Genomic DNA, 57,671 nt, shown 5'->3' on the forward strand with positions numbered 1-57,671 from the left:
AAAAAGAGGTTAAGGTTTTGGGTTTTAGATTTTTAAAAATCTAAGATCTAAATTCAGGAATCTAAAATCAGAACTCTCTGCCGGTGTAGCTCAGGGGTAGAGTGCTTCCTTGGTAAGGAAGAGGTCTCGGGTTCAAATCCCGACATTGGCTCAAGTAAGTAGGAAATTGAAAATTAATATATAACTAAGATTAAAAATTAAGTAAAATGGCAAAGGAGAATTTTAATCGTTCCAAACCGCACTTAAACATAGGTACAATTGGACACGTAGATCACGGAAAAACTACATTAACTGCTGCAATTACAAAAGTATTGTCAGATGCTGGTTACTGTCAAGCAAAGTCGTTTGATCAAATCGATAACGCTCCAGAGGAGAAAGAAAGAGGTATTACTATCAATACATCTCACGTAGAGTATGAAACAGCTAACCGTCACTACGCTCACGTTGACTGTCCAGGTCACGCGGATTACGTAAAGAACATGGTTACTGGAGCTGCTCAAATGGACGGAGCTATCTTAGTAGTTGCTGCTACAGATGGTCCAATGCCACAAACTCGTGAGCACATCCTTTTAGGACGTCAGGTTGGTATTCCAAGAATCGTTGTTTTCATGAACAAAGTGGATATGGTTGATGATGCTGAGTTGTTAGAGCTTGTTGAAATGGAAATTAGAGATTTATTATCTTTCTACGAATATGATGGAGATAATGGTCCTGTAGTTCAAGGTTCTGCTTTAGGAGGATTAAACAATGATCCAAACTGGGTACCTAAAATTATCGAATTAATGGAGGCTGTTGACAACTGGATCGAAGAGCCAGTACGTGACGTAGCTAAACCATTCTTGATGCCAGTTGAGGACGTATTTACAATTACAGGTCGTGGAACTGTTGCTACAGGTCGTATCGAAACTGGAGTTGCTAATACTGGAGATCCTGTTGAAATCATTGGTATGGGAGCTGAAAAATTAACTTCTACTATTACAGGAGTTGAGATGTTCCGTAAAATCCTTGATAGAGGTGAAGCTGGAGATAACGTAGGTTTATTGTTAAGAGGTATTGATAAATCAGACATCAAAAGAGGTATGGTTATCATTAAGCCAGGTTCAGTAAAGCCACACTCTAAATTCAAAGCTGAGGTTTATATCTTGAAAAAAGAAGAAGGTGGACGTCACACTCCATTCCACAATAACTACCGTCCACAGTTCTACGTACGTACAACTGACGTAACAGGAGTTATTACTTTACCAGCAGGTGTAGAGATGGTAATGCCAGGTGATAACTTAACTATTGAGGTTGCTTTATTAAGCCCAATCGCTATGAACGTAGGTTTACGTTTCGCTATCCGTGAAGGTGGTAGAACAGTTGGTGCTGGTCAAGTTACTGAAATCGTAGAGTAATTCTATTAAAATAAATAAGAAGCCAGTGATTATTTTTTAATCACTGGCTTTAATTACGGGCGTAGTTCAAGGGTAGAATAGCGGTCTCCAAAACCGTTGATGGGGGTTCGAATCCCTCCGCCCGTGCAATAAAAAATATATCAAATGACAAAAGTTACTAATTATTTATCAGAGGCTTTCGAAGAGTTAAAGTCAAATGTTACTTGGCCAGCTTGGGCTGAAGTACAAAAATTGACAATTGTTGTGGCTGTATTTTCGATTTTATTCGCTTTGGCAACTTGGGGAGTAGACGAATTTTTTGCAAAAGCTTTGGCTGGATTTTTTAACTGGTTAAAAGGATAATTTTTTTGTGATGGCAGATAATAATGTGAAAAAATGGTACGTAGTTAGAGCGGTTAGTGGTCAAGAAAATAAAGTGAAAGCTTATATCGAGACTGAGATTGCGAGATTAGGTATGGAGGATTATGTTTCTCAGGTTTTAGTTCCTACTGAAAAAGTAGTTACTGTAAAAGATGGGAAAAAATCATCTAAGGATAAAGTGTATTTTCCTGGATATGTTATGATCGAAGCTAACTTGGTTGGTGAGATTCCTCATATTATTAAGTCAATTACTAGTGTTATTGGATTTTTAGGAGAGACTAAAGGTGGAGAACCAGTTCCTTTGAGACTTTCTGAAGTAAACCGTATGTTAGGTAAAGTGGATGAATTGGCTGTTAATACAGACACTCGTTCTATTCCATTTAGTGTTGGTGAAACGGTTAAGGTTATTGATGGACCTTTCAATGGATTTAATGGATCTGTTGAAAAAATCAATGAAGAGAAGCGTAAGCTTGAAGTAATGGTTAAGATTTTCGGAAGAAAAACTCCATTAGAATTAAGCTTTATGCAAGTAGAAAAAGTATAATTTTTTGTTACACTATAATAAACCATTGTAATCGCTTCCATAGATTACAGTGTTAAATTTTTTAAAAATGGCTAAAGAAATTAGTAAGGTAGTTAAACTACAAGTTAAGGGAGGTGCTGCGAACCCGTCGCCACCGGTTGGACCTGCTTTAGGAGCTGCTGGGGTTAACATCATGGAGTTTTGTAAGCAATTTAATGCTAGAACTCAAGATAAACCTGGCAAAATTTGTCCAGTGCAAATCACTGTGTACAAAGACAAATCATTTGATTTTGTTGTTAAGACTCCTCCAGCAGCAGTTCAGTTAATGGAAGCTGCGAAGCTAAAATCTGGTTCTGGTGAGCCTAATCGTAAAAAAGTAGCTAGCGTTACTTGGGAACAAATTAGAACTATTGCTGAAGACAAAATGCCAGACTTAAACGCTTTCACAATCGAGAAAGCTATGAGTATGGTTGCTGGAACAGCTAGATCTATGGGTATAACTGTATCAGGAGATGCTCCTTTTTAATTAAGAAAAAGAAATGGCAAAATTAACAAAAAAGCAAAAAGAGGCTGCTTCAAAAATTGAAAAGAACAAATTATACTCTTTAAAAGATGCTGCTGCATTAATTAAAGTTGTTGCTTCTGCAAAATTTGATGAGTCTGTTGATATCGCAGTTCGTTTGGGTGTTGATCCAAGAAAAGCGAATCAAATGGTTAGAGGTGTAGTTACTTTACCTCACGGAACAGGAAAAGACGTTAAAGTATTAGCATTGGTTACTCCAGATAAAGAAGCTGAAGCAAGAGAAGCTGGAGCAGATCACGTTGGTCTTGACGATTACTTACAAAAAATTAAAGACGGTTGGACAGATGTTGATGTGATCATTACTATGCCTGCTGTTATGGGTAAATTAGGTCCATTAGGTCGTATTTTAGGACCTAGAGGTTTAATGCCAAACCCTAAAACAGGTACTGTAACTATGGATGTTGCTAAAGCTGTTCAAGAAGTTAAAGCTGGTAAAATTGACTTTAAAGTTGATAAAACTGGTATCGTTCACGCTGGTATTGGTAAAGTTTCTTTCGGAGCTGAGCAAATCGTTGAGAACGCACACGAAATTATTCAAACATTAATAAAACTTAAACCAACTGCTGCTAAAGGTACATACATTAAAGGTATTCACCTTACAAGCACAATGAGTCCTGCTATCGCATTAGACCCAAAAGCAGTATAATTGGTAGTTAAAAATTTTTAGTATGACTAGAGAAGAAAAATCAATCGCGATTGAAAATTTAACTGCGCAGTTAGCTGGTACAAATATCATTTACATTTCTGATATTTCTGGTTTAAACGCAGAGACAACTTCAAGCTTACGTAGAGCTTGTTTCAAAGCAGGTATCAAATTAGAGGTTGTAAAAAACACTTTGCTTGCAAAAGCAATGGAAGCTTCTTCTAATGATTATGGTGATTTACCTACAGTTTTATCAGGTAATAGTGCTATCTTCATTTCTGATGTTGCTAATGCACCTGGAAAAATTATCAAAGATTTCCGTAAGAAATCTGATAAACCAGTTTTAAAAGGAGCTTACATCAATTCTGAAGTATATATTGGGGATAACCAATTAGATACATTAGCTACAATTAAATCTAAAGAAGAGCTTATCGGGGAAATCATTGGATTATTACAATCTCCAGCTCAAAGAATTATTTCTGCTTTACAAAACAAATTCGCTGGAAGCGAAGAAGGAGCAGAGTAATAATGTAGGGAGGCTTGCTTCCTTGCTGCTTAATTAGCGCACAATAATTAAATTATATTTTTACACAAATCATTTTAAACGATAGAAAAAATGGCAGATTTGAAACAATTCGCAGAACAATTAGTTAACTTAACAGTTAAAGAAGTTAACGAATTAGCAACAATATTAAAAGATGAGTACGGAATCGAGCCTGCTGCTGCTGCTGTAGTAGTTGCTGCTGGTGGAGGAGACGGTGCTGCTGAAGAAGCACAAACTGAATTTACAGTTGTATTGAAAGATGCAGGAGCTTCTAAATTAGCTGTTGTAAAATTAGTTAAAGAATTAACTGGTTTAGGTCTTAAAGAAGCTAAAGATGTAGTAGACGGTGCACCAAGCAACGTTAAAGAAGGTGTTTCTAAAGAAGAGGCTGAAGGTCTTAAAAAATCTTTAGAAGAGGCTGGAGCTACTGTTGAGCTTAAATAATTAAACTCAGTTTAAGAACTAGGTTTAGGTCTTGAGTTAACACTCAAAGGCCTAAACCATTTTTCGTATAATAAAATATTATCAAATTTTATTATCCCATAGTTTAAAATACGAAAAAGTTTTTGATCAATACGAAGAAAGAAAATTGAGCCCATTTTTGCGGCCCTATTTTTAAAGATGTATTGATTATAATAAGAAAGTATAGATTAAACAATGTGTATTTACACAAAAATAAATTACTTTTTTTTAATCAAAATTTTGTCCATTGATGATAACAAATCAGACTGAAAGATTGAATTTTGCCTCTACAAAAAATATCCCTGACTATCCGGACTTCTTGGATGTTCAGGTTAAATCTTTTAAAGATTTCTTTCAATTAGAAACGAAATCTGACGAAAGAGGCAACGAAGGGTTATACAATACCTTCATGGAAAACTTCCCAATTACAGATACAAGAAATAACTTTGTATTGGAATTCCTAGATTATTTTGTTGATCCGCCACGTTATACAATTCAAGAATGTATAGAGAGAGGTCTTACTTATAGTGTGCCTTTAAAAGCTAGGTTAAAACTATACTGTACAGATCCAGAACACGAAGATTTTGAAACAATTGTACAAGACGTTTATCTTGGAACAATTCCTTACATGACTCCTAGTGGTACTTTTGTTATTAATGGTGCCGAGCGTGTTGTAGTATCTCAATTACACCGTTCTCCAGGGGTTTTCTTTGGACAGTCATTCCACGCAAATGGAACTAAACTTTATTCTGCGAGAGTAATTCCTTTTAAAGGATCTTGGATAGAATTCTCTACTGATATTAACAGCGTAATGTACGCGTATATCGATAGAAAGAAAAAATTACCTGTAACAACTTTATTCCGTGCTATCGGTTTCGAAAGAGATAAGGATATCTTAGAGATTTTTGACTTAGCAGAAGAAATTAAAGTATCTAAAACAGGAATTAAGAAATATATTGGAAGAAGACTTGCTGCGCGTGTTTTGAACACATGGCACGAGGATTTCGTAGATGAGGATACTGGAGAGGTAGTTTCTATCGAGCGTAACGAAATCATCCTTGATCGTGATACTATTATAGACAAAGATAATGTTGAAGAGATCATCGATTCTAATGTAAAATCTATTTTGTTACACAAAGAGGATAACAATCAAGCAGATTATGCTATCATCCACAACACGTTACAAAAAGATCCAACTAACTCTGAAAAAGAAGCTGTAGAGCACATCTACCGTCAGTTGCGTAACGCTGAACCGCCTGATGAGGAGACTGCTCGTGGTATTATAGATAAATTGTTCTTCTCTGACCAACGTTATAACTTAGGTGAAGTTGGTCGTTATAGAATGAACAAAAAATTAGATTTAGATATCCCTATGGATAAGCAAGTGCTTACTAAAGAGGATATCATTACAATCGTTAAATATTTGATCGAGTTGATCAACTCTAAAGCAGAGATTGATGATATTGATCACTTATCAAACCGTCGTGTTAGAACAGTTGGTGAACAATTGTCTCAACAATTCGGTGTTGGTTTAGCACGTATGGCTAGAACTATTCGTGAGAGAATGAACGTTAGAGATAACGAGGTGTTTACACCAATTGATTTGATTAATGCTAAAACATTATCATCAGTTATCAACTCTTTCTTTGGTACTAACCAGTTATCTCAATTTATGGATCAAACCAATCCATTAGCTGAGATTACACACAAAAGAAGACTTTCTGCACTTGGGCCAGGTGGACTTTCGAGAGAGAGAGCTGGTTTCGAGGTTCGTGACGTTCACTATACTCACTATGGTCGTTTATGTCCGATTGAAACTCCTGAGGGACCAAACATTGGTTTGATTTCATCTCTTGGTGTTTATGCAAAAGTTAACGGAATGGGATTCATTGAAACTCCATACCGTAAAGTAACAGATGGTGTTGTTGATTTAGAAAGCGCACCAATTTATTTAAGTGCTGAAGAAGAAGAAGGAAAAATGATTGCTCAGGCAAACATTGAAATGGATGCTTCTGGTAAAATTACAGCTAGTAATGTTATTGCTCGTGAAGAGGGTGACTTCCCAGTTGTTGAACCAAGTTCAGTACATTATACAGACGTTGCTCCTAACCAGATCGCTTCGATTTCTGCATCTTTGATTCCATTCTTGGAGCATGATGATGCGAACCGTGCGTTGATGGGATCAAACATGATGCGTCAGGCAGTTCCTTTGATCCGTCCTGAAGCACCGATTGTTGGTACAGGTTTAGAGCGTCAGGTAGCTTCAGATTCAAGAGTATTGATCAATGCTGAAGGGCATGGTACTGTTGAATACGTTGATGCTAACATCATTACTATTAAATACGATCGTACAGAAGACGAGAGAATGGTAAGTTTTGATGCTGATGAGAAAACGTACAACTTAATTAAATTCAGAAAAACCAACCAAGGTACAAGTATCAACTTGAAGCCAATCGTAAGAAGAGGTGACAGAGTTGTTCCTGGACAAGTACTATCAGAAGGATATGCTACTCAAAATGGAGAATTAGCTTTAGGTAGAAACTTAAAAGTTGCGTTCATGCCATGGAAAGGGTACAACTTCGAGGATGCGATTGTAATTTCTGAGAAAGTAGTTCGTGATGATATTTTTACATCTATTCACGTTGATGATTATTCATTAGAGGTTAGAGATACTAAGTTAGGAAATGAAGAGTTAACAAACGATATTCCTAACGTTTCTGAAGAAGCTACTAAAGATTTAGATGAAAACGGTATGATCAGAATTGGAGCAGAGGTTAAGCCTGGCGACATTTTGATCGGAAAAATTACACCAAAAGGAGAATCAGATCCAACTCCAGAGGAGAAATTGCTTCGTGCAATCTTCGGGGATAAAGCTGGTGATGTGAAAGATGCTTCATTAAAAGCTTCTCCATCTTTACATGGTGTAGTTCTTGACAAAAAATTATTTGCAAGAGCCGTAAAAGATAAACGTAAACGTACTCAAGATAAAGATGCTTTAGGCGCTTTAGAAATGGAATTCGAAACTAAATTTGTTGAATTAAAAGACAGATTAGTAGAGAAATTATTCTTGATCGTTAACGGAAAAACATCTCAAGGTGTAATGAATGATTTGGGTGAAGAAGTTTTACCAAAAGGTAAAAAATATACTCAAAAAATGCTTTACGCAGTAGAGGATTTTGCTCACTTAAGCAAAGGTCAGTGGGTTGCTGATGACGCTACAAATAAAATGGTTAATGATTTGATTCATAACTATAAAATTAAGCTGAACGACTTACAAGGAGCTTTAAGAAGAGAGAAATTTACTATTACAGTTGGAGATGAATTACCATCTGGAATTTTGAAATTAGCTAAGATTTACATTGCTAAAAAACGTAAGTTAAAAGTGGGTGATAAAATGGCGGGTCGTCACGGTAACAAAGGTATTGTTGCTAGAATCGTTCGTCATGAAGATATGCCTTTCTTAGAAGATGGAACACCAGTAGATATCGTATTGAATCCACTTGGGGTACCTTCACGTATGAACATTGGTCAGATTTATGAAACAGTATTAGGATGGGCTGGCATGAACTTGGGTAGAAAATTTGCTACTCCAATCTTCGACGGAGCTTCTCTTGACGAAATCAATGCTTTGACTGATGAAGCTGGAGTACCGCGTTTCGGACATACTTACCTATATGATGGTGGTACTGGAGAGCGTTTTGCACAAAAAGCGACTGTGGGTGTAATTTACATGCTTAAATTAGGACACATGGTTGATGATAAGATGCACGCACGTTCTATTGGACCATACTCATTGATTACGCAACAGCCACTTGGAGGTAAAGCTCAATTTGGAGGTCAGCGTTTTGGAGAGATGGAGGTTTGGGCACTTGAGGCTTATGGAGCTTCTAGTACACTACGTGAGATCTTAACTGTTAAGTCTGATGACGTTATTGGTAGAGCTAAAACTTACGAGGCTATCGTTAAGGGTGAAACTATGCCAGAACCAGGTTTACCAGAATCATTCAATGTATTAATGCACGAATTGAAAGGTCTAGGATTAGATCTTCGTTTGGAAGAATAATAAAAGTTTTGAGTCACAGTTTCAGTATTCAGTTATCGCTGAAAACTGAGACTGCTGACTATTACTAATAATATTAAAGTTTTTAAGATTTATACCCGTAACCCGTTCCGATTTTTTATAATAATGCAGGGCATTTTATAACTAGCACTTCAAATAAGAGTTTGAGGTTTAGAGAAGTAAACCGAGGTAAGCGCGATGATTTAACTCTTTTGGAAGCAATTTTTGAAAGATGGAGATTATGAAATCTAAAATCAATTTTTAACAGCAGTAAATCAATAGTAAAAACTATGATGAATAATAGAAACAATAAAGATAAGAATCCAGTAAAAAGATTTAATAAAATCTCTATTGGATTGGCTTCACCAGAATCTATCTTGAAAGAATCAAGAGGAGAGGTTTTAAAGCCAGAAACAATCAACTATAGAACTCACAAACCAGAGCGTGACGGACTTTTCTGCGAAAGAATCTTCGGACCAGTAAAAGATTTCGAATGTGCTTGTGGTAAGTATAAAAGAATTCGTTACAAAGGTATCATCTGTGACCGTTGTGGTGTTGAAGTTACTGAGAAGAAAGTACGTCGTGATAGAGTAGGACACATCAACCTTGTGGTGCCAATTGCTCACATCTGGTACTTCCGTTCTCTTCCAAACAAAATTGGTTATATCCTTGGTCTTCCATCTAAGAAATTAGATATGATCATTTACTACGAAAGATACGTAGTAATTCAGCCAGGTATTGCTAAAAATGCAGATGGAGAATCATTACAAAGATTAGATTTCTTAACTGAAGAAGAATACTTAAACATTTTAGATACTCTTCCGCAAGAAAACCAATATTTAGACGATTTAGATCCTAATAAATTTGTTGCCAAAATGGGGGCAGAGTGTATTATGGATTTATTAGCTCGTATTGACCTAGATGCTTTATCTTATGAATTAAGACACAGCGCTAACAACGAGACTTCTAAACAAAGAAAAACTGAGGCTTTAAAAAGATTACAAGTTGTTGAATCTTTCCGTGAGTCTAACGAAAACCGCGAAAACCGTCCAGAATGGATGATTATGAAAGTGGTTCCAGTTATCCCGCCAGAATTACGTCCGCTTGTGCCACTTGATGGAGGTCGTTTTGCAACTTCAGATTTGAACGACTTATACCGTCGTGTAATCATCCGTAACAACCGTTTGAAAAGATTAATGGAGATTAAAGCTCCAGAAGTTATCTTAAGAAACGAGAAACGTATGTTGCAAGAATCTGTAGATTCATTATTCGATAACACTCGTAAAGCTTCTGCTGTTAAAACAGAATCTAACAGACCATTAAAATCATTATCTGACTCATTAAAAGGTAAACAAGGACGTTTCCGTCAAAACCTTTTAGGAAAACGTGTGGATTATTCTGCTCGTTCGGTAATCGTCGTTGGTCCAGAGTTAAAATTATATGAGTGCGGATTGCCAAAAGATATGGCTTCTGAGTTGTACAAACCATTCGTTATCCGTAAATTGATCGAAAGAGGTATTGTAAAAACAGTAAAATCTGCTAAGAAAATCATTGACAAAAAAGAGCCTGTAGTTTGGGATATCCTTGAAAATGTAATTAAAGGACACCCAGTATTACTTAACCGTGCTCCTACTTTGCACAGACTTGGTATTCAGGCATTCCAGCCAAAATTAATTGAAGGAAAAGCGATCCAGTTACACCCATTAGTATGTACGGCTTTCAACGCCGATTTCGATGGTGACCAGATGGCGGTTCACTTACCATTAGGACCAGAGGCTATTTTAGAGGCGCAATTGTTAATGTTGGCTTCTCACAATATCTTGAACCCTGCAAATGGTGCTCCAATTACTGTACCTTCTCAGGACATGGTCTTGGGTCTATACTATATGACCAAAGAACGTATTTCTACAGAAGATCACAAAATTATCGGTCAGGATTTAACTTTCTATTCTGCTGAAGAAGTAAACATTGCATTAAACGAAGGAAGATTAGAATTGAATGCTCGTGTAAAAATTAGAGCAAAAGATTTTAATGAGAACGGAGAGTTAGTGTACAAAATCATCCAGACAACTGCGGGGCGTGTATTATTTAACGAAGTAGTACCAGAAGCAGCTGGATATATCAATGACGTATTGACTAAGAAAAACCTTAGAGATATTATCGGACACATTTTAAGTGTGACTGATGTACCTACAACGGCAGCTTTCTTGGATAATATGAAAGATATGGGGTATAAATTCGCATTTAGAGGAGGTTTATCATTCTCTTTAGGTGATATTAGAATTCCAGAACAAAAAACGAAGTTAATTGCAGATGCTAGAGAGCAAGTTGAAGGTATCTCAACTAACTATAACATGGGTCTTATTACAAATAACGAGCGTTACAACCAAGTTATTGACGTATGGACTTCAGCAAATGCTCAGTTAACAGAGTTAGCAATGAAAAATATTAGAGAAGACCAGCAAGGTTTCAACTCTGTATATATGATGCTTGACTCTGGGGCGAGGGGTTCTAAGGAGCAGATTCGTCAGTTAACTGGTATGCGTGGTTTGATGGCTAAGCCTAAAAAATCTACTGCTGGTGGTGGTGAGATTATTGAAAACCCGATTCTTTCTAACTTTAAGGAAGGTCTTTCGATTCTTGAGTACTTCATTTCTACTCACGGTGCTCGTAAAGGTCTTGCGGATACGGCTCTTAAAACAGCCGATGCTGGTTACTTGACAAGAAGGCTTCATGACGTTTCTCAAGATGTTATTGTTAACATCGAGGATTGTGGAACTTTAAGAGGTGTTGAAGTTGCTGCCTTGAAGAAAAATGAGGAAATCGTTGAATCTTTAGGTGAGAGAATCTTAGGACGTGTTGCATTACAAGACGTTATTAATCCTCTTACTAACGAGATCATGGTTAGATCTGGAGAGCAAATCACGGAATCAATTGTTAAGACTATCGAAACGTCTCCAATTGAGAAAGTTGAAGTTAGATCTCCATTAACTTGTGAAGCTTTAAAAGGTATTTGTGCGAAATGTTACGGTAGAAACTTAGCTACTGGTAAGATGACACAAAGAGGTGAAGCTGTCGGAGTTATTGCAGCTCAGTCTATTGGAGAGCCAGGTACACAGTTGACACTTCGTACGTTCCACGTTGGAGGGGTTGCTGGAGGTATCTCTGAAGAATCTAGTATTGTTACAAGATTCAACGGTAGACTTGAAATCGAAGATTTAAAAACAGTTAAAGGTGAAGATAGTGAAGGTAACGAAGTTGATATCGTTGTATCACGTTCTACTGAGTTGAAATTAATTGACGAAGGAACAGGAATTGTTTTAAATACACATAACATTCCTTACGGATCTAGTATTTTTGTAAATGATGGAGATGTAGTTACTAAAGGAACTGTAATCTGTAAATGGGATCCATATAACGGTGTAATTGTTTCTGAGTTTACAGGTAAGATTGCTTACGAAGACTTAGAGCAAGGACAATCATACATGGTTGAAATCGATGAGCAGACTGGTTTCCAAGAAAAAGTAATTTCTGAGGCTAGAAACAAAAAATTAATCCCAACTTTATTAGTTTATGGTAAAGAAGGTGAATTGATTCGTTCATACAACTTACCAGTAGGTGCACACTTAATGGTTGAGAATGGTGAGAAAATTAAAGCCGGTAAAGTATTAGTAAAAATCCCACGTCGTTCTTCTAAAGCAGGCGATATCACGGGAGGTTTACCAAGAATTACTGAGCTTCTTGAGGCTCGTAACCCTTCAAACCCAGCAGTTGTATCTGAAATTGATGGTGTTGTATCATTCGGTAAAATTAAGAGAGGTAACCGTGAGATCGTTATCGAGTCTAAATTTGGTGAGGTTAAAAAGTATCTAGTGAAACTTTCAAGCCAAATCTTAGTACAAGAAAATGACTTCGTAAGAGCGGGAGTTCCATTGTCTGATGGTGCAATTACACCAGATGATATCTTAAGAATTCAAGGACCAGCTGCTGTTCAACAGTACTTGGTAAATGAAATTCAAGAGGTTTACCGTTTACAAGGGGTAAAAATCAATGACAAACACTTCGAGGTTGTAATTCGTCAAATGATGCGTAAAGTTAAAGTTGAAGATCCAGGAGATACTCTATTCTTAGAAGATCAATTGATCCACACTAAAGACTTTATCCTTCAAAATGATAAATTATACGGTATGAAAGTGGTTGAAGATGCTGGAGATTCTTCAGTATTAAAACCAGGTCAGATCATTACACCTCGTGAGTTACGTGATGAAAATTCATTATTGAAACGTACAGATAAAAATCTTGTTGTAGCAAGAGATGTAATTACTGCAACTGCAACGCCAGTTCTACAAGGTATTACAAGAGCTTCGTTACAAACTAAATCATTCATTTCTGCGGCTTCATTCCAGGAGACAACGAAAGTACTTAACGAAGCTGCAGTAGCTGGTAAAGTAGATGATCTAGAAGGATTAAAAGAAAACGTAATCGTTGGACACAGAATCCCTGCCGGAACAGGTATGAGAGAATACGATAACACAATCGTAGGATCTAAAGATGATTACAATGAAATGATGGCTAATAAAGAAGAATACATTTATTAATTAGGAAACTATGAGTAATCCGAAACAACAACAAGAGCAAATTAATATTGAGCTAGACGAAACTGTCGCAGAAGGAATTTATTCTAATCTTGCGATTATTAATCACTCATCATCTGAGTTTGTTTTAGATTTTGTGAGCATTATGCCAGGTATTCCTAAGGCCAAGGTAAAGTCAAGAATTGTCTTGACACCGCAACATGCTAAAAGATTATTGAGAGCTATAGGTGAAAACATCCACAGATTTGAGGCCGCTCATGGCGAAATCAAAGAAACGGAACAAGCGCCAATTCCGCTTAATTTTGGTCCAGCTGGACAAGCATAAATTTTAAAAGCCCCTTTTTTAAGGGGCTTTTTTTATGGTTAATGGATAAAAAGTGCAGTTCATCGGATTTAATTTATTTTAGTCGACTAAGTTTCTTCTCTAATCAATATTGTTTTAACTTTCTATAACCTAAAAAGATTGAATTTTGAAATATAATGACTTAGTAAAGGTTAATTTAATTCAAATTATAAAAAAGCGCTAATTTAATATTAGCGCTTTTTTTATTCTGATTTTTTTTCTATTCTTCCCAACCTTTCGATGCAAAACGCACTCTATATAAGTAAATAGTATGTGAAAGATTTTAACTTAAAAAGATACATGATGAAAAAGAAATTCACCTTAGAAATAGCAAATCCTTGTTCTGAAAATTTTGATAAAATGATTCCAAATTCAGAGGGCTCATTTTGTAATTCATGTATGAAGAATGTAATTGATTTGAGCAAGAAAACGAATTCAGAAGTTGCTAAATTCATTACTGAAAATAAAGATAAATCTATTTGTGCAAGGCTGAAAACAACACAGTTGGAAGAACAGTTTGAATACAATGAAACTTCTAAAATCAATACTTTGAAATATGCGGCAGTTGCTGCATCTGTATTATTGGCATCAAATGTTTCAGCGCAAGAAAAAGAACCTGTTAAAACAGAAATAAACTGTCTGAAGCCCAACAATACTTATAAAGTAGGCAAAGTAGATTATAATCACGTTTCAAGTGCTGAAATTTCTATAATTATAAAAGGAAAATTGTTGGAATCAAAATCAAACAAACCTTTTAATAGAGAAATTTATCCTAATTTGATGCTTGCCGTTGACGGTGCACAAAATCCGGTGAAAGTAAATCCTAAAACAGGTGAATTTTCTATAGCGGCCAAGGTTTTGAAGAATAGTAAAACACTAATGGTAACAATTACGGCAAATGATTATTATTTGTCAAAAGAAATAGCCTTTGATGTACAGTCTGCTAAAAATAACGTTTTGATAAAAAATATAATTATTGGTTCTGATGAGCTTAACAAAATTTATATCGCGGGCGGATTAGGAATTAACTACACAAAATAATCATCAAAATTACATATTGGGGAATGTAAATGAAAAAGGCTGTCTAAATAAATTGACAGCCTTTCTTATATTTTTAATTTAAAGTAAATTAATCAAACTCAGAGGTAAAGTATAATTTCACGGTTGGATATTTACTTTGCGTCATTTGAATAGTAAAATCAGAATCAGCTAAGAATACTAATTGTCCGTATTTATCATGAGCCAAGAATTTTTGTTTAATACGTTTAAACTCTTTAAATTCCTCATTTTTAGGGTCATCAGGTTTAACCCAGCAAGCTTTATGCACTGGGAAGTTTTCGTAAGTACATTTAGCTCCATATTCATGCTCTAAACGATATTGAATAACCTCATATTGAAGCGCTCCAACCGTTCCGATAACTTTACGATTGTTCATTTCTAAAGTAAACAACTGAGCAACTCCTTCATCCATTAATTGGTCAACTCCTTTTTCCAATTGTTTCGCTTTCATTGGATCAGCATTATTGATGTATCTAAAATGCTCAGGAGAGAAACTCGGAATACCTTTAAAACTCATGATTTCGCCTTCAGTTAAAGTATCACCAATTTTAAAGTTTCCAGTATCGTGTAAACCCACAATATCACCAGGATAAGAAATATCTACAATTTCTTTTTTCTCAGCAAAGAATGCATTTGGACTAGAAAATTTTAGATTTTTCTTTTGGCGAACGTGGTAGTAAGGTTTATTTCTTTCGAAAGTTCCAGAAACGATTTTGATAAATGCTAAACGGTCACGGTGTTTTGGATCCATGTTAGCGTGGATTTTGAAAACAAATCCAGTCATCTTCTCTTCTGTGGGTTCAACTGTACGAGTTTCAGAATCTTTTGCTCTTGGAGAAGGAGCAATTGTAATGAAACAGTCTAATAGTTCGCGAACTCCAAAGTTATTCAAAGCAGAACCAAAGAACACTGGCTGAATTTTTCCATCTAAATAATCTTGGCGTTCAAATTTTGGGTAAACCTCGTCAATCAATTCTAATTCTTCTCGAAGCTTATTAGCAGCTTTTTCTCCCACAATTTTATCCAATTCAGGATTGTTCTGTACATCAGAAAAAGCAATTGTTTCTTCGATATTTTTACGGCTATCTCCGCTGAAAAGGTTAATGTTTTCTTCCCATAAATTATAAATTCCTTGGAAATCATAACCCATTCCGATTGGGAAACTTAAAGGTGTTACTTTCAATCCTAATTTTTGTTCAACCTCATCCATTAGATCGAAAGCATCTTTACCTTCACGGTCTAATTTATTGATGAAAACAATCATTGGAATGTTACGCATTCTACAAACAGCAACCAGTTTTTCTGTTTGCTCCTCAACCCCTTTTGCAACGTCAATTACAACAATTACACTATCAACAGCGGTTAAAGTTCTAAAGGTGTCTTCTGCAAAATCCTTGTGTCCGGGAGTATCAAGGATATTGATTTTTTTATCTTTATAATTAAAAGCAAGCACAGAAGTCGAAACCGAGATACCTCTCTGACGCTCGATTTCCATAAAGTCACTCGTTGCTCCTTTTTTAATTTTGTTATTTTTTACCGCTCCAGCTTCCTGAATAGCACCTCCAAACAACAGTAATTTTTCAGTTAAAGTTGTTTTACCGGCATCAGGGTGCGAGATAATTCCAAATGTTCTTCTGCGTTGTATTTCTTTTAAAAAGCTCATATTTCGTATAAATAGGTTGCAAAAGTACTATTAAATACGGCTTTATGAAAATATTCAGTTCGTAAATTTGGAAGTCTTTATTATTAGAAGGTTTTTTTAGAAAAAAATAAGGCTGTTTTGCAACAGCCTTAAATAGTCATTTTAAATTACTGATTAATTGACCAAATTGAATATCCTTTTGGAGGACATTGTATTTTTACCCATTTATCGGCTTGAGTTGTCGGATACCAAGATGAGTTTCCTGTGAAATCTTTAATTTGAGTATTAGCCCAATTCGTCTGAATCCATCTTTCTTGCCAAACATCTGAGTTGTTGATATAAACTACCAATCCTGGATTTCCGTTGTACCCGTTTCTTCTTGCCACATATTCGTCATTATCAGAATATAAGATAGAAGTTGTTCCAGTTGCTTTATTGTTATGAATCCAAATCAGATTATTCAGTTTGTTTTTGTCCAGCCATTCTTCATAATCTCTATAGAAAATGGTTGGATAACCTTCGTGAGTCAATATATAAGAGTAAGCTAACATTTTGCTCCAGATTTCATCGGTATCATGATTGGTTACAAAAGTTACTGCTTTGTACGGATTACGTTTCCACATCATATCATCATTCAAAAGTGCAAGATTGTTTCCGTCAAAAGCATCGTTCATTTTATAGTAGCATGCGAAATCAAAAACAGAACTGTTTGCGTTATTAGCCCACCATTCAAGCGTATTTACGTTAGAGTCCCAATATTCTCCAACAGAGAACCCGCCTACGTTGGCATTCCAAGCATTTACAACCCATGGGCCAAATCCTTTTACATAGTCAAATCTCCAGCCGTCAAACTTCATAGTGTTTTTATAATATTTCCCAACTCCATCTGTTCTTAACCACAGCCAGTCTTTTACATTTTGAGCGGCATGGCATAAATCAGGGAATCCACCAAAGGAACCTTCGTCATTATTTCCGAAGCTGTTTTTGTAAAAATCATTATAAGTTCGTTTGAATTTTCCAGAGGCGATTCCAGTAAAATTAGTCCATGTATTTGTACCAGTAAACGGATTTGCTTCAGATTGTCCGCCGCTGTTATGATTGATAACGATATCTGCATAAACTTTGATGTTTTCGTTGTGAGCAGCTGTAATTAAATTTACTAATTCAGTTTTTGATCCAAATCTGGTTTCGATACTTCCGTTCTGATTGTAATCTCCAAAATCAAAGTAATCTGTTGGATCATATCCCATGGAAAATGCTCCGTTTTGTGCTTTTGAAGCAGGCGGAAGCCAAATAGAACCAATTCCGGCATTGCCCCAAGCCGTTACCTTGCTGCTTACGGTATTCCACCAAGTTCCCCCAGAAGGGACGTCCCAGTAGAAAGCTTGCATCATAACACCTCCACCTGGATTATCAACATATTTTCCTGTTGAAGAAGAATTGGAAGTTCCTGTGCTAAAAGGTTTTCCGTCATGATGTGTAACATCAATAATTTTAAATTTCTGACTCTCAGCTTTTGAGTCAGATTCGTTCATTTCGTTCTGTGAACACGAATACAGCAGTCCAGTAAATGCCGTAATAAGGCATAATTTTAAAATAGGTTTTTTCATAATAGATGTGGTTAAGTTAAATAGTAAGTTTTGTAATTGTCAAAATTTGAGCTTAAAAAAGCAGATATTGCTATTTTTTGATACCCTAAAATGATAATTACGCATCTAAAGTAATTTTTTTTTGATTTAATTTTAATTTGTAAGAAAAATGTTTGCCACGAAAACGTTGTAGTGTTGAGAACTTTTTCTAGGGACTACAATTTAGGGGGGTATTGATCAATAAAAATCAATTTTTAAAATCAAATCATAAAAAATTGTGTTTCATAGAATTAGAAAAATAGAAATGTACATGTCTGTATGCTGATGTAGAACTATCCTATAATTTTTTGTTAATAGTATATCGGATAGTTGGATTATGTAATTGAATTGTTATTTTTGTTCGTTATAAGTTACGAAAGAACTATACTTGAATTATTTATGTTAATGATCAACATCAATAATTTCTGAGGGAACATCTAATATAGACTTACATTCAAATAAAATTTAAAATAATGTTATTAAAAAAATTACAGCTAAAAACAATTGATTTCAGGTTTGCACTAACAATTTGTTTTTTTCTTTTTTTAACTCCAATAATTACAGCGCAAGAAGTTATTCCGGATGTTGTTGCTCAAAAACCAGCTGAAACTCCTTCTGGCGGAAAATTGAAAATCGATGGAATTATTGCGACAGTAGGAGATTATATTGTTTTAGATTCTGATATTGATAAAGGATTTTTAGAAATTACTGCTCAAGGCGGATCTATAAAAGATATTACAAGATGCCAAATGCTTGGTAAACTTTTAGAAGACAAATTATACGCTCACCAAGCCATTCAAGATAGTATTATTGTGAGTGATGCCGAAGTTAGAAGTATGATGGAAGAGCGTCTTAACTATATGACACAGCAAGTAGGTGACATTAATAAAGTAGTTGAATACTATAAAAAGAGCTCTGTAGAAGAATTTAAAACCTATTTTGCTGATATCTTAAAGGAGCAGAAATTGGCTTCTGAAATGAGAGATAAAATCATTAAAGATGTTGAGATTACTCCAGAGGAAGTTCGTAATTTCTTTAAGAAAATCCCAAAAGACGAATTGCCAACTTTTGGAGCTGAAATGGAAGTAGCACAAATTGTTGTGGAGCCTAAAATTTCTAAAGAAGACAAACAAAAAGTAATCGATAGATTAAACGCTATAAGAAAAGATGTTCTTGAAGGTTCTAGTTTTGCTACAAAAGCCGTTTTGTACTCTCAGGATCCAGGATCATCACCAAACGGTGGTTATTATAAAATGACAAGAAAAACACCTTTTGTGAAAGAGTTTAAAGATGTTGCGTTTAGTTTGCAGGCGGGAGAAATTTCGCAACCATTTGAGACAACTTTTGGTTTTCATATTATAATGGTGGAAAAAATTAAAGGACAAGAAGTTGAGCTTCGTCATATTTTGATTGCTCCAACAGTTTCAGAAGCTGCCTTAAAAGAAGCAAAAGAAAGAATTACCAATATTAGAAATAAAATTATCAATAAAGAAATAACTTTCGCTGAAGCGGCAAGAACCGAATCGGATGAAAAAGAAACTAGAGCAAACGGAGGAACATTAGTAAATCCAACAACACAAGATACTCGATTTGAGCTGACAAAAATGGATCCTCAATTGTATAGTCAAGTTTCAAATTTAAAAGGAGATGAAATTTCTCAACCACTTTTAAACACAGACGATAAAGGTAAAAAAACGTATAAGTTAATTACAGTTACAAACAGAATTGACGAACACACTGCTGATTATGCTAAAGATTATACTAAAATTAAAGAATTAGCACTTAAAGAAAAGCAGATCAATGCAATTGCAAAATGGTTTGATACTAAAATTAAAGATACTTACATCAAAATCATTGGAGAGTATAAAGACTGTACTTTTGCAAACAACTGGTTAAAAAAATAAGTTTTAATAAATAAATAAAAAGAGTTAGTTTTATGATTTCATAGAATTAACTCTTTTTAATTTTAAATACATTCATAAATGTCTGACGTAACAGCAATTCACAATTTAGTTCAAAAAAGAAACGAATTAAAAAAAGAAATAGCGAAAATCATTGTAGGGCAGGACGCCGTTGTAGATCAAATTTTACTTTGTATATTTTCTGGAGGGCACGCGCTTTTAATTGGAGTTCCTGGTTTAGCAAAAACCTTAATGATAAATACTTTGTCTCAGGCTTTAGGGCTAGATTTTAAAAGAATTCAGTTTACGCCAGATTTGATGCCTTCTGATATTTTAGGAAGTGAAATTTTGGATGAAAATAGAAACTTCAAATTCATTAAAGGGCCAATTTTCTCTAATATTATTTTGGCAGATGAGATCAATAGAACGCCGCCAAAAACTCAGGCAGCATTGTTAGAAGCAATGCAAGAGAGATCGGTAACTATTGCTGGGCAGCATCATAAATTAGATTTGCCTTATTTTGTTTTGGCGACTCAAAACCCAATTGAGCAGGAAGGAACTTATCCTTTGCCAGAAGCACAGTTAGACCGTTTTATGTTTGCTATTAAATTAGAATATCCAACTTTTGAAGAAGAAGTTCAAGTAGTGAAGCGAACAACTTCTGATGTTAAAACAGAAATTAATCCGTTATTTAATGCGCAGGAAATTATTGATTTCCAACATTTAATACGCAGAATTCCAGTCGCAGACAACGTTATAGAATATGCAGTGACTCTGGTAAGCAAAACTCGTCCAGACAATTCTTTGACCAATGATTTTGTGAAGAATTATTTAGATTGGGGAGCAGGGCCAAGAGCTTCGCAAAATTTGATTTTGGCTGCAAAAGCACATGCGGCTTTCAACGGAAAATTTTCACCAGATATTGAAGATGTTCAGGCGGTGGCAACAGGAATTCTTCGTCATAGAATTATTAAAAATTATAAGGCCGATGCAGAAGGAATTACAGAAGAAGCAATCATTAAAAAACTAATGTAATTACTGCGAAAAATATTTACGAAATCCCGATAATTTATTGTCGGGATTTTTTGTTTTTGTCTGGAATTTAAAATCGATTGATTACGCTCAAACGACGTCAAAAAGATCAACTATAACGTTATAATTTTTTATTTAGAAAGATTCTTAGCGAAAACAGAGGTAAAAACTTACTTACTTTATAACATCGAATTTCGACTTTGTTAAAGAAAAGATTTTTAAATATTAATAATTCATTATTTTAATTCAAAATTGATTTTTTGGCAAAAACAAGCAGTGAAAATCGTTTTTTAGCAATAATAATTTTTGAAAAGCCTTGTTCTATTATATTTTTTTTAATTATCGGGTTTAATGCTTAAATTTGCCTCAAAAAAATAAATCCGCTTTTATTATGAGTATTTATCAGGATTACCTTCAAGAAATTGAAGAAAGAAAAAATCAAGGGTTACACCCTAAACCAATCGATGGAGCTGAATTATTAAGCGAAATCATTGCCCAAATTAAAGATGTTGATAACGCATACCGCGAAGATTCTCTTAAGTTTTTTATTTACAATACTTTACCAGGTACTACAAGTGCTGCCGGTGAAAAAGCTAAGTTCCTAAAAGAAATTATTTTAGGTCAATCTGTAGTTAAAGAAATTACTCCAGTTTTTGCTTTTGAATTATTATCACACATGAAGGGTGGACCTTCAATTGAAGTGTTATTGGATTTAGCTTTAGGAAACGATGCTGCAATCGCTAAACAAGCTGCAGATGTTCTTAAAACTCAAGTTTTCCTTTACGATGCAGACACAGATCGTTTGAAAGAAGCTTTCAAAAATGATAATGCAATTGCTAAAGAAATTCTAGAAAGCTATGCGAAAGCCGAATTCTTCACGAAACTTCCAGAAGTGGCTGAAGAAATTAAGGTTGTTACTTATATCGCTGGAGAAGGTGATATCTCTACGGATTTATTGTCTCCAGGAAACCAGGCTCACTCACGTTCAGATCGTGAGCTTCACGGAAAATGTATGATTACGCCTCAAGCGCAAGAAGAAATTCAAGCTTTACAGGCTAAGCATCCAGATGCAAGCGTGATGTTAATTGCTGAAAAAGGAACAATGGGAGTTGGTTCTTCTCGTATGTCAGGTGTAAACAACGTTGCACTTTGGACAGGAAAACAAGCTAGTCCATACGTTCCATTCGTAAATATTGCTCCAATTGTTGGAGGAACAAACGGTATTTCTCCAATTTTCCTTACTACGGTAGATGTAACAGGAGGAATCGGAATTGACCTTAAAAACTGGGTTAAAAAACTTGATGCAGACGGAAAACCTGTATTAAACGAAAATAATGAGCCAATTCTTGAGCAAGCATATTCTGTTGCTACGGGAACTGTTTTGACTATCAATACTCAAACAAAAAAACTTTATAATGGTGATCAAGAATTAATTGATATTTCAAGATCATTTACTCCTCAAAAGAAAGAGTTCATTAGAGCTGGAGGATCGTATGCAATTGTGTTCGGTAAAAAGCTTCAAACTTTTGCGGCTAAAGTTTTAGATATTCAAGCTCCTGCAGTATTTGCTCCATCTAAAGAAATTTCTAATGAAGGACAAGGTTTAACTGCAGTAGAAAAAATCTTCAATAAAAATGCTGTAGGTATTGCACCAGGAAAAGTATTGCACGCTGGATCTGATGTTCGTGTAGAGGTAAACATTGTAGGTTCTCAGGATACTACTGGTCTTATGACTGCTCAAGAGTTAGAGTCTATGGCAGCTACAGTTATTTCTCCAATTGTTGATGGGGCTTACCAATCTGGTTGTCATACAGCTTCTGTTTGGGATAAAAAAGCTCAGGCTAACATTCCTAAATTGATGAAATTTATGAACAACTTCGGTCTAATCACGGCTCGTGACCCGAAAGGTGTTTATCATTCAATGACAGATGTAATCCACAAAGTGCTTAATGATATTACTGTAGACGAATGGGCTATCATTATTGGTGGTGACTCTCATACAAGAATGTCTAAAGGTGTTGCTTTTGGTGCTGACTCAGGAACGGTTGCTCTTGCTCTTGCTACTGGAGAAGCTTCTATGCCAATTCCAGAATCTGTAAAAGTGACTTTCGTTGGAGATATGAAAGAATACATGGATTTCCGTGATGTAGTTCACGCTACACAAGCTCAAATGCTTAAGAAATTCAATGGTGAGAACGTATTCCAAGGTAGAATTATCGAGGTTCATATCGGAACTCTTACAGCTGACCAAGCGTTTACATTTACAGACTGGACTGCAGAGATGAAAGCAAAAGCTTCTATCTGTATTTCTGAAGATGATACTTTGATCGAATCATTGGAAATTGCTAAAGGCAGAATCCAGATCATGATTGATAAAGGAATGGACAACGAAAGACAAGTTCTTCAAGGATTAATCAATAAAGCAGATAAGAGAATTGCAGAAATTAAATCTGGCGAAAAACCAGCTTTAACTCCAGATGCAAATGCTAAATATTATGCTGAAGTTGTAGTTGACTTGGATCAAATTGCTGAGCCAATGATCGCTGACCCAGACGTTAATAATAAAGACGTTTCTAAACGTTATACTCACGATACTATTAGACCATTATCTTTCTATGGTGGAGAGAAAAAAGTAGATCTTGGATTTATTGGTTCTTGCATGGTTCACAAAGGAGATATGAAAATTTTAGCTCAAATGTTGAAAAATGTTGAAGCACAACAAGGAAAAGTAGAATTTAATGCTCCTCTTGTAGTTGCTCCTCCAACTTACAATATTGTTGATGAGTTGAAAGCTGAAGGTGACTGGGAAGTTTTACAAAGATATTCAGGTTTTGAATTTGACGATAATGCTCCAAAATCGGCAGCGCGTACAGAATATGAAAATATGTTGTACTTAGAGCGTCCTGGATGTAACCTTTGTATGGGTAACCAAGAAAAAGCAGCTAAGGGTGATACAGTAATGGCAACATCTACACGTTTATTCCAAGGAAGAGTTGTAGAAGATGCTGACGGTAAAAAAGGAGAATCATTGCTTTCTTCTACACCAGTTGTTGTTCTTTCTACAATTTTAGGTAGAACTCCAACAATGGAAGAGTACACTGCTGCAGTAGATGGTATTAACTTAACGAAGTTTGCTCCATCTAACAAACAGTTAGTTATGTAATCTAGACATTATTTTAGAATATTTTAAAAGCCCGAGTCGTAAAACTCGGGCTTTTTTAGTAATAATTGTTCTATTTTTTGTAACTTGTCATGTTCAAAAAAGAATAATAAAACAAAAAAATCTATGGCTTTTGATATCGAAATGATTAAAAAGGTGTACGAAAACATGCCAGCGCGAGTTGATAAAGCTCGTGAGATTGTTGGTCGTCCACTTACTTTAACAGAGAAAATTTTATACAATCACCTTTGGGATGGAAATCCGACTAAGGCGTTTGGAAGAGGAATTGATTATGTTGACTTTGCACCAGACCGTGTTGCTTGTCAAGATGCAACAGCACAAATGGCTTTACTGCAGTTTATGCATGCGGGTAAATCTAAAGTGGCAGTGCCTACAACAGTTCACTGTGACCACTTGATTCAGGCAAAAGTTGATGCTGCAACCGATTTGGCAAGAGCAAAAACTCAAAGTAATGAGGTTTTTGATTTCTTATCGTCAGTTTCTAATAAATACGGAATCGGTTTCTGGAAACCAGGAGCTGGAATTATTCACCAAGTAGTACTTGAAAATTATGCTTTCCCAGGCGGAATGATGATTGGTACCGATTCTCACACTGTAAATGCAGGAGGATTAGGAATGGTCGCTATTGGTGTTGGTGGAGCAGATGCTGTAGATGTTATGTCTGGAATGGCTTGGGAACTTAAATTTCCTAAACTAATTGGAGTTAAATTAACAGGTAAATTATCTGGCTGGACAGCTCCAAAAGATGTTATTCTTAAAGTTGCTGGTATTCTTACTGTAAAGGGAGGTACTGGAGCAATTGTAGAATATTTTGGAGAAGGTGCGAAAGCAATGTCTTGCACGGGTAAAGGAACTATTTGTAACATGGGGGCTGAAATTGGAGCTACAACTTCAACTTTTGGCTATGATGATTCAATGAGCCGTTACCTACGTTCTACAAATAGATCAGATGTTGCAGATGCTGCAGATAAAATAGCTTCTTATTTAACAGGAGATCCAGAAGTATATGCTAATCCAGAGCAATATTTTGATCAAGTAATTGAAATCAATTTATCTACATTAGAACCGCACTTAAATGGTCCTTTTACGCCAGATTTGGCTACTCCGATTTCTAAAATGAAAGAAGAAGCAATCAAAAATAATTGGCCGTTACAAGTTCAGTATGGTCTGATAGGTTCTTGTACAAACTCATCATACGAGGATATTTCTCGTGCTGCTTCTTTAGCAAAACAGGTTGCTGCTAAAAATTTAAAAACAAAAGCGAAATTTACTATTACGCCAGGTTCTGAAGTAGTGCGTTCTACAATTGAAAGAGACGGATTTATTGATACTTTTAATAAAATCAACGCTACAGTATTTGCAAATGCTTGCGGACCATGTATTGGTATGTGGGATAGAGAAGGGGCAGAGAAAGAAGAAAGAAATACTATTGTGCACTCTTTCAACCGTAACTTCTCAAAACGTGCGGACGGTAACCCCAATACTTTAGCCTTTGTAGGTTCTCCTGAATTGGTGACTGCTTTAGCTATTGCAGGTGATTTAGGGTTTAACCCATTAACGGATAAATTAATTAACGAAGATGGTGAAGAGGTAATGCTTGAAGAGCCAACAGGAGATGAACTTCCTGCTAAAGGTTTCTATGCTGAAGACCCAGGATTCCAAGCTCCGGCTGAAGATGGATCAAATGTTCAAGTGGTTGTTAATCCGACTTCAGAACGTTTGCAATTATTGGCTCCTTTTGATGCTTGGGATGGTAAGAATATTACAGGTGCCAAATTGTTAATCAAAGCATTCGGAAAATGTACGACCGATCATATTTCTATGGCTGGCCCATGGTTGCGTTTCCGTGGACATTTAGATAATATTTCTAATAATATGTTGATTGGTGCTGTGAATGCATATAATCAAAAAACAAACTCTGTAAAAAATCAATTAACGGGACAATATGATGCTGTTCCTGCGGTAGCTCGTGCGTACAAAGCTGCTGGAGTTCCATCTATCGTAGTTGGAGATCATAATTACGGAGAAGGTTCTTCTCGTGAGCATGCTGCTATGGAGCCTCGTTTCTTAGGAGTTAAAGCGGTATTGGTGAAATCATTTGCTCGTATTCACGAAACTAACCTTAAAAAACAAGGCCTTTTAGGATTGACGTTTGCAAACGAAGCAGATTATGACAAGATACAAGAGGATGATACAATTAACTTCTTAGATTTAACAGAATTTGCTCCTGGAAAACCATTAACTCTTGAATTTGTTCATGCTGATGGTACAAAAGATATTATTTTGGCAAATCATACTTACAACGAAGGTCAGATTGGCTGGTTTGTAGCTGGCTCTGCATTGAATTTGATTGCTGCAGGAAAAGCTTAATATTTGTATTCAATTATATCAATAAAACGCTCTGTTTTTACAGAGCGTTTTATTTTTGCTAAATTATGGTTAAGAGACTAGTTTGCTTTTGCTAAATTATTTTGGGATAAAATTCTAATACGATTAGGTCTGGTAGTTTCAAATTCATCAATAGAAATGCTATATGCTTTTTCTGATGGTGTTTTTAAATACGTTGTAAAGGTGTGGCCTCCGATAATATATAATTTGTCATTTAAAAAATGCATTGTAGCAGATTTTAGTTCCAGTTGAACGAGATATTCTTTGATTTGCTTAGATTTTGAGTTATAAATCAACAGTTTTCCGTCTTCAAATAAGTAAATAATGTCGCCGTTTTTTGCAATGGCTGGGTTCTCTAGACGAGAAAATAAAGTTGTTTCATTTTTCCATCTTTCAGTTGTTAAATCAAAACTTTGGATTTCAGAAAAATTTTTGCTGTCGGTATTGCCAATTGTAAAGATTTTATCACCAATCAGGACTCCTTTTATTTCTTTGGCTTCAGGCATTTTAGTTAGCTCGTACCAGAGGCCAGAAGTTATATTGTACATATGGACTTGGTCAGTAAAGATTTTTTGATTTTTTTCGTTTGATTTTATAGAACCGCCCATAACAATAATGTTGTCCTTATAAACGAAAGAGGCAAAATCTGCAGCTTTGTGAGGGTTCGTCTTATCAATGGCAATTGTATTTTTGTTCATGTCAAAAACTTCAATCTCATTGTCTAGATATTCAATTTTTTTGTTTGTAGATAGTCTTTTACCTCCTAAAGCATAAAGGTTGTTGTCGTAATAGTTTATATTGTGATAAGCTCTTTTTTTAAATTTTTCAGCTGATTTTTCCCAAGAATCTGTTTTTGGATCGTAGATAAATAAATCGCCGTTATAGAAGTTTTTGCTACCTTGAAAATTAAGTAATTGCAAGTACTTTTGTTCGAATCTAGGATCTTCGCTATCTATGCCTTTTTCTTTTAAAGTGTGTAATGCGTTTGATTCTTCACTACTGTCACCACCCATTACATAAATTTTGTCGTTCACCACAGCAGAACCAAAAGAATAGATGCCGTGTTCTAAAGGTGCTAGTTGAATAAAATCAAGTTTAGATTTTAACTTCACCTTTCTATTTGTAATGTCAACATTGCTTAAGGTTTCAATATCTTCTTCAAGCAAAATAACATAATTTGATTTTTTTAAATCTTTAATTGCAATTCTTCTTGTGGTAAAGCCAATATGCGATACTTGAAGTGTATCGTTTGTTTTTATCTTGCTATTTAATGAAAATTCTCCATTGTTATTAGTTAAAGTTCCAATTTGAGTGCGCAACGCGTATATATTGGCATCTTCTATGGGTAAATTGCTGTTTTGAGATTTAACGATTCCGTTTGTTGTTTGTGCATTTGTAATAAAAGGCAGTAAAATGATAATGTAGAATAGTTTCTTCAAAATATCTAGGTTTCTGGTTAGGTTAAATTTAATAAAAAAAGATGCTTTTTGTAAAAAACTGCATTTCAAAAAGTTGGCTCAATTTCTATGCCGAGGCTGTTAATTTGAGGTAAAATAATTGTTAAAAATACAGGTTTTTTTACTTTAAAAAGTTAAATTCGCTTTTTAGGCAATATATTTGTTTTTTTTTGAGTTGAGATTAATGTATAATATAAAAAAGTGTAAAAACTTAATAATAGAATATGGTTTATCGGTTAATAATAGTATTGTTTTTTTTCAGTGTTGGAGCCTTTGCGCAGGATAATTTTATTAAGCACAAAATTTCACAAGGAGATAATCTTTCTGTTATTGCTAAGAAATACGGAGTAAAAGTAAAAGACATTGCAGATGCAAATCCGAATGCTCCTAAAATATTAAAACTAAATTCAATTCTTTTAATTCCAAATAAAAATAAAGCCACTGCAAAGACAAAAACTAAAAATGTTGAAGTTGCGGCAAATGATACTCCTTCTGTTTCTGCTTCCGGCACTCATGAAGTAGCGGCAAAAGAGACACTCTGGGGAATTTCTAAAAAATATAATGTCTCTGTTGATGATTTAAAGAAAGCAAATCCATCTCTTGAAAACGAAGGCTTAAAAATAGGTCAGCAAATAAATATTCCTTCAAATAACGTCGCGTCAAATATTAGTTCATCAAGTGAGGCTCCAGTTAATTCAGAAGTAGTTTCAACAGAGGTAGAGCTTATAAGAGAAGTTAAGCCTAAAGAAACAAAATATGGTATTTCTAAAGAATACGGCATTACAGTTGCAGAATTAGAGCGTCAGAATCCGTCAATTAAAGGAAAAGTACCTGTTGGATATTTATTGAAAATTCGTGTTCCGAAAGAAAAAGCAGATGCAATTCAGGCTGCAAAAACTTCGCAAGAAACTACTGTGCAGGCAGATGTTTCATCTAGTCAAATAGCAGAAACAGCGCCAGAAATAAAAAAAGATTCTGCGTTTGTCAGAACAGGAAATAATTCTGAATTAATTGATCAGCTTATAGCGAGCGCAACTGAGAATATAGGTATTAGATATAGATCAGGCGGGACAACAAAAGCAGGTTTTGACTGTTCAGGATTAATGTTTTGCACTTTTGGCAATTTTGATATTAAACTGCCGAGAAGCTCAATAGAACAATCTCGAATAGGAACAAAAGTAGCTTCGGAGGAGGCTCAAAAAGGCGATTTAATTTTCTTTAGAACCAATGGTAGACGCCATATCAATCATGTAGGTATGGTTGTTGAAAATGTTGACGGTGAGATTAAATTTGTACATTCATCTACTCATGGCGGTGTGATGATTTCTTCTACAAAAGAACCATATTATACAAGAGCCTTTTCTCAAGTAAATCGTGTTTTAAATTAAATCTGAAGAAAAGTATTTCTCAGTGTTTCTAATTTAAAAGGTTTGTTCCAGAAATCAGTTACGTACTTGTTTTCTTTGACCTTTCTGATTTCTTCACTATCTAAAGTAGAAGAAAGCACAAAGATTTCGATTTTTTCTTTTACATCTTTTGGGAGCCTGTCAAATTCTTCTAAAAATTCAAAACCATTCATAATAGGCATTTGAATGTCTAAAAGAATAATCAATGGATTTAGATTCTGATTTTTTAGAATCCAGTTCATGCCTTCTTTTCCATTGTTGGCAATATAAACAGGATTGATATCCAGTCCTTTTTTCAATAGCTTTTTTGTGACAAATTGATCAATCAGATTGTCTTCTATAATTATAAATTGAGATTTATACGGCATACGAATTTGGTATTGTTACTATAAATTTACTTCCGACATTATTTTCTGAAAAAACAGAAATATCGCCTTTAATATTTTCAACGGCTTCTTTCACAATATATAAGCCTAATCCAGAACCTTTATTTTTGTTTGTTCCAAAATACATGTCAAAAATTTTAGATTTGTAATCATCATGAATTCCGATTCCATTGTCTGTCACTTCAAGTTTATTTAAACCTTCACTAAAATAGGTTTTTATCGTAATAAACATTTCTGGCTTATTGCAATCTGCATACTTAATAGCATTAGAAAGCAGGTTGTTGATGATAATTTTTAAACGAAGTCCATCACTTTCAATATTATCGACCAAAAGCTCTTGCGTGAATTTAATTTTGTTTGCGTTTTCAATATGCATTAATTGCAGAATGGCTTCATTGCATAGTTCTTTCAAGCTTACAGGCTCCATGATTATTTGTTTTCTTTTGTTCTTGGAGTAATCAATAATATCACTAATAAACTGATCTTGCCTTGCAAGGCTTTGATGCATCATTTGTAAATAATTTCGAACCTGTTGCACATCATCTTCTAATGCTGTTATTTCGATAAGGCCTTTTAATGAAGTAATTGGAGATCTCAAATCGTGTGATGCACTATAAACAAATCGGTCCAATTCTCGATTTACGATTACAAGATTTTCATTTTTTACTTCGGTTTCTTTTTTTGAAACCAATAATCTTTTGACCATTATAGAATAATAAAGACAAACACTGCAGACTATAACCAAAATGAAAAAGATATTTGTAATAATTAGTAAATCTTTTATTTTTCGAGTTCCCTCTCCCAATGTGTTTGAAAAATTACGTTCATTAATCGTTAATCGATCGCTTATCGAACTTATTTTTTTTAAATATTTCTTCTGATCCTCAGTGGTCAAGATATTATGTTTGATTTTGGCGTTGATTTGCTGGCCAATAACAAATAATTCAAAAATTAGCTGATCTCCTTGTCCCCATTCATTTATGGCTTTAGATAAAAAGCTAACATTCTTAAAGTTCTCAAACAGCCATATAATATCGTCTAAATCATTTTCATTATTTCGGCCAGTCAAAAAACCTTTTCTGGCGATTTTATTATCTCCCGCTTTTAAGAGCGTAACTCTTGCAATACCATCTCCTTGAGGTACCTTTAATTCTTCGAGGTACAATTTCCATTGTGCGGGGTTTTTAGTAAATAAATAGGTAATTAAATGTCTAGACGCATCTTTTTGTCCTTTTGAATAATGTGATTCTCCATTTACATATGCTCTATTGGCTGATAAGATTTTGATAGTGAAAAAATTGATGCAGATTAATAATGCACACGAAATGAAAACTACTAAAATAAGAATGAAAACATTTGGGAAGCGAAAATTTTTTAAAGCTTGCAATTTGGACATAATCTAAAATTAGTAGGTTAATAAAAATGCGCCTTTTGCGTGTTTTGTTGAAAGTGTGAATAAATAATTACGAGGAAAAATCAATTCATACTCATTAAACACTTGTTAATGTATTTTGCTATCTATAAATGCTGTTGTAATGATTCTCTCAAATATAATAAAATTTATCTTATAATTTTAGTAAAAAAAATAATGTAAAAACAATAAAATTTCTGTTTTGAATAATTTTGTTTAAGATTGAAGATTGGCTTTATCTAATAGATTAATTAAAATTTAGCATAAATAATTAATCTTCTAAACGCATAGATAGAAGGTACAACAGGAAAATACGCATTTATTCTTTTTTTGAATTCGGCTGTTAATGATGCAAATTCATTTTCTCCCAATCTTTCTTGATAAACTGTTAGAGCAGATCCTGAAATGAAGTTAAAAAAGTCGTCTTTTTTATTAGAAATTATAGGGTAAATCTTCTCATAAAGCGCTAAATCTTTACCGTCATTTTCAAACAATATTTTAGCATATTCATCTAAAGTCAATACGGGAGAAGGACGCGTCCAATTTTTGAGATAAGAAGCAAAAGGTTCTTCTTGAACCAATTGTAAAAGTATTTTGTTCAAAATGTTTTCATTTTGTTGTGGCATTTGGACAGCCAGTTGTCCGCCTGGATTTATGCGGGATATAATTTTTGGAAAAAGTTTGTTATGATTATCAATCCATTGCAATGCAGCGTTTGAGAAAATTAAATCCCATTTGGTTTCATCTTCAATCTGTTCTAAAATTGTTTTTTCTTTAAATTGAAGATTTTCCTGTACTGGAGCTTTTGCCAGCATCTCGGCAGAATTGTCAATGCCAAGAATAAACGGATTGGTCAATTTTTGATGCAATTTTTGGGTAAGTTCACCCGTTCCGCATCCAAGATCTATAACTTTTAGATTAGGTTTGTCAATAATATGACTTGTAAGATCATCAAAAGGCTTAGAACGTTCTGCTTTAAATTCGTTGTATTTTTTTGGATCCCAAGTCATAGTATTGTTTTTATACTTAAAAATAAAGAAAATTTTTAATGCTTGGAAATCAAGGTAGAGATTACTTCATAAAATAAAATGAATTACAGAATCTTTGTTGCTGAATATAGTATTTTTTAATCAAGTTCATGCCAAAAATGACCACATCTATTTTTACATTCTCTACTTCTTCTTTCTGTATCCGTAATTTTAAAAATCCAAAGTAAAGAGCCTATTACTTTTTTATTTTCATTTTCGGGTAATGATGCTAGTTTATTGAAAGCAACTTTAGTGGGATAATTTTTCAAGATTACAATTGGAGTATACATTGGTTTTAGGGGAATGGTATTAATTGCTCTTTTATAAGTGTTGGAATTATAGTCTGTTTTGTTTGGGATAGAATTGAAAATATAAAATTGAAGAGTTTTGAAAACCTCGTCAAAACTATATTCATCCAATAATAGTTGTAAACCTATATTGAAATCCATTTTGTCTTGAGCAGTTTTATTGATTATTTCTTCTATTTTTTTCAATTTCTTTATTTTTTATTAGACAATCTGTAGAGATCAAATATATAAAAGTTGAAATTACAAATGTTGATTTATATATGATTTTGAAATTCACTTTTGTTTGCATAAAGGATAGGAACGGCATTAAAAGTAAATCATGATAAATATGGTTTTTTAAGAATTTATAGAATTTATAATTTGAAGATTAAGATTTCCAAAAAAAGTATATCTTTAGCCAACCTAAACCAATAAAAATGCAAGAAAACGACCAAGAACATTTTAAAAGAGAACTCGGACTCTTAGACGGAACCATGCTTGTGGTTGGCTCTATGATTGGATCTGGGATATTTATAGTAAGCGCCGATATCGCCAGACAAGTAGGTTCGGCAGGATGGCTTACCTTAATCTGGCTTTTGTCCGGATTTATTACTGTTGTCGCAGCAGTTAGTTACGGCGAATTGAGTGCGATGTTTCCAAAAGCAGGAGGGCAATATGTTTATTTGAAAGAAGCTTATAACAAACTGATTGCTTTTTTGTATGGCTGGAGCTTTTTTGCAGTTATTCAAACTGGAACCATTGCGGCTGTAGGAGTAGCCTTTTCTAAATTTGCAGCTTATTTGTATGAGCCGTTAAGTGATGAAAATATTCTGTACGAGCTAGGAGCTTTTAAACTAAACGCAGCTCAACTAGTTTCAATTTTAACCATTATTATTCTGACTTTTATTAATAGTCGCGGAGTAAAAAATGGAAAAATTCTGCAAACCGTTTTAACAATAATAAAAATTTTATCGCTGCTAGGATTAGTTGTTTTTGGATTAACGCTTGCCGCGAAAGCTTCTGTTTGGGATGCAAACTGGGTTGACGGATGGAGCACAAAAACATTTGACAAAGAAAGCGAATCGTGGCTGCCAATTAGTGGAACTGCTTTGATTTCTGGAATTTCGGCAGCAATGGTGGGATCACTATTTTCTAGTGATGCCTGGAACGGTGTGACTTTTATTGCGGGCGAAATTAAAAATCCAAAACGAAATGTAGGTCTTAGTCTGTTTCTAGGAACCTTTATTGTGACGTCTCTTTATGTTGTAACAAACCTTATGTATTTGGCTGTAGTGCCGTTTGATGAAATTGCAACAGCAAAATTTGACCGTGTCGCAGTTGTGGCCTCAGATTATATTTTTGGAAATATCGGAGCGCTGATTATTGCCATTATGATTATGATCTCAACTTTTGCCTGCAACAACGGATTAATTATGGCTGGCGCCAGAGTATATTATACCATGGCAAAAGACGGTTTATTTTTCAAAAAAGCAGCTGTTTTAAATAGTTCAAGCGTTCCTGCTTGGGCGCTTTGGGCGCAATGTATCTGGGCTTCAGCTTTGTGTCTGACAGGGAAATATGGCGATTTATTGGATTTTGTAATTATCATTGTATTGATTTTTTACATCCTGACCATCTACGGAATTTTTATTCTAAGAAAAAAAATGCCAGATGCAGAAAGACCATATAAAGCATTTGGATATCCATTTTTGCCAATGTTATATATTGTGGTTGCATCGGCGATTTGTATTTCGTTATTAATTACAAAATTTTCAACCTGTGGCTGGGGAGTATTAATTATGCTAACTGGAATTCCAGTGTATTATTTAACAAAACCAGCTGAATAATAATTTTTGTTTCAATTGAAACAAAATAAAAAAGCATCTTGAGAAATCAAGATGCTTTTTTATTTTAAAGTCTAATTAGATAAATCATTGGTAATTCTTTCCTCGGTAGGTCTCAGATAAAGAAGATAAACAATGAGGAGTATTCCAAATAGGATAAATTCGGGTTTTATGAATAGTATCAAAAAGGCAGCGCCTTCTAGAACTGCCCATCGCATAATAGAAGCAGCTTGGTAAACAGGCAATTTGTCTTCAAGTTTTAGTTTCGGGTCAATCTGTTTTAATTGAGCCTTAAATAATATACTGCTCAAAACAAAGGCAAGAACAGGAATAACAAGATATAATATTGAATTCGAATCAATAGCAGGAATGTTTAGTGTTTCTAATGAAATATCTCCTACAATGAAATACGCGATAATTGTTCCTGCACAAATGCCAAGATGGATGATTTGTAAAGTTTTGATTTTTTCATTCATAATTTGGTTTAGATTTGAGGTTGATTATGCAAGTTAATGCTAATTATTTTTAAATAAACAAATTAAGATCTTGATTTTAGTAAATGATATAGTTGCAAACAAAAAAAGACACTAAAATTAGTGTCTTTTAAATGTAAATAATCGTTGTGAATTCTTGTTATAATGTAACAGGTTCATCAACAGATTTTATAGTTGAATTAATAATAGACAAAGTAAGCGGATCTTTTTCTCCAGAAAAGAAAGCCTCCAGAATTTCCTGAAATATCGGATTTGCATTTTCTATCAAAGAAAATAAAGTCATGCAAGAACGCAATTTTCGAGCATCTAAGTCTCCAAAAATTCCATCAGCCGATTTCATTTTAAAGGTTAATAATAATTCTGAAATTTCAATTAAATGTTTTCCTAAAATCGGATGCTCCAAATAATCTGAAGCTTCTTTTAAATCATTAATGGCATAAAGATTTGCAGTATCGCTTTTTCCTAAACCTTTTATTTGCGGAAAAATGAACCACATCCAGTGCGTTTCTTTTTTCCCTTTGCTGATTTCAGAAAGAGCGGTAAGATAAAGTTTGTTCTGTGCGTCTAAGAAACGCGCTAAATCATTGTTCGAATAAGCCATTACGGTATTGTATTTTAAAAAAGGTTGCAAAAATAGTAAAAAAGATAGGTTTTGCCTAATAAAACGTTCATACAGTGCATGTTTTAACTTTTTAAAGAAGGAATATCCTACTTCGTTTTAGATAAAAAATGCTACTTTTTAAGAATTCAATTCTATAAAAATCAAAGATTTCGATTGGTTCTTCTAAAGGTAAGATTGATCCTTGGCAAGACATCACGAGCTGTTTTTGGAACTTGATGCTGCCAATAACTATTAGTTGTTCCTGCCATTAATAAAAAAGAGCCGTGATGCAACGGAATTTCAATTGTTGGAATCTCTTTCCTGTATTTATGACGGAGTTTAAACATTCGAGTCTCTCCAAAAGTGACCGAAGCAATAATCGGATTTGGCCCCGTATTATGTTCCTTGTCGCTATGCCATCCTACGCCATCATTTCCATCTCGATATAAATTGAGCAAAACAGTATTAAAATCTAGCTGTGTTTCTTTTTCAACGCGGCCTCTAATTTTTAATAATTCATAAGTCCAATCTGGCCCTTTTGGGTCTGCTCCAACATTATCTTTATCTTCGTACCAGGCAATCATTCTAGGAACAGTATAGGTTTTATCGTAAATTTCCATTTGATGTTCTCTCCATTTGGTCTTGCGAAGAATTCTTTCATAAAAAATATCAGACTCTTCTTTTGAAAAAAAGTCATCGATTAAAATCAGTTCAGAATCTGGGATGTCAAATATTTTTTTTCCTCCCAAACCAGTTGTAAACAATTCGGTGTCGTTAAATAGTGTCATTTTCCAATTATATTTTGTCAATTTCAATCCACACAGGAGCGTGATCGCTGGTTTTTTCCCAGCCTCGCACATGACGGTCAACGCCGCCAGCATTCAATTTTTTTGCTATTTGCGGACTTAATAAAAAGTGATCAATTCGCAAACCCGCATCACGCTGATACGCATTTCTGAAATAATCCCAAAACGTATAAATTTTCTCATTAGGATATAATTTTCGAATGGCATCTGTCCATCCTTGAGAAACAATAGTTGCAAATGCATCACGGATTTCCCTTCTAAAAAGGGCATCATTGACCCATTTTTCAGGTTTATAAACGTCCAGTTCTGTTGGCATTACATTATAATCGCCAACCAATATTACAGGAACTTTTAATTTCAATAAAGTTTCGGCACGATGCGCTAGACGATTAAACCATTTCAATTTGTATTCAAATTTTGGCCCTGGATAAGGATTTCCATTTGGAAGATAAAGACACGCAATTACAATTCCGTTAATCAAAGCTTCGATATAACGGCTCTGGACATCTTCCTCATCGCCTGGCAATGCCCTGGTTATTTCTTCAATTTCCATATTCCGCGCAAGAATGGCAACGCCGTTCCATTGTTTTTGTCCGTGCCAGATAGCGTTGTAACCTGCATCATTAATGGCTTTAAGCGGAAATTTATCCTGCGGTGCTTTTAATTCCTGTAAGCATACAATATCAGGAGTGGCTTCTTCAAGCCAGCGTAACAAAACATTTAATCTCCCGTTAACTCCGTTTACGTTATAAGTGGCTATTTTCATAGTAGATTTTCAATTAGTTCTAATCTTAAATTTACGGCTTTTCGGAATTTTATTTTACAAAGTGTTTGTTAAAGAATACTTTACGTGGATATTTTTCGGCGTAAGCAAAAATCAACTGGTCAATATATTGATTGCTTTTGTAAGGTGTGACGTAACTTTTTACTTCATCAGAATCGTTGATTGCCACATCTCTTGAAATATATCCCATTCCGTAGAAACGGCCATTTTCGATCCAGATACAGCTTCGTTCATCTGCAGATCTTCCTTTGTCGATTATGGCAAAACTCGGTCTGTTATTTAATAAAAAAGCAATTGCATTATCCACTTGCTCGTTATGAAGTACAGGATCTGGCAGTTCTTTTATTTCTGGCGTATAAAAAAACTCGCCTTCTTCAGGTCTCGAATATTTGCAAAAACGGTGGTCAATTTGAAATTGTTCCGCCAAACTTCTCAATAAATGAATTCCAGTATGCTGATTATTAAATTCATGAATACAAGTTTGAAATTTACTCAGTTTTCCTATTGCAAGATATTTATAACCATTTCGAGCTTCATATTGGTAAATGCCAAATTTGGCTTCAAAACGTTTTAAAGCTCTATTATAAGTTGGCCAAAGTTTTTTGATTTCGGTACATTCCAAAAGAAGCGCCATGAGTTCAGTGGCACAGACTTCAAAAGAAATTCCATGAATATCTCTTAAAAAATGCTGTCTTTGAGGTTTGATATTATTTCCTGTAAAATGTGAAGTAACACGTTTTTTCAGATTAACTGCCTTTCCAACATAAATTACTTTTTTCGCCTGATTATAAAAATAATATACTCCAGGTTTATCAGGCAAACTATTAAAATCTTCTTGTGGTAAATTTGGAGGCAGACGCTGATCGTGTGCCGTTTTCTTAATCATTTTTTCAATTTCTCCAGCATCATCCCATTCTAGTAAAAGTGAGAACAATAAGGCAGTAGCATCTGCATCGCCGCCGGCACGGTGTCGGTTTTCTAAATTGATATTTAAAGAATTACAAAGGTTTCCTAAACTATAAGAGCCTAAACCTGGCTTGATTTTTCTAGCAGCGCGAACGGTACAAAGTTTTTTGGCAGACCATTTAAAACCAGCTTGTTCCAGTTGATGATGCACAAACGAATAATCAAAGTTAACGTTATGCGCAACAAAAACACGATCAGTAAGCATTTCTAAAACCTTCTCTGAAATATCATCAAAGATTGGTGCATTGGCAACCATTTCATTATTAATGCCCGTTAGTCCAAAAATAGAAGGAGGAATGTCCTGTTCAGGATTTACAAGGGTTTCGTAACGATCCAATACATTTTTACCATCATGAATAATGATCGCAATTTCTGTAATGCGGCTGCCACTGGCATTTCCGCCTGTGGTTTCAATATCGACTATAGCATATTCCTGATTCTTCATTTGTATATAACGTAAAATGTTCTATTTCTGTTGTTTAGTTTTTAATCTCGCAAAGTCGCAGAGACGCAAAATTTTTATTTTAAAAAAACTTAAAAAGAAAACTTTGCGTCTTTGCGAGCAATTTTCATCACTAAGAATTAAACTTCATTCGATGTCTCGGCATATTGATTTCGTGTTCTGACGGATAAGGCGCTCGATGCGTCATGCTGACATCTTCTTTAATCTGATTTTGTGTTTTATATTGATCTTTAGCGTCCATGTAACGCGGATCTGGAATAAAAGGCATTTTTGCCATTTTGATAATCGTAATGGTAGGGAAGTGGTAATCAACCTCAACATTTCCTAACAAAAGATAACAACCTCCGCCTTGAAAAGGATATTTTTCTAAACTATCAGGAAAATGGGCTGTATCAAAGTAAGTGCCTTCGTGATCAATCCAAGTTCCGAAATACATGGTTCCTTTTTTGGTTGGAACGTGTTTTCTGGAAATGAGATAAGCGAGCATTCTAACCTGTTTTTTATGATATTTCACTAAATCTTTTGCCATAATATCTCCGCGGTGTTTGGTTTGTAAAAGATCAAAAACAGTGCAAGAAACTGGGAAACTCAAAAGTTCAATTTCATCAAAAGCATCTTCAAAAATAGAGCGCTCCAATGTTGGAAGTTTATATTCTTTGACAGGTTCCTGTAAAAGCTTTAGATTTCTATTTTCGGGTTTAAAATTGTTTAAAAGCAAACTTGCGCTTATCAAAAGCTGATTTTTTGTTTTTCCTGTAAAACGGAAAGCGCCAATGAAAATAAGAACTTTAACACCTTCAATGCCTATTGGAATGCGATTGATGAAATCTTCCAAAGAAAGATATTTGCCATTTTTTTCTCTTTCGGATTCAATTAAATGTGCAATTTTAGATTCTAAACTCTGCAAATGCATAAAACCAAGATAAATATCAGTGCCGTACAAAGTAGTCTGATATTCACTTTTGTTCACACACGGATTATGAACAGTTCCGCCAGACATTCGCGCTTCGTGCACATAAACTTCAGTTCTGTAAAATCCGCCTTGATTGTTGATTACCGCAGTCATAAATTCGACAGGAAAATTCACTTTCAAGTATAAACTCTGATAACTTTCAACGGCATAAGAAGCCGAGTGCGCTTTACAGAAGGAATATCCCGCAAACGACTCGATCTGACGGTAAATTTCCTGACTTAACGCCAACGAATGTCCTTTTTGGGCACAGCTGGCAAAGAAATTATCTTTTACTTTTTGCAATGCTTCAAGCGATCTTCCTTTTCCCGACATGGCACGACGCAGAATATCTCCGTCTGGAGCGGGAAGTCCGCCGTAATGCTGAGCAATTTTAATTACATCTTCCTGATAAACCATAATGCCGTACGTTTCGCCAAGATGTTCTCTGAAAACTTCATGAAAATACTCAAACTGAGTTGGATTGTTATGACGGAAAATATACTCTTTCATCATTCCCGATTGTGCAACTCCAGGACGGATAATAGACGATGCCGCGACGAGAATTTTATAATTGTCACAATTCAATCGGCGTAATAATCCGCGCATTGCTGGACTTTCGATATAAAAACAGCCAATTGTATTTCCTTTTGCCAAATAAGAATTACAAACGGCCTCGTCTTTAGAAATCGAAGTATCGCGAATATTAACTTTTATACCTCGATTTTTGGCAATCAGTTTTACACTGTCATCAATATGTCCGATGCCGCGCTGGCTTAGAATATCAAATTTGTCAAAACCAATATCTTCGGCAATATGCATATCAAAAAGCACAATTGGAAAACCTTTTGGAGGGATTTCCAAAGGCGTGTAATTGGTAATTGGTTCTTCAGAAATCAGAATTCCGCAGGCATGCATGCTTCGCTGATTAGGATATTTACCCATCATTTTTCCGTATTCCTGCACCAGTCTTACGATTTTGTTTGTTGGATGAAGCTCTTCTGGATTTTTTGCCAAAAGATCCAATTCTTCTTTCGGAAGCCCAAAAACTTTTCCGACTTCCCTAAAAATAGAACGGTATTTAAACTCGACATTCGTACCGCAAAAAGCAACATGATCTTTACCATATTTTTTAAATATATACTCTAAAATTACATTGCGTTCCTGCCAGCTCCAATCAATATCAAAATCGGGCGGAGTTTTACGGTTTAGGTTTAGAAAACGTTCAAAATATAAATCCAATTCGATAGGACAGATATCTGTAATTCCGAGACAATAGGCTATAATACTGTTGGCACCGCTTCCACGTCCAATATGCATAAAACCTTGACTATTACTGTACTGAATTATATCCCAAGTAATTAGAAAATAACCGCTGAATTCTAATTCGTCAATTACTTTTAATTCTTTTTCCACGCGAGCTTTTGCTTCAATATTTTCGTTCCCGTAACGTTTTTCAAATCCTTCCCAAGCTAATTCGGTCAGTTTTTCTAAATCTTTTTGACGGTTTTCGGTGTAGAATTTTTTATTCTTTTTAGCTGCAAAATCATATTGAAAATCACAATCGTCAATGATGCGTTGCGTATTCGAGATGATTTCAGGATATTTTTCATAAAAAGGCAGAAGAGATTCTGCGGGCTTCATCAGATCAGAAGCTTTACAGTAATCAGCTTCTGTAAGTTTCGATAAAATAATATTCGTGTCAATAGCCCGAAGCACTTTATGCAGATTGTATTCTTTTTTAGTTCTAAAAGTTACAGGCTGCAAAATCACCATTTTGGAGATTTTATTTTTATGTTTTGATGTCAGAAGACTTGAAACTTCTTCGGGACGGACTCCAATAAATTCATTTTCAAACAGTGTTTCGGGAGCATTTTCTAAAGTATAAATCACAAAAGACGAGTCAAACTTCGGAGCTCGAAAAGGCAGAGTTTCTCCGCTGAAATTATGATTCGTTAAAAAACGGTTCATTTCTGCCAAGCCTTCTGCATTTTTAGCCAGACCAATATATCGGAATTCATGATTGCATCGAAATTCCATTCCCACCAAAGGTTTAATTTCTTTTTCCTGACATGCTTTTATAAAATCATAAATTCCAGTAACAGTATTAATATCTGTTAATGCCATTGCTTTTATACCGCACAGAACAGCTTCGGCAATCAATCCCTTAAGCGGAATCGTGCCGTAACGCAATGAATGATATGAATGGCAATTCAAATACATGATTATTTAATACGTTTTAAAATTTCGTCTTTAGTATTCGGTTTAAAATGGGCTCCAGCACAGCGCATTACGGCGTCATAACCGTAACGGTTTTTCATTTTATCCATAGCGGCATAAAGCGCAAGCATTTCTTGAGTATCTTCAAAAAGGTCAATTTGATACGTTCCGCGTACCAATCCGCTAAAGCGAACGCCAATCAAACGCAGACGCATACGACGCTGATACACTTTTTCAAAAAGTTCTATTACGTTTTTGGTCAAAACATGATCGGCAGAGGTATAAGCAACTCGGCATTGTTTGGTTTCGGTATCAAAATTGGCATAACGTATTTTGACCGTAACGGTTGAAGTTAGCCATTGTTCTGATCGAAGCTGAAAAGCTAGTTTTTCGACCATCCCAAGAAGCACTCTTTTGAGTTTGTCCATGTCAATTGTGTCTTGAGAAAAAGTGTGTTCTGTCGAAATAGATTTTCTTTCGCTGTAAGGTTCTACAGGGGTATGATCAATTCCGTTGGCTTTTTTCCAAAGTTCCAAACCATTTTTACCGATCATTTGTTGTAAAACCTCAGCAGGCATTTCGGCCAAAGTCTGGATTTTACGAACGCCAATTCGCGACAAAAGCTGAAAAGTCACTGCTCCAACCATTGGAATTTTCTGAATCGAAAGCGGATTTAAAAAGTCTTGTACTTGTTGTTCTGGAATTTCAAGATTTCCTGTCGGTTTACCTTCTCCAGTAGCAATTTTCGAAACGGTTTTATTAATAGATAACGAAAAACTAATAGGAAGCCCAGTTTCCTTAATTACCTTTTGCGCGAGTTCATTCGTCCATTTATAACTTCCGTGAAATTTATCCATTCCGGTAATATCCATATAAAATTCATCGATGCTGGCCTTTTCTAAAACAGGTGCTTTTTCCTGAAGAATTTCAGTTACATCATGAGACAATTGTGAATACAATTCCATGTCGCCCTTCATCACTTTTGCAGTTGGACAAAGTTTTAAAGCCATACGAATAGGCATGGCAGAACGAACTCCATGAAGACGCGCTTCATACGAACAAGAGGCTACAACACCACGTTCTCCACCGCCTATAATAAGTGGAATTCCGTTGAGTTCAGAGTTTGTTCTTCTTTCACAGGATACAAAAAAGGTATCCAAATCCATATGTACAATTGCCCGTGCCATTTTTTCCTTTTGTTTTTGTATGAAACAAAATTAGTACAGATTAGAACATTTTTAGTATATTTGCTGTTCCAAATTATAACAAATTAATTATGTCCTTATTTTCAGACAACATCAGAGCATTAAGGGTTAAGCATAAAATATCACAAGAAAAATTAGCTGAAAACCTGAGTATTACAAGAGGAAGATACGTGAAATACGAAGATGGAACTTCGGAAGCACCGTATGACATTTTAAAGAAAATTGCATTGTATTTTCATATGAGTATTGACTTGATATTATCTGTCGATATACGTAAAATTGATGTGCAAAATTTAATAAAACTGGAAGGCAACCGACTTATTTTACCGATTCAAGTGGATAGTTTTGGAGAAAATTATATCGAAATTGTATCTCAAAAAGCAAAAGCCGGTTACCTCAACGGATATGCTGATCCAGAATATATTGAAAGTTTACAGCAGATTACACTTCCTTTTTTAGGACCAGGAAAACACCGCGGATTTCCAGTTGAAGGCGATTCAATGCCACCGCATGAAGACGGTTCCATTATTATTGGCCGTTATGTGGAAAAGCTGGGAGAGGTGATGGACGGTAAAACCTATATTCTTATCACTAAAAATGAAGGAATAGTATATAAACGTCTCAATAAAAACAAAAAGAATAGTTTGGTTTTAGAATCTGATAACAGTTTTTATCCAAATTATGAAGTGAAAGCTTCTGAAATTTTGGAGATTTGGGAATACGAATGTAACATTGGCCGTTCGGATAAAAAACAAGAAACTACAGAAACTGGAGCAATGAAGGATTTGCTTTTAGAATTGAAAAGAGAAGTTAGGGAAATCAAGAATAATACTTCAAATACATAATTTTTTTTCCGCCACGAATTCACGAATTATTTCAAATAAAAATTCGTGAATTCGTGGTTAATAAATTTACACAAAGCCATTCAAAAATCCTTTTAATCTGTGCAATCTGTGGCTTAAAAACTTTGTGCCTTAGTGCCTTCGCGGCTAAAAAAAACTAAAAAACCTTAGCAAATCCTAATCCGTATTGCTTTCCATTATAAAAAGGCATTATCATAGAAGTCGATTTATTTTCAGAAGAAGATTTAAACAATTTCTTAGTAATATACGGATTGATCCAATACGCAATTTTGGTGCTCAAAATTCCAGATTGATGATTTTAAGTGAAAAAGTCCCAGCGGAACGATATGTTTATAGAAAATTCATAAGGCGCGTTTTTTAAGCCCCAGCGGGGTGAAATATGCCGCTCCGCCGGAGCCTATTATCTACGTGAATCAAATTAGCTATAAATATCTGGCTTCTCCGAAGCTCTTTTAATATTTTTTCTTTTAATAATTCACAATTATTCTAAACCATCAATGTAAACCAAAATGTACTTCCCAATCCAAGATTACTTTCAACACCAACGCTTCCATTTTGCGCTTCAATAAACTCTTTGCTGATTGCTAATCCCAATCCCGTTCCAGATTTCTGGCTTCCTGGAACCTGAAAATATTTATCGAAAACTCGATCTTTATATCTTGTGTCAATTCCTTTTCCAGTATCAATAACCTGAAAAACCATCTGATTGTTTTCTTCTTTTAGTTTGATAAGAATCGTACTTTTTTCAGATGAATATCTGATGGCATTCGATAAATAATTAATTAAAACCCAGCCTGTTTTTTCTGCATCGGCTTTTACATTTTTAAGGTTTTCATCGGCGTCAACAACCAATTGAATCTGTTTTTGATCAGCTTGGACTTTTACGGCTTCAACGGCATATTTTACAATTTCGTACGGATTGCTTTTCCCAATATTCAGCTGAATGTTTCCAGTTTCCAATTGTGATAAATTGAGCAATTCGCCTGTAATTTTCAATAAGCGCTGACTGTCATCTTTAATGCTTTCAACCAATTGTTTCTGATCGTCGTTCATATCGCCCGTTTTTCCATTTTCAAGCAATTGAAGACTTAATTTTATAGAAGCAATTGGCGTTTTTAATTCGTGTGAAACAGTGGCAATGAAATTCGTTTTGGCAAAATCCAATTCTTTAAAAAGCGTAATATTTCGCAGAATAATCACATCACCAATATTGATTTCTCTTTCTTCGCCCGTTGGCGTTATCGTGATATTATGAATTTCTTTTTCAAAATAACTTTCTTTTCCGTGAGCAAAAATTTTGAGAGGCTGTTTTTTCGGAGTTTCACTTTCTTTCAGAATCAAAGAACGAATCAAATCATTAGAAACCGCTAATTCAGAAGCATGTTTTCCGATAATATCTTCCGATTTTAGACCGATAATTTTCAGTGCTTCATCATTTACAAACAAAACAATCCCTTCGTTATCTAAGCCAATAATAGGATCGTTCATATTATTAATTAATGTTTCCAGTCGTTTCTTCTCAAAAAGAAGCTTATAGACATTGCTGTCATGATATTCTTCAAGCTTTTGCGCCATCGTATTGAATGATTTGGCAAGATCTCCAAATTCGCTATGACTTGTAAAATGAACGCGTTCGGAATAATTTTTATTCGCAATTTCCTTAATACTTAGCGTTAATTCTCTAATCGGATTGGCAATATTATTAGGCAGATTCACCAATAAGTTAAAAGCAATCAGAAAGCATAAACTTCCCACAATCGCAATTGATAAATTGGCTGTTTCAGCTGAATGTTTGGCAATGTCGCTCTTCTGCTTTATGGCGTCCAAATTCAGTTTCATAATCGCAAAAATATCCTGACGAATCTGTGTTTTTACAGTTTCGTCGGAGTTGTTTTTGTTTAAAAGAGCAAAACTGGCTTTCAGCTTTTCGGTAGCCTGTTTTTCGCCTGGTTCCGTAATATTTTGAGTCTGCTTTTCGAGATTTTCCTCAAAACTCTGAATCGTTTCTTTAGAACCCGATTTCATTTCGTCCAAAGCCAAAATCATATTTCTCGAATATTCCAGCGTATTATAATTCGATTTCAGGATGTTTTCGGTGTCCTGCTTAATCAGAAAAACAGAATAAGCACTCACTAACGAGAGAATGATGATCATTAAAAATAACAATCCAACACCCAGATTCAATTTGGTTTTAATTCTCATTTTATAAAAACATTTAATTTTTTTTGAACATATAAGTGATATAAAGAAATATTAGAGTTGTTTTCTTAACCGCAAAGAGCGCTAAGGTTTCGCAAAGCGCGCAAAGATTGGGTAAAAACTTTGCGACCTTGCGACTTTGCGAGCAAAAACTCTAGCGAACTTTGCGTAAATCATTGCGCTCTTTGCGGTTAAAAACTCAACGTCCTGTATTAAACGAACTTATATAACTTATATGGTTTAAAAACATTTCACGACAGAATAACAAGATCAACATTTGATAAAGACAATTTGTTTAGCAGACGCCTGAATATTGTTGTAGACAAAATTACTTTAAACAAATTAAAATGCGGTTTTCCGATGCACACAGTTGTAATTTGTTTTTCTTCTACCGTTGTCAAAATAGCATTTGTAATATTTGAATTTTCCAATTTAATAACTTCCGCGCCTAATTGTACAGCGAGTTTAAAGTTATTAATTAAATGTCGTTGTTTGTCGAGTGCAATTCGGTTACTGCTTTCTTTAGGCGTTTCGACATACAAAACATACCACGATCCATTGTAATAACTGGCTAATCGAGCCGCTTTTCTAATAATAATTTTAGCAGTTTTTTCATTGCTGCTAATGCAAGCCAAAAGTTTTTCATGCCGTAAAGCATGCAGATTCGGAACTTCGCTTTCTACTTTTCGAACCACCTGACTTGCCACTTCTTTTAAAGCTAATTCACGCAATTGCAGAATTTGTTCCGATTTAAAAAAGTTAGCTAAAGCTGTCGGAATTTTATCTGACGTATAAATTTTTCCTTCTTTTAATCGAGCAATTAAATCCTCTGAAGTCAAATCGATATTTACAACTTCATCTGCCAGACGTAAAACATTATCAGGAATTCGCTCCTGAACATCAATATTGGTAATTCGTTTTACATCTTCATTTAAACTTTCAATATGCTGAATATTCACGGCTGAAATTACATTAATTCCAGCGTCTAAAATCTCTAGAACATCCTGCCAGCGTTTTTCATTTTTGCTTCCTTCAACGTTAGTATGCGCCAATTCATCAACAATAACCACTTCTGGTCTAAGGTTGATGATGGCTTGAACGTCGAGTTCTTCGAGTTCTTTTCCTTTATAAAAAATAGTCCGCCTCGGAATAATCGGAAGACCAGCCAATAACTCATGCGTTTCCTTCCGCATATGCGTTTCAATGTAGCCTATTTTCACATCGATTCCGTTTTTCAATAACGAATGCGCTTCCTGAAGCATACGAAAAGTTTTGCCCACACCGGCACTCATTCCAATGTAGATTTTAAACTTTCCCTTTCGGGATTTCTGAATCAAGTCCAGAAAATGCTGTGCGTTATTTTCGTTTTCCATGTTTTTTGGTTTAACCATTAAGATATTAAGGAAGTTAAGCTTTTCTTTGTCTGCAGAACATTAAGCTTAATGTCCTCTATTCTAGATTAAGATCAGGTGCAAAAACTTAATTTTCTTAATCTCTTAATGGTAAAAAAAATTAATGTTTAGAAACTAATTGCCAAAGAAGTTGTCACAAAGGTATTTATATCTGTTGGCTGGTTATTTTTTGTGAAAATTTCATCTTTACTTGACAGATTTCTGGCTTCAATTCTAAACATAACATTATCGGCTACTAAGTAATCAAAGTTAGCTGAAAATCCGTAAGTTTTAAATCCGTTTGGTGTTTCTGTCGCGATGATAACACCTTTTTCATCACTATAATATTCTCCTCTTGCGGCAAGCTGAATTTTATCAGTTGGTTTGTATTGCAGAATTACAACAGGAGAGAACCAAACATCATATTTCTCACTTCCTTTAGCCGATTGCTGAGAACCAATATCAAAACCAGTCGTTAAGTTTACTTTTTCAACCACTTTAAATTGTCCGTAGAAATTATTAAAATAACGCCATTTTTTATCTACATCTGGCTGTTCGTTTCCAACATAAGTACTCCAGTTCAAAATAACCCGATCAGATGGTTTGTAAGTAACCTGAGTTCCAAAAGCTGGTGTTTGATTGCCATCTATTTTCTGAATTCGCTGCCAACCGTTCAAATACATCGCAGCCAAATACCATTTTCCAGAATCAGAAGTATAACCAATTTTTACTCCAGCTTCATAATAAGGCGAATTCTCTGCCAGAATGCTTCGGGTTAAATTGGCGCAATCTTTTCCAATCGCGCTTTCAAAGCCAATATGCGAAGGCATAATTCCGGCATCAATCCATAAATCATGTTTTTTCGAAATCTTCACGCCTACATTCGCTTCATAAACATTTTGCAGTAAATCCTGTTCAGCAGACATATTATATTGTGCATAAGTTCCCGCCATCAATGCTAAATTTGCTCGGACATTTCCTTTCGAATAATTCACTTTTGCCAAACCCAAATTCAGGTTGACTTCATTGCTTCGATTATAATTATAAAAAAAGCCCGGTTTTGTATGATTCTCCGGCTTCCCGAAATCATAACTATAATAAACGTCTACATATCCAGAAAACGTAAACGGACTTTTAGATTCTTCTTGTGCATGTAAATTGCTAAAACCAAAAGCGATTAAAGCAGTAAGTATTATTTTTTTCATATGTCATTGCGAGGAACGAAGCGATCTCGTCCTCTTAATTTAAATTATTAGTAGATTTTTTAGGAGCTAATCCCGCTATCCGTTTCAATCTTTTGTGCCGAACCCCGGCACAAAAGGATTTCCACTACTATCGGGGCTAGGGCATTTGGGGTAAAAAGGCGTTATTGTATTACAATATTTTTCATATCCTAACAGGTTTCCAAAACCTGTTAGGTATTATTTAAAGTTTCAGTTTTTTGATTCCAATTCACGTCATTTTTGTCATCCGAGTAACAAGGGATTCCGCAAGTAGCTCGACAAAGATTGGCGATTATGCAGACTGAGTTTCGAGTGTGATCCTTCGTTCCTCAGGATGACAAACTGTGTAGTTACTCTGTTTATAATTCCTAACAGGTTTCTAAAACCTGTTAGGAAAAAAAACTTAGTAGCTCAGTATCTTAGAACCTTAGCAACTTAGAGCTTAGCGAAGCTGATCCAAAGCCACATTCAATTCCAAAACATTCACCGTTTCAGGTCCAACAACGGCCGAATTAATTTTAGATTCCACCAAAGCTTTTACTTTAGCTTCAGCTAAATTTCTTTCTTTAGCAATACGCTTCACCTGAATCAAAGCGCCTTGCGGAGAAATATTGGGATCTAATCCACTTCCTGAAGCTGTAACCATATCAGCAGGAATATCAGATTTTTTCAAATAAGGATGAACCAATAAAAGTGTATCAATTCTTTTTTGAACCAAAGCCAAATATTCAGCATTGCTTGGTCCTTTATTGCTTCCGGCGCTTCCCGCAGCATTGTAATCGACAGCCGAAGGTCTTCCCCAGAAATAATTTGATTTGTCGAACTTTTGTCCGATTTTTTGATAGCCAACGACTTTCCCGTCAACCGAAATAGTTTCTCCTTTTCCTTGATTGGGAGCTAGCTGTCCTATTCCGTAAATGGCTAAAGGGTAAATAACTGCGAATAGAATTAATGTAACCGCAGTAAGTTTTAGTATTGAGAATATAGATTTCATTTTTTTGTTTTTTAAGATTCTGAGTTGCTAAGTTTCTAAGATGCTAAGAAAGAAAACTTAGAATCTTAGCGTCTTAGTAATTTTTGTTTACATAAATAAGGCAACAATTATGTCAATCAGTTTGATTCCAATAAAAGGAACAATCAATCCTCCAAGCCCATAAATCAAAAGATTACGTTTTAAAATGGCACTTGCCCCAATCGGACGATATTCAACACCTTTCAGCGCAAGCGGAATCAAAATCGGAATGATGATCGCATTGAAAATCACAGCCGATAAAATGGCACTTTCAGGGCTATGCAAATGCATAATGTTCAAACCTTGAAGCGCAGGAATTGCAGTAATAAACAAAGCAGGAACAATCGCGAAATATTTTGCAACGTCGTTAGCGATTGAGAAGGTAGTCAAAGTTCCTCGAGTCATTAAAAGCTGTTTTCCAATTTCAACAATCTCGATCAACTTGGTTGGGTCGTTGTCAAGATCGACCATGTTTCCTGCTTCTTTTGCAGCTTGAGTTCCGCTGTTCATGGCAACTCCAACATTCGCTTGCGCAAGGGCAGGGGCATCATTTGTTCCGTCTCCCATCATCGCAACCAATCTTCCTTCAGCTTGTTCTTTTCTGATGTAATTCATTTTATCCTCAGGTTTTGCTTCAGCAATAAAATCATCAACACCAGCTTTTTCGGCAATAAACTTAGCCGTAAGCGGATTATCTCCTGTAACCATAACCGTTTTGATTCCCATTCGGCGTAAGCGTTCAAAACGTTCTTTCATTCCAGTTTTGATAATATCCTGTAATTCGATTACACCTTGGATTTCATTGTTTTTTATTACTACTAAAGGCGTTCCTCCGTTTGAAGAGATTGTGATTACCTGCTGCAAAGTATCTTCAGGAAAAGTATTCCCAGCTTGTTCTGCTATTTTTTTAGCAGCATCTTGAGCCCCTTTTCGAATATTGGTTCCATCTTTTAAAATCACACCCGAAGTTCTGGTTTCAGCAGTAAACTTGATAGTGTGCGCGATGTCAGAAGTAGTTTGTAAAAACGAGGCTTTCGTTTCACTTTTTACATCAATCATTTCACTTAACTCGAGAATACTTTTCCCTTCCGGAGTATCATCAGCAAGCGAACTCAGCACAGCCGATTTCACAAAGTCATCAAAAGAAATTCCTTTTGTTGGATAAAAATTAGTCGCTTTTCTGTTTCCAATTGTGATGGTTCCTGTTTTATCCAAAAGCAAAACATCAATATCTCCAGCCGTTTCAACCGCTTTACCAGATTTTGTAATGACGTTGGCACGTAAAGCTCTGTCCATTCCCGCAATACCAATCGCAGAAAGCAATCCTCCAATTGTCGTTGGAATCAAACAAACGAACAGTGCAATAAAAGCAGCGATTGTAATAGGAGCGTTGGCATAATCGGCAAATGGTTTTAGCGTAACACAGACAATCACGAAGATTAAAGTAAATGCGGCTAATAGAATTGTCAAAGCAATTTCGTTTGGTGTTTTCTGACGGCTCGCACCTTCAACTAAAGCAATCATTTTGTCCAAAAAGCTTTCGCCAGGTTCAGAAGTTACTTTTACTTTAATTTTATCAGACAATACTTTTGTCCCTCCAGTTACCGAAGATTTATCTCCGCCGGCTTCACGAATTACTGGAGCACTTTCTCCCGTAATGGCACTTTCGTCGATTGTAGCTAGCCCTTCAATAATTTCTCCGTCAGCAGCAATTAAATCACCCGCTTCGCAAATAAAAATATCATCTTTTTTTAATGTCGAAGAACTTACATTTTTGATTTCTCCGTTTGGGAGAATTTGTCTGGCAGGAGTTTCTTCTCGAGTTTTTCTTAAACTGTCAGCTTGTGCTTTTCCTCGAGCTTCAGCAATCGCTTCAGCGAAATTGGCAAACAAAAGCGTTGCAAATAAGATTAGAAAAACAATGAAATTGTAAACAAAACTGCCCTGATCGTTAGCGCCCATTAAGATCGAAACGCAAACTGCAAACATAATGGCAGTTCCGATTTCTACGGTAAACATTACCGGATTTTTTACCATCATTTTTGGATTCAGCTTCACAAAAGACTGCAATAAAGCTTCTTTTACCTGTTTGCTTTCAAATAATGATGTGGATTTATTAGTTGTCATTTTTTTATATTATTTGGTTGACTTTTTTCTAAACACATAGAAACATAGATTTTACTTCGAGATAAAGACGTTTCACTTGCATCAATACACATAGCTATGTGTTAGAAACTACTTTCTTTTGGTTTTCTTTTTTAGTAAAGAAAAAACTATGTTTCTATGTGTTTAAAATATTTTCAGCATTGAAAAATGAGTTATTATTTTAAAGTAAAGAATTCTGCCAATGGACCTAAAGCCAAAGCTGGGAAGAAAGATAAAGCAGCGATAATTGCGATTACAGCGAAAATCATTATTCCAAAAATTGAGGTGTCAGTTTTTAAAGTTCCCGCACTTTCAGGAATATATTTTTTATTCGCTAATAAACCTGCAATTGCAAGAGGCCCAATAATCGGAATGAAACGGCTCAACAATAAAACAATTCCAGTTGTGATATTCCAAAACGGATTATTATCTCCCAAACCTTCAAAACCAGAACCGTTGTTGGCAGCGCTCGAAGTATATTCATATAGCATTTCTGAGAATCCGTGGTTGCCTGGATTGTTTAACCAACCTGTGGCATTTCCGCTGAACCAATATCCCATTGCTGTATCATTTGCAGCAAAGTAAGAAGCCAAAGCAGTTCCCGCTAAAATCAATAACGGATGAAGAATTGCAATAAAAGCAGCGATTTTTACTTCCCGAGCTTCGATTTTCTTTCCTAGAAATTCAGGAGTTCGACCGACCATTAAACCAGAAATAAATACGGCCAGAATAATAAAGATGTAAAAGTTGAGGTAACCAACACCACATCCGCCATAAAAGGCATTGACCATCATAGCTAACAACTGCATAGCTCCAGAAACTGGCATTGCGCTATCGTGCATACTGTTTACAGATCCTGTAGAAATTACAGTTGTGGCAATACTCCAGAATCCTGAAATGACAGGGCCAAAACGAACTTCTTTTCCTTCCATTGCTCCAGTTGTCTGTGCAATTCCCATTTTTGCAATAGCGGGATTTCCGTTGATTTCGCTTGAGATTGTCGGAATTACAAGAAGTAAAAATCCAACGGTCATAACTCCAAAAATGATGTAAGAGAATTTCTTTTTATTTAGGAAAAATCCAAGTGCAAAAATCATCGCAAACGGAACAATCATCTGTGCCAAAAGTTCAACAGCGTTCGTAAAATAAGTTGGATTTTCTAAAGGATGAGCCGAGTTTGCTCCGAAGAATCCGCCACCATTTGTACCAATATGTTTAATAGCAATAAAAGCAGCAGCTGGTCCACGAGAAACTTGAACATGATCACCTTGCAAAGTGGTTATGGCATCTTTTCCTTCAAAAGTCATAGGGCTTCCACTGAAAACCAAAACGATAGCAACAATTGCAGAAAGTGGCAATAAAATACGAGTACAGCTTTTTACGAAATAATTATAGAAATTACCCAATTTGTCTGTAGTTCTTTCTTTCATAGCAGTAAAAACCATTACCGCAGCTGCAATTCCGACACCAGCCGAAACAAATTGTAAAAACATTAAAATTAGTTGCGATAAATACGAAACCCCGCTTTCACCTGAATAATGCTGCAAATCGCAATTAACTAAAAATGAAATAGCCGTATTAAAAGCCAAATCGGGTGTCATCGACGGATTGTTATCGGGATTTAGTGGTAATGAACCCTGAAAAAGTAAAACAAAAAAGCAAAGAAAGAACCAAACCATGTTGATACTTAAAAGTGCTTTTAAATGCTGTTTCCAATTCATTTCTACGGCTGGATTAATACCGCTGATTTTAAAAATAAGTTTTTCAATTGGATTGAAAATTGGGTCAAGAAGTGTTTTGTTTCCCAAGAAGACTTTAGCAATATATTTCCCTACCGGAATAGCTAAAATAATGGTAAGGATAAAAATACCTATGACACCTAGTATTTCTGTGTTCATATTTTATTTGTTAGAAATTATTTAATTTTTAGATTTTTATAAAAACAGGATAAGTACGATAAAGGCTAATGTCCAGACAGCACATGCATACAGTAGGGATGTCTTTTTATTTTTATAATTCGACTTTTTCATTTTTAAAATTTTTCGGGTTTGATTAATACATAAATCAAATACACGAAAACGGCGATTGAAACAATAAATAGTGCAGTCATGATTTAGATTTTTTCAAAGAATTCAACTGACAGAAAACAAATCGCAAACAGTAAAACTGCCAAAGCGAGAAGGAGGATTGTGGCCATGATTATTTTAGATTTAAGATTGTAGACTTTAGATTTTTCGATTAAACAGTTAACCGATTAAACTTTTTAGACTCCCGAAGCATTAACCTGTTTGATATATTCTGCTTTAAGCGTTTGAGGGAAAAGGTGTGAGATATTGCAGTGGCGCATTTCCATAAAAGATGAAACTGAAAAAACGTATACGTTAGAAATGGCATTTTTAGTTTCGATGCTTCCATTTATAAATAACCGTTCAGCAAGGGCTAGGCACTTTTTAGCACGAACGATATTACCGCAGATAATATTTTTTTTAGTAATCTCAGCAAAGCGTTCTGCTTGTTTGTAGATTGAGGTAACTTGATTTTTCATTTGGAATGAATTTTTAATGTTCTTCCTCTTTATGCCAAAAGATGTTCCGAAAAAGTCAAGTGATGTCTAAAGTGTTGTAAACAAAAGAAATGTAGTTTTGTGCCAAAAATTAGGCATAAAAAAAGCCTATCATTTTGATAAGCTTTTCTCGTTTTGATATAGTATTTGCTAGCTCCAGAGGAGCGAAATATTTATAGAAGCAAATACGTATAATTACTCAAAGCTCCAGCGGGGCGACATATTAGAATGTTGGTGTCGCTCCTCTGGAGCTTTTCAAATCGAATTAAATATTGATTTTTGAAATTTGCCATTGCTATTGCCATTGGAATTTGGACCCGAGCGATAGCGAACAGGCGAAGCAATTTAAAAAATTGGAATTTATTCTATTGAATCCCATATTCATCAATTTTTCTATACAAAGTTGCAATCCCAATTTCCAATAATCTAGCCGTTTCCGCCTTATTTCCTTTTGTATAATTTAAAACCTTTTGAATATGGAGTTTCTCAACACTTTGCATGGAGAAAGCCGACATTGGTTTCGAATTATTTTCAGATTGATGCTGCATTTCATAAGGCAGAACATCTGCAGTCAAAGTATCGCCACTGCTTAAGATAACAGATCTCTCGATGACGTTTTTCAGTTCACGGATATTTCCTGGCCAGGAATAATTCTCTAATTTCTGTAAAAAGTCATCCGCAATTTGTAGCGCTTTTTTATTCGTTTTTTCTGAAAATTGCTTCACGTAATAATTGGCTAATAACGGAATATCTTTAATTCTTTCTCGTAACGAAGGTAATTTGATTTCGAAGATATTCAAACGGAAATACAAATCAGAGCGAAAACGATGTTCGTCGCTTTCTATCTTTAAATCACGGTTTGTAGCGGCAATTAACCTAAAATGTGATTTTTTTGGAGTCGTGTCACCAACGGGAATATATTCAGAAGTTTCTAAAACACGCAATAATTTTGCCTGAAGATCAATTGGCATTTCACCAATTTCATCTAAGAATAAAGTTCCACCGTTTGCTTCTTCAATAAAACCTTTTTTATCTTTTACAGCTCCCGTAAAAGAGCCTTGTTTATGACCGAAAAGCTCGCTTTCTAAAATTTCTTTTGTGAAAGTGCTGCAGTTCAGCGCCACAAAAGATTTTCCTGCACGATTGCTGTTTTCATGAATAGCTTGCGCAAAAACTTCTTTCCCTGTTCCAGTCTCACCAGTCAATAAAACAGTCGAATCGGTTTTGGCTACTTTTTGTGCCAAATCAATAACCTGTTCGATTCCTTTTGATTTACCAATTATGGTATTAAAAGAATATTTATCGTTGATTCGTTTTTCAAGCTGTTGGACTTTTTTCTGCAAATGCACTTTTTCAACGGCTTTATACAGAAGCGGAATAATTTTATCGTTATCGTCGCCTTTTACAATATAATCGAATGCGCCATTTTTCATTGCCTGGACACCATCTGGAATATTTCCGAAAGCCGTCAGCAGAATTACTTCTGTTAAAGGAAAACTGTTTTTTATGTTTTGAAGAAAATCGACACCGTTTCCGTCAGGAAGTTTTACATCGCACAAAACGACATCAATTTCGGTTTGTTCCAATTTTTTGAAACCCGATTTTAAATCTTTCGCTTCAAAAACTTCAAATCCTTCCGATTTTATAATTCGCGCCAGCAGACTTCTTAGTTTTTCTTCGTCGTCTATAATTAAAATTTTATGTGTCATTTTACAGATAAGCTAAAACCGAATTAGTGTTTTGATGTACAAATTTAGGTTTAAAATCTGTTCGCTTTTTTGATTGGGAAGAAATTATTTCTACGTTTTGATTTTAATATTTTATTTAAACACATAGAAACATAGTTTTTTTCTTTACTAAAAAAGAATACCAAAAAGAAACTAGTTTCTAACACATAGAGCGCTATGTGCATTAATGCAAGTGAAACGCCTTTCAAAAGTAACAAAATCTATGTCTCCATGTGTTTAAGAAATTATACTCAACGAAAAAACTTAATCAATTTCCTTCTCGTTGTCCTTTATAAAAGTGTCAATATTCATTAAAAGAGGGTCAAATACAATGCGTTGAGGTTTGTTTTTGAATTTAATTTTGCCTTTAACTATATTGTTTTGGATTGGAAATGTGTAGCGAAATAACTTTCCGCTTTCATCATAAATTCCAATATCTATTGTTTTGTCATTGTTGATCTGCTTTCGAATTCCTGTTGCGTTTTCAATATATTTTTTAGTATCTGCTTTAAAAGAAACTTCATAAAAGCCATTCTTTTTGACACTTTCAACTTCAGAAATTTTAGAAGAATACGTAATAATCTTTTTAAACATTTCATCTAATTTAGGATGCAATTTAATATCTGCAACAGCATAAATTTCCTTTAATAAACTTTCAGAATCAGGAATCGGATTTGGATATTTCGAATGGTTCAGGAAATTCTGTAAAGCCAGATTTACTTTTTCTTCGCCAATTAAAACTCTTAGCTGATGCATAACCAGCATTCCTTTATCATAAGGCAAATGTGGAGTTTCATAATTTGTTTTATATAAAGGAGTTTCGGGCTCATAACTTCGACTGCTTAAATACAAATCCAGATGAATTTTTAAAGTTTCTAAAGCTTTCTCTAAACCATGTTCTTTTTCATACAACATCAATTCGGTGTATTGGGCGAGAGTTTCGGTCAAAATCCAACTTCCTTCTTTTTGTTCGGGACTGATTTGCGCATTTCCCCACCATTCGTGCGACAATTCATGCGCCGTTAATTGATTGATGACATCTTCCTTATCTCGATTATTCAAGTTGCTGTAAAAACCAAAATTCTCTTTCATAAAAACTGTAGATGGATAAGAAGTTGCAGCAAATCCATCCGCGAAAGCAGAAACTTCGGCATAACGAATGGTTTTGTATGGATATTTTCCAAAATTGTTTTGGCAATAATTTAACGTATTTTTTACATCTTGAATCAGTTTAGCAACATTTCGAGAATGTCTTTTATCATAATAAACTTCAATAGAGATGCCTTTATAGTTTGTTTTTTGAATTTGATATTCGGCAGAAGAAAAAGCAAATCGGAACGGAATTTTTCCATTAGATTTATAATGAAAATAATTTCGGTTGTCTTTTTTCCAATTTCCAACTAAATCGCCAATTCCAATTGCGGTTTGATTTTTAGAAGTAGAAACCACAACATCATAATCAATAAAATCATTTGTTGTTTTAGACTTGTCCTCAAGTCGCTTAAGCGGAGTCTGTGGTTTTAAATGCCTTTTTTCCCGCTCCTTTTTACTGCTGATTTCGTTAGAATCTTGATAACCAAAAGTTGGAAAGTAACGGCTTATTCGCATAAACGAACCATTTTCAATTATAGAATTAAATGCAGTATGCCCTTTAAATGGCGACCAAGTTGAGGTAAAAGCAAAACTCATTTTCATTTTCTGATGAGGTTGCAAAGGCTTTTCCAATTGATACCAATAATGATGAAATTCAGAAACATCATCCAGATTTTTCGCATTCTCAATTTCAACAGAAGTCAGTTTCGAATTTCGATCTATATATAGGAGTAAACTATCAATTGGTTTTTCCGAATTATTGATCAATTCATAAGTGCCGCTTACTTCATAACGATTTTCTTCAGGAAAC

43 protein-coding genes and 2 tRNA genes (1 of these 45 only partly in view) are annotated in these 57,671 nt (G+C 34.9%); 20 read left to right on the top strand and 25 right to left on the bottom strand.

Features of this window, described 5'->3' with window-relative positions; translation table 11 throughout:
• The first annotated feature begins 79 nt into the window (after positions 1-79).
• From BLP44_RS20200 to BLP44_RS20260, 13 genes are all read left to right on the top strand, one after another.
• A tRNA-Thr gene (locus tag BLP44_RS20200) sits at positions 80-151 on the top strand.
• 55 nt (positions 152-206) lie between these two features.
• On the top strand, positions 207-1,394 hold the full coding sequence (tuf, locus tag BLP44_RS20205; protein ID WP_008466928.1) for an elongation factor Tu: 1,188 nt from the start codon (positions 207-209) through the stop codon (positions 1,392-1,394).
• Positions 1,395-1,449: 55 nt separating this feature from the next.
• A tRNA-Trp gene (locus BLP44_RS20210) sits at positions 1,450-1,520 on the top strand.
• A gap of 18 nt (positions 1,521-1,538) precedes the next feature.
• A complete protein-coding gene (gene secE / locus BLP44_RS20215; RefSeq protein WP_008466927.1) occupies positions 1,539-1,736 on the top strand; it encodes a preprotein translocase subunit SecE in 198 nt (65 codons plus the stop codon).
• 10 nt (positions 1,737-1,746) lie between these two features.
• Positions 1,747-2,298 carry a transcription termination/antitermination protein NusG gene (gene nusG / locus BLP44_RS20220; protein WP_008466925.1) on the top strand — a complete coding sequence of 184 codons (552 nt, stop codon included), beginning with the start codon at positions 1,747-1,749 and terminating at the stop codon, positions 2,296-2,298.
• Positions 2,299-2,365: 67 nt separating this feature from the next.
• On the top strand, positions 2,366-2,803 hold the full coding sequence (rplK, locus tag BLP44_RS20225) for a 50S ribosomal protein L11 (protein WP_008466923.1): 438 nt from the start codon (positions 2,366-2,368) through the stop codon (positions 2,801-2,803).
• A 13-nt stretch (positions 2,804-2,816) separates the two neighbouring features.
• Positions 2,817-3,506, top strand: coding sequence for a 50S ribosomal protein L1 (rplA, locus tag BLP44_RS20230; protein WP_008466920.1), 690 nt, complete (start codon positions 2,817-2,819; stop codon positions 3,504-3,506).
• A 22-nt stretch (positions 3,507-3,528) separates the two neighbouring features.
• Positions 3,529-4,029 carry a 50S ribosomal protein L10 gene (rplJ, locus tag BLP44_RS20235; protein WP_008466919.1) on the top strand — a complete coding sequence of 167 codons (501 nt, stop codon included), beginning with the start codon at positions 3,529-3,531 and terminating at the stop codon, positions 4,027-4,029.
• A gap of 90 nt (positions 4,030-4,119) precedes the next feature.
• The gene (gene rplL / locus BLP44_RS20240; RefSeq protein WP_008466917.1) at positions 4,120-4,491 is read left to right on the top strand and encodes a 50S ribosomal protein L7/L12; all 372 of its coding nucleotides are present in this window, start codon (positions 4,120-4,122) and stop codon (positions 4,489-4,491) included.
• Between the two features lie 268 nt (positions 4,492-4,759).
• Positions 4,760-8,572 (top strand): DNA-directed RNA polymerase subunit beta, encoded by a 3,813-nt coding sequence (gene rpoB, locus BLP44_RS20245; RefSeq protein WP_008466915.1) that lies wholly within the window; start codon positions 4,760-4,762, stop codon positions 8,570-8,572.
• A gap of 287 nt (positions 8,573-8,859) precedes the next feature.
• Positions 8,860-13,167 carry a DNA-directed RNA polymerase subunit beta' gene (gene rpoC, locus BLP44_RS20250; RefSeq protein WP_091135605.1) on the top strand — a complete coding sequence of 1,436 codons (4,308 nt, stop codon included), beginning with the start codon at positions 8,860-8,862 and terminating at the stop codon, positions 13,165-13,167.
• Between the two features lie 10 nt (positions 13,168-13,177).
• On the top strand, positions 13,178-13,489 hold the full coding sequence (locus BLP44_RS20255; protein WP_008466913.1) for a DUF3467 domain-containing protein: 312 nt from the start codon (positions 13,178-13,180) through the stop codon (positions 13,487-13,489).
• Between the two features lie 321 nt (positions 13,490-13,810).
• Positions 13,811-14,548, top strand: a complete 738-nt coding sequence (locus BLP44_RS20260; protein ID WP_091135608.1) for a hypothetical protein — start codon at positions 13,811-13,813, stop codon at positions 14,546-14,548.
• 88 nt (positions 14,549-14,636) lie between these two features.
• Here BLP44_RS20260 and BLP44_RS20265 read toward each other — a convergent pair whose 3' ends face one another.
• Both BLP44_RS20265 and BLP44_RS20270 read right to left on the bottom strand, forming a co-directional pair.
• The gene (locus BLP44_RS20265; RefSeq protein WP_091135612.1) at positions 14,637-16,229 is read right to left on the bottom strand and encodes a peptide chain release factor 3; all 1,593 of its coding nucleotides are present in this window, start codon (positions 16,227-16,229) and stop codon (positions 14,637-14,639) included.
• A gap of 146 nt (positions 16,230-16,375) precedes the next feature.
• A complete protein-coding gene (locus BLP44_RS20270) occupies positions 16,376-17,818 on the bottom strand; it encodes an alpha-amylase (protein ID WP_008466909.1) in 1,443 nt (480 codons plus the stop codon).
• A 491-nt stretch (positions 17,819-18,309) separates the two neighbouring features.
• Here BLP44_RS20270 and BLP44_RS20275 point away from each other — a divergent pair, with 491 nt between their 5' ends.
• From BLP44_RS20275 to BLP44_RS20290, 4 genes are all read left to right on the top strand, one after another.
• Complete coding sequence (locus tag BLP44_RS20275; protein WP_008466908.1) at positions 18,310-19,740, top strand: peptidylprolyl isomerase; 1,431 nt, start codon at positions 18,310-18,312, stop codon at positions 19,738-19,740.
• Between the two features lie 78 nt (positions 19,741-19,818).
• The gene (locus BLP44_RS20280) at positions 19,819-20,772 is read left to right on the top strand and encodes an AAA family ATPase (protein ID WP_091135614.1); all 954 of its coding nucleotides are present in this window, start codon (positions 19,819-19,821) and stop codon (positions 20,770-20,772) included.
• Between the two features lie 388 nt (positions 20,773-21,160).
• Positions 21,161-23,932, top strand: a complete 2,772-nt coding sequence (locus tag BLP44_RS20285; protein ID WP_091135618.1) for a bifunctional aconitate hydratase 2/2-methylisocitrate dehydratase — start codon at positions 21,161-21,163, stop codon at positions 23,930-23,932.
• Positions 23,933-24,055: 123 nt separating this feature from the next.
• The gene (locus BLP44_RS20290; RefSeq protein ID WP_066032581.1) at positions 24,056-26,320 is read left to right on the top strand and encodes an aconitate hydratase; all 2,265 of its coding nucleotides are present in this window, start codon (positions 24,056-24,058) and stop codon (positions 26,318-26,320) included.
• Positions 26,321-26,397: 77 nt separating this feature from the next.
• Here BLP44_RS20290 and BLP44_RS20295 read toward each other — a convergent pair whose 3' ends face one another.
• Positions 26,398-27,777 carry a carboxypeptidase-like regulatory domain-containing protein gene (locus BLP44_RS20295; protein WP_244511826.1) on the bottom strand — a complete coding sequence of 460 codons (1,380 nt, stop codon included), beginning with the start codon at positions 27,775-27,777 and terminating at the stop codon, positions 26,398-26,400.
• Positions 27,778-28,019: 242 nt separating this feature from the next.
• Between BLP44_RS20295 and BLP44_RS20300 the strand changes: the two genes are divergently transcribed.
• The gene (locus BLP44_RS20300; RefSeq protein ID WP_091135622.1) at positions 28,020-29,183 is read left to right on the top strand and encodes a C40 family peptidase; all 1,164 of its coding nucleotides are present in this window, start codon (positions 28,020-28,022) and stop codon (positions 29,181-29,183) included.
• On the opposite strand, the gene BLP44_RS20305 is transcribed toward BLP44_RS20300, so the two are convergent.
• The 4 genes from BLP44_RS20305 to BLP44_RS20320 form a co-directional block, all read right to left on the bottom strand.
• Entirely contained in the window at positions 29,180-29,569 is a 390-nt protein-coding gene (locus tag BLP44_RS20305; protein WP_008466897.1) for a response regulator, read from the bottom strand. The two genes, BLP44_RS20300 and BLP44_RS20305, sit on opposite strands and share 4 nt — an antisense overlap.
• Entirely contained in the window at positions 29,559-30,983 is a 1,425-nt protein-coding gene (locus BLP44_RS20310) for a sensor histidine kinase (RefSeq protein ID WP_066032579.1), read from the bottom strand. Before BLP44_RS20310 ends, BLP44_RS20305 begins: the two co-directional genes overlap by 11 nt.
• A gap of 266 nt (positions 30,984-31,249) precedes the next feature.
• The gene (locus BLP44_RS20315) at positions 31,250-32,008 is read right to left on the bottom strand and encodes a methyltransferase domain-containing protein (RefSeq protein ID WP_091135625.1); all 759 of its coding nucleotides are present in this window, start codon (positions 32,006-32,008) and stop codon (positions 31,250-31,252) included.
• Positions 32,009-32,124: 116 nt separating this feature from the next.
• Positions 32,125-32,520 (bottom strand): DUF5958 family protein, encoded by a 396-nt coding sequence (locus BLP44_RS20320; RefSeq protein WP_091135629.1) that lies wholly within the window; start codon positions 32,518-32,520, stop codon positions 32,125-32,127.
• A gap of 230 nt (positions 32,521-32,750) precedes the next feature.
• Here BLP44_RS20320 and BLP44_RS20325 point away from each other — a divergent pair, with 230 nt between their 5' ends.
• Positions 32,751-34,160 carry an APC family permease gene (locus tag BLP44_RS20325; RefSeq protein WP_091135631.1) on the top strand — a complete coding sequence of 470 codons (1,410 nt, stop codon included), beginning with the start codon at positions 32,751-32,753 and terminating at the stop codon, positions 34,158-34,160.
• A gap of 71 nt (positions 34,161-34,231) precedes the next feature.
• Here BLP44_RS20325 and BLP44_RS20330 read toward each other — a convergent pair whose 3' ends face one another.
• The 7 genes from BLP44_RS20330 to dinB form a co-directional block, all read right to left on the bottom strand.
• Entirely contained in the window at positions 34,232-34,633 is a 402-nt protein-coding gene (locus tag BLP44_RS20330) for an MFS transporter (protein ID WP_091135634.1), read from the bottom strand.
• 157 nt (positions 34,634-34,790) lie between these two features.
• Entirely contained in the window at positions 34,791-35,252 is a 462-nt protein-coding gene (locus BLP44_RS20335) for a DUF1810 domain-containing protein (RefSeq protein ID WP_008466885.1), read from the bottom strand.
• Positions 35,253-35,413: 161 nt separating this feature from the next.
• Positions 35,414-36,040, bottom strand: coding sequence for an alpha-ketoglutarate-dependent dioxygenase AlkB family protein (locus tag BLP44_RS20340; RefSeq protein WP_008466884.1), 627 nt, complete (start codon positions 36,038-36,040; stop codon positions 35,414-35,416).
• Positions 36,041-36,047: 7 nt separating this feature from the next.
• Positions 36,048-36,824 (bottom strand): exodeoxyribonuclease III, encoded by a 777-nt coding sequence (xth, locus tag BLP44_RS20345; protein ID WP_091135637.1) that lies wholly within the window; start codon positions 36,822-36,824, stop codon positions 36,048-36,050.
• Between the two features lie 49 nt (positions 36,825-36,873).
• Entirely contained in the window at positions 36,874-38,253 is a 1,380-nt protein-coding gene (locus BLP44_RS20350; RefSeq protein ID WP_008466882.1) for an exonuclease domain-containing protein, read from the bottom strand.
• A gap of 130 nt (positions 38,254-38,383) precedes the next feature.
• A complete protein-coding gene (locus tag BLP44_RS20355; protein ID WP_091135640.1) occupies positions 38,384-41,443 on the bottom strand; it encodes a DNA polymerase III subunit alpha in 3,060 nt (1,019 codons plus the stop codon).
• Between the two features lie 2 nt (positions 41,444-41,445).
• On the bottom strand, positions 41,446-42,627 hold the full coding sequence (gene dinB / locus BLP44_RS20360; RefSeq protein WP_066032574.1) for a DNA polymerase IV: 1,182 nt from the start codon (positions 42,625-42,627) through the stop codon (positions 41,446-41,448).
• Between the two features lie 89 nt (positions 42,628-42,716).
• On the opposite strand from dinB, the gene BLP44_RS20365 reads away from it, so the two are divergent.
• Entirely contained in the window at positions 42,717-43,490 is a 774-nt protein-coding gene (locus BLP44_RS20365) for an XRE family transcriptional regulator (RefSeq protein WP_008466879.1), read from the top strand.
• 154 nt (positions 43,491-43,644) lie between these two features.
• Here the strand turns inward: BLP44_RS20365 and BLP44_RS20370 are convergent, their stop codons facing one another.
• The 11 genes from BLP44_RS20370 to BLP44_RS20420 form a co-directional block, all read right to left on the bottom strand.
• The gene (locus tag BLP44_RS20370) at positions 43,645-43,788 is read right to left on the bottom strand and encodes a hypothetical protein (RefSeq protein WP_244511827.1); all 144 of its coding nucleotides are present in this window, start codon (positions 43,786-43,788) and stop codon (positions 43,645-43,647) included.
• 206 nt (positions 43,789-43,994) lie between these two features.
• On the bottom strand, positions 43,995-45,710 hold the full coding sequence (locus BLP44_RS20375) for an ATP-binding protein (RefSeq protein ID WP_091135644.1): 1,716 nt from the start codon (positions 45,708-45,710) through the stop codon (positions 43,995-43,997).
• A 248-nt stretch (positions 45,711-45,958) separates the two neighbouring features.
• Positions 45,959-47,080 (bottom strand): sensor protein KdpD, encoded by a 1,122-nt coding sequence (locus BLP44_RS20380; protein ID WP_091135697.1) that lies wholly within the window; start codon positions 47,078-47,080, stop codon positions 45,959-45,961.
• Between the two features lie 146 nt (positions 47,081-47,226).
• Positions 47,227-48,303, bottom strand: coding sequence for a porin (locus BLP44_RS20385; protein ID WP_091135647.1), 1,077 nt, complete (start codon positions 48,301-48,303; stop codon positions 47,227-47,229).
• 460 nt (positions 48,304-48,763) lie between these two features.
• Positions 48,764-49,315, bottom strand: coding sequence for a K(+)-transporting ATPase subunit C (locus BLP44_RS20390; RefSeq protein ID WP_091135650.1), 552 nt, complete (start codon positions 49,313-49,315; stop codon positions 48,764-48,766).
• Positions 49,316-49,402: 87 nt separating this feature from the next.
• Positions 49,403-51,460: a potassium-transporting ATPase subunit KdpB gene (kdpB, locus tag BLP44_RS20395; protein ID WP_091135654.1), complete on the bottom strand. Its 2,058-nt coding sequence runs from the start codon at positions 51,458-51,460 to the stop codon at positions 49,403-49,405.
• A gap of 194 nt (positions 51,461-51,654) precedes the next feature.
• Entirely contained in the window at positions 51,655-53,376 is a 1,722-nt protein-coding gene (gene kdpA / locus BLP44_RS20400) for a potassium-transporting ATPase subunit KdpA (RefSeq protein ID WP_091135657.1), read from the bottom strand.
• Positions 53,377-53,510: 134 nt separating this feature from the next.
• Entirely contained in the window at positions 53,511-53,588 is a 78-nt protein-coding gene (gene kdpF, locus BLP44_RS20405) for a K(+)-transporting ATPase subunit F (RefSeq protein WP_073418200.1), read from the bottom strand.
• A gap of 153 nt (positions 53,589-53,741) precedes the next feature.
• Entirely contained in the window at positions 53,742-54,023 is a 282-nt protein-coding gene (locus BLP44_RS20410) for a DUF7674 family protein (RefSeq protein WP_008466868.1), read from the bottom strand.
• A 383-nt stretch (positions 54,024-54,406) separates the two neighbouring features.
• Positions 54,407-55,750: a sigma-54-dependent transcriptional regulator gene (locus BLP44_RS20415; protein WP_091135661.1), complete on the bottom strand. Its 1,344-nt coding sequence runs from the start codon at positions 55,748-55,750 to the stop codon at positions 54,407-54,409.
• Between the two features lie 282 nt (positions 55,751-56,032).
• Positions 56,033-57,671 carry the 3' end of a M1 family aminopeptidase gene (locus BLP44_RS20420; protein ID WP_244511828.1) on the bottom strand. Its footprint extends 1,901 nt past the window's final position, so 1,639 of the gene's 3,540 nt are visible here — the last part of the coding sequence; the start codon falls outside the window, past its right edge — the gene reads right to left on this strand; the stop codon is at positions 56,033-56,035.

The organism is Flavobacterium anhuiense (genome assembly GCF_900101855.1).
Lineage (GTDB): Bacteria > Bacteroidota > Bacteroidia > Flavobacteriales > Flavobacteriaceae > Flavobacterium > Flavobacterium anhuiense.

Excerpts from the sequence above, each read along its gene's own strand:
- BLP44_RS20380 (WP_091135697.1), bottom strand. The coding sequence starts at position 47,080 with ATGGAAAACGAAAATAACGCACAGCATTTTCTGGACTTGATTCAGAAA.
- BLP44_RS20335 (WP_008466885.1), bottom strand. The coding sequence starts at position 35,252 with ATGGCTTATTCGAACAATGATTTAGCGCGTTTCTTAGACGCACAGAAC.
- BLP44_RS20285 (WP_091135618.1), top strand. The coding sequence starts at position 21,161 with ATGAGTATTTATCAGGATTACCTTCAAGAAATTGAAGAAAGAAAAAAT.
- secE (WP_008466927.1), top strand. The coding sequence starts at position 1,539 with ATGACAAAAGTTACTAATTATTTATCAGAGGCTTTCGAAGAGTTAAAG.
- BLP44_RS20275 (WP_008466908.1), top strand. The coding sequence starts at position 18,310 with ATGTTATTAAAAAAATTACAGCTAAAAACAATTGATTTCAGGTTTGCA.
- rplA (WP_008466920.1), top strand. The coding sequence starts at position 2,817 with ATGGCAAAATTAACAAAAAAGCAAAAAGAGGCTGCTTCAAAAATTGAA.
- rpoC (WP_091135605.1), top strand. The coding sequence starts at position 8,860 with ATGATGAATAATAGAAACAATAAAGATAAGAATCCAGTAAAAAGATTT.
- BLP44_RS20365 (WP_008466879.1), top strand. The coding sequence starts at position 42,717 with ATGTCCTTATTTTCAGACAACATCAGAGCATTAAGGGTTAAGCATAAA.
- BLP44_RS20355 (WP_091135640.1), bottom strand. The coding sequence starts at position 41,443 with ATGTATTTGAATTGCCATTCATATCATTCATTGCGTTACGGCACGATT.
- BLP44_RS20305 (WP_008466897.1), bottom strand. The coding sequence starts at position 29,569 with ATGCCGTATAAATCTCAATTTATAATTATAGAAGACAATCTGATTGAT.
- BLP44_RS20265 (WP_091135612.1), bottom strand. The coding sequence starts at position 16,229 with ATGAGCTTTTTAAAAGAAATACAACGCAGAAGAACATTTGGAATTATC.
- BLP44_RS20375 (WP_091135644.1), bottom strand. The coding sequence starts at position 45,710 with ATGAGAATTAAAACCAAATTGAATCTGGGTGTTGGATTGTTATTTTTA.
- nusG (WP_008466925.1), top strand. The coding sequence starts at position 1,747 with ATGGCAGATAATAATGTGAAAAAATGGTACGTAGTTAGAGCGGTTAGT.
- rplK (WP_008466923.1), top strand. The coding sequence starts at position 2,366 with ATGGCTAAAGAAATTAGTAAGGTAGTTAAACTACAAGTTAAGGGAGGT.
- BLP44_RS20290 (WP_066032581.1), top strand. The coding sequence starts at position 24,056 with ATGGCTTTTGATATCGAAATGATTAAAAAGGTGTACGAAAACATGCCA.
- BLP44_RS20280 (WP_091135614.1), top strand. The coding sequence starts at position 19,819 with ATGTCTGACGTAACAGCAATTCACAATTTAGTTCAAAAAAGAAACGAA.
- rpoB (WP_008466915.1), top strand. The coding sequence starts at position 4,760 with ATGATAACAAATCAGACTGAAAGATTGAATTTTGCCTCTACAAAAAAT.
- BLP44_RS20325 (WP_091135631.1), top strand. The coding sequence starts at position 32,751 with ATGCAAGAAAACGACCAAGAACATTTTAAAAGAGAACTCGGACTCTTA.
- BLP44_RS20315 (WP_091135625.1), bottom strand. The coding sequence starts at position 32,008 with ATGACTTGGGATCCAAAAAAATACAACGAATTTAAAGCAGAACGTTCT.
- rplL (WP_008466917.1), top strand. The coding sequence starts at position 4,120 with ATGGCAGATTTGAAACAATTCGCAGAACAATTAGTTAACTTAACAGTT.
- BLP44_RS20385 (WP_091135647.1), bottom strand. The coding sequence starts at position 48,303 with ATGAAAAAAATAATACTTACTGCTTTAATCGCTTTTGGTTTTAGCAAT.
- BLP44_RS20260 (WP_091135608.1), top strand. The coding sequence starts at position 13,811 with ATGAAAAAGAAATTCACCTTAGAAATAGCAAATCCTTGTTCTGAAAAT.
- BLP44_RS20340 (WP_008466884.1), bottom strand. The coding sequence starts at position 36,040 with ATGACACTATTTAACGACACCGAATTGTTTACAACTGGTTTGGGAGGA.
- kdpF (WP_073418200.1), bottom strand. The coding sequence starts at position 53,588 with ATGACTGCACTATTTATTGTTTCAATCGCCGTTTTCGTGTATTTGATT.
- BLP44_RS20270 (WP_008466909.1), bottom strand. The coding sequence starts at position 17,818 with ATGAAAAAACCTATTTTAAAATTATGCCTTATTACGGCATTTACTGGA.
- BLP44_RS20300 (WP_091135622.1), top strand. The coding sequence starts at position 28,020 with ATGGTTTATCGGTTAATAATAGTATTGTTTTTTTTCAGTGTTGGAGCC.
- BLP44_RS20310 (WP_066032579.1), bottom strand. The coding sequence starts at position 30,983 with ATGTCCAAATTGCAAGCTTTAAAAAATTTTCGCTTCCCAAATGTTTTC.
- BLP44_RS20415 (WP_091135661.1), bottom strand. The coding sequence starts at position 55,750 with ATGACACATAAAATTTTAATTATAGACGACGAAGAAAAACTAAGAAGT.
- BLP44_RS20390 (WP_091135650.1), bottom strand. The coding sequence starts at position 49,315 with ATGAAATCTATATTCTCAATACTAAAACTTACTGCGGTTACATTAATT.
- BLP44_RS20255 (WP_008466913.1), top strand. The coding sequence starts at position 13,178 with ATGAGTAATCCGAAACAACAACAAGAGCAAATTAATATTGAGCTAGAC.
- BLP44_RS20410 (WP_008466868.1), bottom strand. The coding sequence starts at position 54,023 with ATGAAAAATCAAGTTACCTCAATCTACAAACAAGCAGAACGCTTTGCT.
- kdpA (WP_091135657.1), bottom strand. The coding sequence starts at position 53,376 with ATGAACACAGAAATACTAGGTGTCATAGGTATTTTTATCCTTACCATT.
- rplJ (WP_008466919.1), top strand. The coding sequence starts at position 3,529 with ATGACTAGAGAAGAAAAATCAATCGCGATTGAAAATTTAACTGCGCAG.
- BLP44_RS20350 (WP_008466882.1), bottom strand. The coding sequence starts at position 38,253 with ATGAAGAATCAGGAATATGCTATAGTCGATATTGAAACCACAGGCGGA.
- BLP44_RS20330 (WP_091135634.1), bottom strand. The coding sequence starts at position 34,633 with ATGAATGAAAAAATCAAAACTTTACAAATCATCCATCTTGGCATTTGT.
- xth (WP_091135637.1), bottom strand. The coding sequence starts at position 36,824 with ATGAAAATAGCCACTTATAACGTAAACGGAGTTAACGGGAGATTAAAT.
- dinB (WP_066032574.1), bottom strand. The coding sequence starts at position 42,627 with ATGGCACGGGCAATTGTACATATGGATTTGGATACCTTTTTTGTATCC.
- kdpB (WP_091135654.1), bottom strand. The coding sequence starts at position 51,460 with ATGACAACTAATAAATCCACATCATTATTTGAAAGCAAACAGGTAAAA.
- tuf (WP_008466928.1), top strand. The coding sequence starts at position 207 with ATGGCAAAGGAGAATTTTAATCGTTCCAAACCGCACTTAAACATAGGT.